This is a genomic window from Achromobacter marplatensis (assembly GCF_002209535.1).
Taxonomy (GTDB): Bacteria; Pseudomonadota; Gammaproteobacteria; order Burkholderiales; family Burkholderiaceae_B; genus Achromobacter; species Achromobacter marplatensis.
The window spans coordinates 230126-286079 of record NZ_NJIG01000002.1 but is presented as its reverse complement, the minus strand read 5'-3'; the positions used below and the strand labels follow the sequence as shown (position 1 = coordinate 286079).

Sequence of the window (55954 nt, the reverse complement as noted above, 5' to 3'; positions counted from 1 at the left end):
GCGTACGCCCTGTCGGCCAACGGCCCCATCCTGCACCCCGGCATGAACGCCATGGTGCTGGTACCCGTCGCGCCGCAAACGCTGTCGAACCGCCCTATCGTCATCCCCGACACCGGCGTGCTGAACATGACCCTTACCGCCATGGGCCGGGTCGAAGTGGGCGCCAGCGTGCATTTCGACATGCAGACCTGGTCGGACCTGCAACCGGGCGACCGCATCGTCGTGCAGCGCGCGCCCTATACCATCCGCTTCGTGCACCCCGAGGGCTACAGCTTCTTTTCCACCCTGCGCCGCAAGCTGCATTGGAACCTGATGCCCCAAGCCACCGACAACGTAGAGTAGTTAGCGCCCCGCCATGCTGCGCACCCTGCATATCCGCGACTTCGTCATCGTCGAACAGACCGAGATCCATTTCGGCGCCGGCTTCACCGTTTTCTCCGGCGAGACCGGCGCGGGCAAATCCATTCTGGTGGATGCGCTGGCGCTGACGCTCGGCGAACGCGGGGACGCCAGCATGCTGCGCGAAGGCGCGACCCGCGCCGACATCACCGCTGTCTTCGACACGCCCAAGTCGCTGCACGCCTGGCTGGCCGAACGCGAGATCGACGCCGACGACGAACTGTCGCTGCGCCGCGTCATCGATGCGCAGGGCCGCAGCCGCGCCTATATCAACGGCACGCCCGCTACCGTGGCCCAGTTGCGCGAACTGGGCGACAGCCTGGTCGACATCCACGGCCAGCATGCCCATCAAAGCCTGATGCGCCCCGATGCCCAACGCGACCTGCTCGACGCCCACGGCGGCCATGGCGATCTGCGCCAGGCCGTCGGCCAGGCCTGGAAGCAATGGCGCGCGCTAGCGCGGCAGCTGGAAGCCGCGGAGAAAGACGCCGCCAGCCTGGCGACCGAGCGCGATCGTATCCAATGGCAGGTTCAAGAACTGGACCAGTTGGCGCTGGGCGTGGACGAATGGGATTCGCTGCAATCCGAGCACACCCGGCTGTCGCATTCCCAATCCCTCCTGGACGGCGCCTCGCAGATCCTGGAAGCGCTGGACGGCGAGGGCGATTCCGCGCATCACCGCATCACGGCGGCCAACCACCGCATCCAGCAGATGCTGCGGCACGACCCCGGCCTGCAAGGCGTGCATGACGAACTGGAATCCGCCCGCATCGCGATCAGCGAAGCCGTATCCGACCTGAACAACTACGTCAGCCGCGTCGACCTGGACCCCAAACGCCTGGCCGAGGTGGAGTCGCGCCTGGGCCTCGTGTTCGAGACCGCCCGCAAGTTCCGCGTCGAACCCGACGCCCTGTGCGAATTGCGCGACTCGCTGCATGCCGAGCTGGCCGCGTTGCAGGCCGCGGGCGATATCGATACCCTGCGCGCCCAATTCTCCGCCGCCCAGGTGCAATACGATGCAGTGGCCGCCAAACTCACCACTGCCCGCCGCAAGGTCGCGAAAGACCTGGGCAAACAGGTCACGCAGGCCATGCAGACGTTGGCCATGCAAGGCGGCAAGTTCGAGCCCACGCTGGCGGCGTGCGCACCGTCCGCGCACGGCAACGAGCAGGTTGAATTCCTGGTGGCCGGCCACGCCGGCACCACGCCCCGCCCTCTGGCCAAGGTCGCCTCAGGCGGCGAACTGTCGCGCATCTCGCTGGCGTTGTCCGTCATCGCCAGCCGCGCGGCCCGCGTGCCCACGCTGATTTTCGACGAAGTCGACAGCGGCGTCGGCGGCGCGGTGGCGGAATCGGTCGGCAAACTGCTGCGCGAACTGGGCGAACGCCATCAGGTGCTGTGCGTCACCCACCTGCCGCAGGTCGCCGCCTGCGGTAACAACCAGTTCCTCGTCAGCAAGACCGAATCGCGCGGCACTACGCGCTCCAGTATCGAAGAGCTGGACGCCCCTGCCCGTGTCGAAGAGATCGCCCGCATGCTGGGCGGGATCAAGCTCACCGCCACGACGCGCGAACACGCCCGGGAAATGCTGGAAGGCTTCGGCCAACCCGCCGCCTGATCGCTGTCCGCCTCCGGATAACCCCCGTGGCCGTGCCCGGGGGTTCTTATTTGCCGCCCAACAAAAAGCCCCTTCTCCTTGAAGGGGCTTTGAGACTCACGAACCCGCGGCGAGCGCGGCCGTAGGCCGTGGGACGAACGCAGGCGGCTTAGCGGCCTTTTAGGCAGCTGCCGCAGATGCCGTACAGCACCATCGCGTGGCTTTCCAACGCGAAGCCGTTGTCCTTGGCGATCTTTTGCTGGCGCTTTTCGATGTCCGGATCCGAAAACTCGACCACCTTGCCGCAGTTCGTGCAGATCAGGTGATCGTGGTGATCGCCGTCATTGAGCTCGAACACGGCCTTGCCGCTGTCGAACTGGCTACGAGCAAGAATGCCGGCCTGTTCGAACTGGGTCAGCACGCGGTAGACGGTCGCCAGGCCGATTTCGACGTTTTCGCCGATCAAGGCGCGGTAGACGTCTTCGGCGCTGAGGTGCCGCTGGTCGGATTTACGGAAAATATCAAGAATTTTCAGGCGGGGAAAAGTCGCCTTCAAACCCATGTTCTTCAGTTCGCTTTGGTCGCTCATGGTGTAATCGCTCTCCGTCCGCGTTGGCATGGGCAAGGATGTGGGGCGCGCCGCGAGCCGGCTCCCCTGAATTCATGCCGCCCCGCGGAACTATCCTTATGAAACCTTTATGATAACGGTTTTGTCTGCTTCCAAATAATAGGGGCGCGTAGTGTCCATGATTGCACGAATTCCCTCCCGCTCGCTGAAGACCGGATTGGCCGTTGCCGCCCTGGCCGTCGCTCTTGCCGGTTGCACGGGAGACAAGTGGGGCTTCCCCTACAAGGCTGGCGTCCAGCAAGGTAACTGGATCACCCAGGAACAGGTCGCCCTGCTGCAACCCGGCATGACGCGCGAACAAGTGCGCTTCGCGCTGGGCAGCCCCACGCTGACCAGTGTGCTGCACGCCAATCGCTGGGACTACCCCTACTACTACAAGCCCGGCTACGGCGAAGCCCGCGAACGCAAGTTCACCGTCTGGTTCGAAAACGACCGGCTGACCCGTTGGGAAGGCGACAAGCAGCCTGACCTGCAACCCTACCAGCTGAACACACCCAGCCCCACGGCCGACGAAAAGGCCGACAAGCGCCTGGACCAGGACGAAGCCCGGCTGAAGGAAGAAGTGGAACAGAAGAAGCGCGACTCGGCCGCCCCGGTCAGCCCGCTGAACCAGTACCCCGGCCAGCCCGGCAACTCGCCCGAGCCGCTCCGCTAACCCCCAAGGATTCTTTTACATGCGTATTGCAATTGCCGGCGCCAGCGGCCGAATGGGCCAGATGCTGATCGATGCCGTCCTCAAGTCCACCGGCCTGCAACTGACGGTTGCGCTGGACCGCAAGGGCTCCACCGCCCTGGGCCAGGATGCCGGCGCACCGCTCGGCCCACAGACGGGCGTGCTCATCACCGACGACCTCGACGCGCTGGCCAAGGCCGACTGCCTGATCGACTTCACCCGCCCCGAAGGCACGCTCGAGCACTTGCAGGCCTGCGTCAAGCACGGCACGCGCGCCGTGATCGGCACCACCGGTTTCGACGACAACGGCCGCGCCGCGATCGACGTGGCCGCGCAGAAGATCGCCATCGTGTTCGCGCCCAACATGAGCGTCGGCGTCAACGCCACGCTCAAGCTGCTGGACATGGCTGCGCGCATCCTGAACTCCGGCTACGACGTCGAAGTGTTCGAAGCGCACCACCGCAACAAGGTCGACGCCCCCTCGGGCACGGCCTTGAAGATGGGCGAGACCATTGCATCAGCCTGGGACGTTGCCCTGCCGGACGTGGCCACCTGGAGCCGCCACGGCGACACCGGCGTGCGCAAGCCCGGCACCATCGGCTTCTCGGTCCTGCGCGGCGGCGACATCGTGGGCGATCACACGGTGTCGTTCTGCGGCATCGGCGAGCGCATCGAAATCACGCACCGCTCGGCCAGCCGCGCCACCTACGCGGAAGGCGCGCTGCGCGCTGCGCGCTTCCTGGAAGACAAGCACAACGGCTTGTACGACATGCAATCGGTGCTGGGCCTTTAAGGTCCTGCAAATACAAAAAAGGATCCCTCGGGATCCTTTTTTTTCGCTCGCGGTAGGCGGTCGGAGACGAAGCGTTGGCCGTTCAGACCACCACGGGCTCCGGCTCCAGCGTGACGCCATAGCGTTCGGCGACAGCCTGCTGGATCGCGTGCGCCAAGCCCATGATGTCCGCGGCAGTCGCCCCGCCGCGGTTCACCAGCACCAGCGCCTGCCGGTCGTGCACGCCGGCCGCGCCCAATGCCCGCCCCTTCCAGCCGCATTGATCGATCAGCCAACCTGCGGCCAGCTTGTAGCGGCCGTCCGGCTGGGCATAGGACACGAGCCCCGGAAACTCCGTCACCAGGCTGTCGCGCACGCTGGCCGCCACGATGGGATTCTTGAAGAAGCTGCCCGCATTGCCAGTGACGGCGGGGTCGGGCAGCTTGGCGCGGCGGATTTCGCACACCGCATCGAAAATGTCGCGCGCCGTGGGCGTGCCTTGCGCCAGCCGCGCATGGCGCTGCAGGTCGGGGTAGCCCAGCACCGGCTGCCAGGGCCGGGGCAACGCGAAACGCACGCTGACGATGATCCAGCGGCCCGGCGCGTCGTGCTTGAACGCGCTATCGCGGTAGGCAAAGCGGCAATCGGCTGCGCACATTTCAACCAACCGCCCCGCCGGCACATCCCAGGCGGTCAGGCTATGGAAGCGCTCTTCGAATTCCACGCCATAGGCGCCAATATTCTGAACGGGCGCGGCCCCCACCATCCCCGGAATCAACGCCAGGTTCTCCAAGCCGTCCCAGCCGTTGTGTACGCAGGTTTCCACGAAGCGGTGCCAGTTCTCGCCGCCCGCGGCCTCGACCAACCACGCGTCAGACCGCGCCTGCAGCAAGCGCACGCCCCTGAAAGCCACCTGCGCAACCAGGCCCGGCACCCGCTGGGGCAGTACCACATTGCTGCCGCCGCCCAGTACCAGGAGGGAGTCGGCTTGTCGCGCCAGCTTGGACAAGGCGGGCAATTGCGCAGGGTCGTCCAATGTGACAAGCGCGTCGGCACGGGACGCCAACCCCAGCGTATTCAGACGGGTCAGGTCTTGGGCAGTGGGGATTAACGCAACAGGGGCGGCGCTGGAGGGGGCAGGATTTGACATGGATGCTACTGGCTATGCTATAGTTTCTGTCTTCGCTCATATTACTTGATTGAGTGTTTGGGCCTGATGTTCAAGCAACATCATGCTCATGACAAACTCAAAAAAATCATGTAAGATGCGCGCCTTCTGATCGATAACCAAGTTGATCAGAGTGCATAAGAAAAAGGTTCTGGATCGTTTTTTCAGAATCCACGCGGGAGTAGCTCAGTTGGTAGAGCGCAACCTTGCCAAGGTTGAGGTCGCGAGTTCGAGACTCGTTTCCCGCTCCAAATTCAGATTTGCAGCGTTTTTCAGAAAATTCTGCTGATCATTAAAAAGGGCCTACGGGCCCTTTTTTCATTTCCGCCCTCACTGCAAGCATGCAGTACATTCCTGGGCATGCTGCAACCCCCCACCCGCACTTCCACGCCATTGCTGACCGCCCTGTCGGCCCTTTCCCTATGCGCGGGCGCGATCGCGGCCATCGCGGGCATGGTCACGAACACGACGGGCGGCATGTTCCCGAACCTGGCGTTGACGCTGGGGTTGATGGGATTGGGCCTGGGCAACGCCATCTCGTTCCTGTGCAACCTGTTCGCATGGCGCAGGGGCGCACGCCCGCGTTGGTTACGCATCCTGTTGCTCATCCAGGCCCTGCCCGCCCTCGCCTTTGCCGCTATCGCGTGCAAAGCCGTCTGGGACAACTGGCAGGACCACCGCAGCGCGCAGCAACATCGGGCCATCTGGAATGCGGTGCAAGGCGATGACGTCGCGGCCTTGACCACGGCACTGCAAGCCTGCACAGGGGCTTGCCGCGAAGGCACGACGAACGAAGGCCTGCTGATGGATGCGACGCTGGCACGCGCCCCCAAGATCGCGGACCACCTCGTGGCACATGGCGCATCGGTCAGCGCCAACCTGACGGCGCCGTCCCGGGACTTATACACCTGCGAAGGCCGGTACCTGCCCTCGCTTTCCACGCTGAGCATCGCCGTGGCGCAACGCGACGACGCGCTCGTGACCCTGCTGCTGCCCGTGAGCGATGCCGCCGCGCGGCGCGAGGCCATGTGGACGGCAGCCACGCTGGACCGCCTGGACACCGTGCAGCGCCTGGCTGCTAACGGCGTGCCGCTAGCCATTCGCGGCAAGACCCTGGACCAGAACGACACGCTGCTCGTGGCTGCCGCAAGCGGCGCCGCAACGACGGTAGGCCGATGGCTCATCGACACCCAGGGCCTGCCGGTAAATGCCGTCACCAACGGCCCCGACCCGTACCCGGGCACGGCGCCCATCGCCGCCCTGTTCGCATTCATGCGCGATACGCAGTCCCTCCGCGCCGTCGAGTTCCTGCGCTTGCTGCGCGCGCATGGTGCGGACCTGGACGCTCGTCAACGTAACGGCGCCACCGTGCTGGAAGAGGCCGTACGCATCGGCAGGAAGCCCGTCGCCGCCATGCTGATCGACGCCGGCGCCGACCCTGCCCTGTTGCCGCCTGAGGCACGCACACGCCTGGCCGAACTGCTGGCAGGCGCCGACGAGCCACCATTCGCTGAACGCGCGACGGGATGCATTCCGCCTTGAACTTTCGGGTCTCGCGCCCCGCCGCGTGCAAACTTTTTAAATTTCTGTATACTTCCGCCTCTCTTGCAAAGAACAACTTTTGGATTGCATCAATCCACCTGTTTTTCAGCGCAGGGAAATGCGGGAGTAGCTCAGTTGGTAGAGCGCAACCTTGCCAAGGTTGAGGTCGCGAGTTCGAGACTCGTCTCCCGCTCCAGATTTCGATTCGCAGCGTTTCTTTGAAAATTCTGTGTATAATCGCTGTCTTTGGTGGAAACGGCCAAGCGAAAAGTCATCGCGAATTTCACCACTGCATGCAGCAATGCACGCAGTAAGTAGTACAAAGCAGTACCCAAGCGGGAGTAGCTCAGTTGGTAGAGCGCAACCTTGCCAAGGTTGAGGTCGCGAGTTCGAGACTCGTCTCCCGCTCCAAATACAAAAAGGAAGCAACGGCCAACACCGCGCTTCCTTTTTTCTTGCAAGTGCTGGCGCAATGGCAGAGTGGTTATGCAGCGGATTGCAAATCCGTGTACGTCGGTTCGATTCCGGCTTGCGCCTCCAGCATCTTTCCCCCCTCCCCAGCATCTCGTTACGCATCCCTACGCGCTGTCAATCGAATGATTGCTATGGTGACGCCGTTTTCATCTGACGTCGAACCCATGCACCGCATTCTGAATTCCCGCGCTTGTTCCCCCTTGCTGGCCTTGTCGGCCGCCGCCGTGCTGTCGCTTGCGCCGTTGGCGGCCGAAGCCGATTCCGATCGCCACCACCATCGCCACGGTCGCGAGTACAAAGAGAAGTATTGGGAAGGCAATTGCAGGGTCGAGCGCAAATGGAAGCGCAACGGCGAATACCAGGAAAAGCGCAAATGCCGTGACGACTACCGTCAGGGCTACATGGCGCCGCCGCAAGTCGTCATGCCCATGGCGGCGCCGGCCATCATCATCAACCCGCCCCCCATCATCATCCGGCCCTGAACATGGATCAATCGGTGAAGGACGCAATCGCCCGCTGGCCCGATGTGCCAGCGGTATTCGGCTGGCTGTCGCTGGACGGCCGTGGCCGCTGGCGCCTGCACCCGCAAGGCCAGGCTGCGCAAGGCGGCGAGGGCGAATCCATCACCAACAGCCAGATCCTGGATTTCATCAGCCGCAACTATGAACACGACGACGCGGGCCGCTGGTTCTTCCAGAACGGGCCGCAGCGCGTCTTCCTGCGCCTGGACGCCGCCCCGTTCGTCCTGCGCCTGAGCGACGACAGCCGCCGCCTGCTCACCCACACGAACGTGCCGGTCGAATCCATCAGCGGATGGTGGCTGGATGATGCCGGCCAACTGTATGCGATGACGCCGGCAGGCGGCGCGATCGTGCTGGACCGGGACCTGCCCGCGTTGCTGGAAACGCTGGTGTCGGATACGGGCGCGCCCTTGCTTGACGCGCTGGCCGACCTGCCCACGGGCCACGTGATTCAGGCGTCATGGCCCGACGTCTACCCGGCCGCGCCGCTGCAAGCGATAGCCAGGAATGCCGTTGCGCAGGCACTGGGATTCGATCCCAATCCCCGCGCGACGCAAGACTGATCCGGCCAAGCCGGATCGACACCCAAGATCAGAACATGCCGTTGGTGTTGGCGGACTGCTCCGGGATGGGCTGCACCGCATCCCAATGCTCGACGATCTTGCCTTGCTCAAGCCGGAAGATATCGATGATGGCATTGCCGCGCGTGCCCGGCTCGCGCACCGCGTGCACATGCAGGATCACGTAATCACCATCCGTGAAGACACGCTTGATTTCGCTATGTGATTTGGGGAATTTGTCGCGCAGGAAGGCGACGAACTTGCGGAAGCCTTCAGGGCCGTCGGCCGCGTTCGGGTTGTGCTGCACGTAGCGGTCGCCCACATACTTCAGCGCCGCGTCCGCATCCTTCTGGTTCAGCCCCTTGTCGTAGAAGGCCAGCACCGCGGCCTTGTTGGCGGCTTCTTGCTCGGGACTTGCCTGGGCGACGGGCGACAAGACGGCGGCCAGCAGCAAGGCGCCCGCGGCGCGTCGGATCAATCGCATCGAAACAATCATCAAGACTCCTGAAGGGAAAAAAGGCGGCCGGCTCATTCTATGAGCCGGCCGCCCCATCAACCATGACCGCCTCGGTAGACAGTCTGGTGCGCGCAGCGATCAGCCGCGGCCGCTTTTGACCAGCGCAAATTTGCCGTCGCCCAGCAACGCCAGCACGGCGGCGCCCACGGTCAGGAAGATCGGGTATTCCCAGCCGCCGCCCGCATTGCTGAAGCCCCAGCCATTGCCGAAGTGGACGGTAGACGCCACGAACAACTGCACCACGGCAATGGCAGCCACCCAGCGCGGCACGATGCCCAGGATCAGCAGCGCGCCCGCGGCAACTTCGAAGAACGTAACCGGGTAGGCCAGCCAACCGGCAAAGCCGATCTTGGCGAAGAACTGCGCGGTGCCAGGCAGCGTGAACACCAACAGCTTGGTCAGGCCGTGGGCCAGGAACATGACGCCGAGGGCGACACGCAGCAACAGCGCGGCGTAGGGCGCGGTACGGGTATCAATCATTGGACTCTCCTTGAGCGGTTCAGGAATCGCCCGATACGGGAAGATTCATCTTGGGCGCTATTCTTGCGATTCCAAAAACAAAGATAAACATGCAGAATTGCAAATTATTGTTCCCCGTTAGGAAACAATCTTGGACACCCATACCGCCATGCAGACCTTCGCCAAGGTCGTGGAACTGGGCTCATTCGCGGCTGCCGCCGACAAGATGGACCAAGCCCGGTCCGTCGTGACCCGGCAGATCGCCTATCTGGAACAGAAGTACGGCGTGCGCCTCTTGAACCGCACCACGCGCAAGCTCAGCATGACCGACGCCGGGCGCGCCTTCTATGACCGCGTGCGCCCCATCCTGGCCGAAGTGGCCGACCTGGAGCTGTCGCTGCAGGCCGAAGGCCAGCGCCCCAGCGGCCGCCTGCGGGTCAGTGCACCGGTGTCGTTCGGCATCCTGCACCTGGGCCCCGCCATTGCCGAATATCTGCAGCGCTATCCCGACGTCGTCATTGACCTGGACTTGAATGACCGGGTCGTTGATCTGGTCGAGGACGGCTATGACGTGGCGGTGCGCATCGGCCCGCTATTGGATTCTTCGCTGGTGGCCCGCCCCCTGGCGCCGCAGCAATTGCGGGTCTGCGCCGCGCCCGCCTACCTGAAGCGCCACGGCACGCCCAAGACGCCCGAAGACCTGAAGCAGCACCGCTGCCTGCACTACGCCTACGCCAGCACCGGCAATGAATGGCATTTCGAGAAAGATGGGGTGACACATCTGGTGCGCGTGAATGCGGCGCTGCGCGCCAATAACGGCGACGTGCTGCGCACCGCCTCGCTGGCGGGGCACGGGGTCATCCTGCAGCCTGAATTCCTGGTGGGCGACGATATCCGTGCCGGGCGGCTCGTGACGCTGCTGGCCGACTACGCACACACCCCGATCTCCATGTACGCCATTTATCCCCACCGGCGCTTCCTGTCGCCCAAGGTGCGGTCTTTCGTCGAACACCTGGAAGCGCGCTTCGGCGTCCCGGCCCCTGCCGCCCCGGGGCGGCGCGCCACTGCCCGCCGCAGCCGTTAGAATCCTACCCATGACCGCGAAACCGTCCATCGAATACTTCCCCGCCCCCCGCCGTTCGCTTTTTTGCAGCCAGTGCGGCACGCCCGTCAATCGCCGGGTGCCGGAAGGCGACAACCGTGAACGCGACATCTGCGATCACTGCGGCGCGATCCACTACCAGAATCCGCGCCTGGTGGTCGGCACGGTCCCGGTCTGGGAAAACCGCATCCTGCTTTGCCGGCGCGCGATCGAGCCGCGCTACAACACCTGGACACTGCCCGCCGGCTTCATGGAGCTGGGCGAGAGCACCGCGCAGGGCGCGGCCCGCGAAACGCTGGAGGAATCCGGCGCGCGCATCCAGCTGGGCGAGCTCTACACCTTGATCGACCTGCCCCAGATAGACCAGGTGCACGTGTTCTACCTGGCCCAGGCCTTGGGCCCTGAACTGGATCCCGGCCCCGAAAGCCTGGAAGCCCGCTGGTACGACGAAGCCGAGATCCCCTGGGACGATCTGGCGTTCCGGACGGTCGCCACGACGCTGCGGCACTACTTCGAAGACCGCAAGCAAGGCGGCTTCGTCCCCCACCACTACACCCTCGAATCGCACCGTTGAAGCTGCCCTGGCTTGCCGCCGACACCCCGTTTCCACCAGCCGAATTCGCGCTGACGGATCCTGATGGCCTGCTGGCGGCAGGGGCGGACTTGTCCCAGGAGCGCCTGATCCAGGCCTACTCCAACGGCATCTTCCCTTGGTATTCGGAAGGCGAGCCCGTGCTGTGGTGGAGTCCCGATCCCCGCATGGTGCTGGCAGTGAAGGATTTTTCCCCTTCGCATTCGCTGCGCAAGCTGCTGCGCCAGATCGCCAGCCAGGAACATGACGCATCGCCCCGGGTGCAGGTGCGCGTGGACACCGTCTTCCCGCAGGTGATGGCGCACTGCGCCGCCCCGCGCGATGGCCAGCCCGGCACCTGGATCACCAGCGCCATGCAGCAGGCCTACGCGGGCTGGCACCAGGCCGGGTACGTGCACAGCATCGAAACCTGGATCGATGGCGAGCTTGCCGGCGGCCTGTACGGCATCAGCCTGGGGCGCATGTTCTTCGGTGAATCCATGTTCACCCGCGTGCCCAACGCGTCGAAGATCGCGCTGGCCTACCTGGTGCGCTACCTGAGCAGCCACGGCGTGCAATGCATCGATTGCCAGCAGCAGACGCGGCATCTGGCCAGCCTGGGCGCCCGGCCCATCGCACGGACCCGCTTTCTGCAGCACGTGCGCCAGGCGACGGCAGACGCGCCCATCCCGTGGACGCGGGGCATCCTGGACAGCGGTGGACACCTGTTGCCCGATGCCGCATCCGACGCCAACTTAGGCGTTAATATGTAGGCATCCCGTCGCGGACTTGCCGTCGCGATGCGTAATTCCCCATGAGCCAGCTCAAAGAACTTCCCTTCTCCACGCTGCAGTTCTACGCAACCGCTCCCTACCCTTGCAGCTACCTGCCGGGTCGACAGGCTCGGTCGCAGGTCGCCGCGCCCGGCCATCTGATCAACGCGGGCACGTACTCGCAGCTGGTCGAGCAGGGCTTTCGCCGTAGCGGGCTGTTCACCTACCGCCCCCATTGCGACAACTGCCAGGCCTGTGTGCCGGTGCGCGTGGATACCGCCGGGTTTGCGCCCAACCGCAGCCAGCGCCGCGCCTGGCGCGACCACCAGAACCTGCAGTCCTTCGTGGCCGAACTGGCGTGGTCGCCCGAACATTACCGGCTGTATACGCGTTATCAACAGGGCCGGCACCCGGGCGGCGGCATGGACGAAGACAGCCGCACCCAATATGCGCAGTTCCTGCTCACCAGCCGCGTGAATACGCGCCTGGTGGAATTCCGCGACCCCGACGGGGTGCTGATGATGGTGTCCATCATCGACGTGCTGGATGATGGCTTGTCGTCGGTCTATACCTTCTACGATCCCGATATCGAAGGCAGCCTGGGCACCTACAGCATCCTGTGGCAGATCGAGCAGTGCCGCAACCTGAACCTGCCCTGGCTGTACCTGGGCTACTGGATCGAGGACAGTCGCAAGATGTCCTATAAATCCAGTTTCCACCCCGCGCAATTCCTGTCCGACGGCGAATGGCGCGACCGGGTCGTTCCGTCCCCCTGATTTCTTCCGCCCGCGTGCCTGCGAGCCCTCGGCCCTGGCCGCAAGGCTGGCGAAATTCGCTCTACAATTCCGCCCCATGTCTATCCTCTTCCACGCCTATCCCCTGGCCCGCCCGGCGCTGTTCGCCATGGACGCGGAAACCGCCCACGAAGTCACGCTGTCGGGGCTGCAACGCGCCTATGAGTGCGGCGCCACGCGCAAGCTGATGCACGCGCAGCCCAAGGCGCCCAGCACGCTGATGGGCATGCAGCTGGCCAACCCGATCGGGCTGGCGGCAGGCCTGGACAAGAACGGCGCCTATATCGACGCGCTGGGCAATCTGGGGTTTGGTTTCATCGAGGTCGGCACGGTTACCCCCCGCGCGCAACCCGGCAACCCGAAGCCGCGCATGTTCCGCCTGCCGCGCGCCAACGCGCTCATCAACCGGCTGGGCTTCAACAACCAGGGCCTGGACGCGTTCCTGGCCAATGTGCAGCGCAGCCAGTGGCGCAAGCAAGGCGGCATCCTGGGCCTGAACATCGGCAAGAACGCCGATACGCCCATCGAGCGCGCGGCCGACGACTATCTGATCGGCCTGGAAGGCGTGTACCCCCATGCCGACTACGTGACGGTGAATATCTCATCGCCCAACACCAAGAACCTGCGCGCGCTGCAAAGCGGCGACGAACTGTCGGCGCTGCTGGCGCAATTGGCGGACAAGCGCCGGGCGCTGGAAGACCAGCACCAGCGCCGCGTGCCGATGGCGGTGAAGATCGCCCCCGACCTGACGCAGGAGCAGATCGACGCGATCGCCGACACGCTGCCGCGCCATGGCATCGACGGCGTCATCGCCACCAACACCACCCTGTCGCGCGATTCGGTCGCGGGCCAGGCGCACGCAGACGAAGCCGGCGGCCTGTCGGGCGCGCCGGTGCATGAACTGTCATTGAAGGTGATCCGCCGCCTGAAGGAACAGCTGGGCAACAGCCTGGCCATCATCGGCGTGGGCGGCGTGCTGTCGGGCCAGCAGGCCCGCGAAAAAATGGCCGCCGGCGCCGATGCCGTGCAGCTGTACACCGGCCTGATCTATCGCGGCCCCGCGCTGGTGGCGGAATGCGTGCGCGCGGTGGCCAAAAAATAAAGCTTGGCCTCCCCCTGAAAACCCCCTAAGGCCCCTAAGGGCCCCTAAGGGCCTCCTACCGGGCGCTCTTTCGTCAAAGCGGCCACACAAAAAAAAGGGGCCACCCGGTGGGTGGCCCTAATTCCAGCTCTGCTCTGTCACTCAACAGTACTACATTACTGCGATTTACGCAGCATCGCGCGTCAGAGACTTAGGCGCTGCGACGGCTGCGGTTGGCAACCTTGGTGGCGGCATCGGCGGCATCCGTTGCAGCCTTGAAGGTCGCGTTGGCGGCGGCATTCAGGTTCGATTCGGCGACTTCAGCAGCCTGCTTGGCGGCCTTGGTGACGGAATCGTAGGCGCTGGTCGCGGTGGCCAGCGAGGACTTGAACAGGGCAACGGCGCTTTCCGAGCCGGCCGGGGCGTTCTTCGAGAACTGATCGACGGCTTCGCTCAGCTGTTGCTGGCCTTCGGCGATCTGTTCTTCGGTCAGCTTGACCAGGCTGCCTTGGACGCCGGCAACGATGTCATACACGTGCTTGGTGTAAGCCATGGCCTTTTCGGCGCCCGGCTGCAGCAGACCGGAGGCGAACGCCGCGGCTTCTTGCGGGTCCTTCACTTCGGCGGCTTGTTGCGAACGCTGGGCGACTTCGTCCAGGGTGGCGCGAACGACCTTCAGGTTCAGCTCGACCAGCTTTTCAAAGCCAGCGAAAACGGCGGACTGGGCGGCCACGAAAGTGTTGATGCTGGCCTTTTGACGGTCCAGAACTTGTTGCGGAATTGCGCTCATAGGATGCTCCTTTGTGGGTAGCCGGAAGCTTCCGGCAAGTCAGGATGGTTGTCTGCGACGAAAAATAAAAACGTGCGCGGAAACTGGTACTACAAGCTACCGCCGGCCCGTTTGATGCACTGCACAATTCACATTCTAGACTGGCAGAATTTCTTGTCAAGCAGTTTTTGTGCAACGCAACAAGTATTTGCACTTTAACGGTGCACGCCCCTGCACGACTTTGATCCTGCTCAAGAATTTCCCATGATTCGGGAAATACCGGACATGACGGCGTATCAATTCTTTTCTAAACTGCTTTCACGCTGATGACAGACAAATACAAATCAAAAGTCAGCGGTCAAAACTAAATCGCAGCAAGCAAAACCCTGCAATTGGAGACTTCATGACCCTAATTCCCCGCACGCTTTCGGCCCTGCTCGCGGCCAGCGCCATGCTCGCGGCCGGCGCCGCCCACGCGGAATATCCGGAGCGCCCCATCAATATGGTGGTGCCATTCGCTGCAGGCGGCCCGACCGACAACGTCGCCCGCTCGCTGGCGGAAGCCATGCGGCCGAGTCTGGGCCAGACGGTTGTGGTCGAAAACAAGGGGGGTGCCGGCGGCACCATCGGCACGACGCAAGTCGCCCGCGCCCAGCCGGACGGCTATTCCATCCTGCTGATGCACGCCGGCTTCTCCACCGCGCCGTCGCTGTACAAGAACCCCGGCTACGACCCGTACAAGAGCTTTGAGCCCATCGGCCTGGTCGTTGACGTGCCCATGACCATCATCGCGCGCTCGGACTTCCCGCCCAACAACATCAAGGAACTGGCCGAGTACGTCAAACAGAACAAGGACAAGGTCTCGCTGGCCAACGCCGGCATCGGCGCCGCCAGCCATCTGTGCGGCACCATGCTGGTCGAAGCGCTGGGCGTGCAACTGCTGACGATCCCCTACAAGGGCACTGCGCCTGCCATGAACGACCTGCTGGGCAAGCAGGTGGACCTGCTCTGCGACCAGACCACCAACACCACGCAGCAGATCGAAAGCGGCAAGGTCAAGGCCTACGCCGTGACCAGCCTGAAGCGCGTCCCCACGCTGCCCAATCTGCCCACCATGGACGAGTCCGGCTACAAGGGCTTTGACGTGGGCATCTGGCACGGAATGTGGGTGCCGAAGGGCACGCCCAAGCCCGTCGTGGACAAGCTGATCAAGAGCCTGCAAACGGGTCTGGCCGACCCCAAGTTCCAGGACCGCATGAAGCAACTGGGCGCCACCGTGCTGACTACCGAGGCGAACCCGCAAGCGCTGGACGCCAAGGTCAAGCAGCAGGTGCCCCAGTGGGCCGAGCTGTTCAAGAAGGCTGGCGTCGAACAGCAATAACGCCGCTGGCATAAGAAAAAGCCCCTTGAATCTTCAAGGGGCTTTTTTGCGGGATGGCGCGGGCGTTGCTTGATGGGTTGCGCGCGCTCCAGGCCTATTTTCCATGGAACTGGCCTTTCGCCCTTCACCCATCCTACGGGCGCAGTGCTTCCGCCGCCATCCCCAAGCCGTTGAAACCGGTGGACACGGACGGTTCGTAACCCAAGGCTTCGGAAATGCTGGCCGCGGTGTCAACCAAGGCCTTGATCCAGTCGTCCTGCAGGCGTTCGGCGGGCGCCGAAATCGACAGGCCCGCCACCAGCTTGCCGGTGTCGTCGAAAATGCCGGCGGCGATGCACCGCACGCCAAGCTCCAGCTCTTCGTTATCGCGCGCATAGCCATGGCGGCGCACCAGGGCCAGCTCGCGCTCCAGGCGGTCCAGGTCGGTCAGGCTGTTGCGCGTGTGGCCGGCCAGCCCGGTGCGCAGCGCATAGGCGCGTACCTGGCGCGTATCGCCGGTGGACAGGAACAGCTTGCCGGTAGAGGTCAGGTGCAAGGGCGCGCGGCCGCCGATGGCGCGCACCACCTGCATGCCCGAGCGTTCGCTCCAGGCGCGGTCGATGTAGACGATCTCGTCGCCCTGCTGAACTGACAGGTTGATGGTCTGCCCCGTCAGCTTATGCAGCGAGCGCATGGCCGAAATCGCCGCTTCACGCACGTTCAGGCGCCCTTTCACCAGCGAACCCAGTTCCAGCAGACGCATGCCCAGCTGGTACAGGCCGTTATCGACGCGTTCGACGTAGCGGCCCACGACCAGGTCGTTCAGGATGCGGTGCGCCGTGGAAGCATGCAGGCCGGTGGTCGCCGACAATTCCTTGAGCGTGACCGGGTCCTGCTGGGCGGCCAGGGCATCCAGGAGGCGCATGGCGCGCTCGATCACCTGGATCGCGATGGGATGGGCGGGAGCGCCTTCGGTTTCGGCGTCCAGGGGATTGCGGGGGGGCGAAAGACGGGGCATAGGGGAAGGTTGGGGCTCGCGCCGCGCCGCCGAAAAAAACCGGCCTTGCGGCAACGCAGCAAACAGTTCTTTCCCGTATTGTGAAATTTACCGCGCCGTTTGGCAATGGGTTTTTCACCAATAAACGGGGTCCGCACCCGTTTTTTGCCGATCGGCGTCAGTGGGCGGCCGGTGGCGCCAGCTTTCCGCCCAGGCGCAGCACTTCGGCCCGCAAGAACTCCAGCGCCTCTGCGGCGGCGGCGGGTTCGCCCTTGACGCCCAGCTCGATATGCGGGGTGCCACCGGCTTCACCAACGCTGGGCAGGCTGAACGCGCGTACGTCGGGCCACCGGGTTTCCACGCTGATCATGGCCGGCGTGATGCGCGACTCGGGCATGCTGAACACCAGGAAGGAATGCTCGACGTGGGCGCGTACATGCTGCAGTGCACGATAACGGGTGTCCAGCGTCCATTCCAGCATCGGCCACGCCATGACCGGGAAGCCCGGCACGAACGTGTGGCCCTGGATGAAGAAGCCCGGAATGCGGTTGTACGGATTCGGAACGATCTCGCAACCTTCGGGGAACATGCCCATCTGCAGGCGCTGCTGGTTTTCGGGCGCGCTCATGTCGGCGGTGCCCTGCCCTTTGGCTGCCATTTCGGCGGTGCGCAGCGCGATCGCCGCTTCGGCTTCGGGGTGCAAGGCGAGCGGCAGGCCCAGCGCCGCGGCGGCAGCTTGGCGGGTGTGGTCGTCCGGTGTCCCGCCGATGCCGCCGCAGGACAGCACCACGTCGCCGCTAGCGAAGCTGCGCCGATAGGCCGCCACCAGCGTATCGCGGTCGTCGGGCAACACTTCGGCCCAGCCCAGTTGCATGCCGCGCGCGCTCAGGAGCTCGACGACTTTCGAGAAATGCTTGTCTTGACGGCGGCCCGAGAGGATTTCATCCCCGACGATGATGAGGCCAATGCGGCGGGCGGCGGATTCTGCGGCCATGTCCGATTCCAAAGGGTAAGAGGGGAAGACGCCGGTCAGGCGTCGATGACGCGGTCCTCGCGCAAGCGCTTCAACGCGTCCAGTCCGTAATGCGCATAGACCAGCGCCGAGAACACCGGCAGGATAATCCACGCGGGCGGCAACAAATTCAAGAGCGAACAGATCAGGCCGATGGTCCAGAAGCCGCCGTTATTGCGTTCCAGGATCAGCTTGCGTTCCTCAGGGCTGGCGTGTTCAACAATGGCGTCCACGCGCATCATGCGCGAGAACGCGAACGCCCACCAGAAGATCGACAGCACGATGGCCATGGGCGGCACCAACCACAGCGGCAGCGTCAGCAGCCAGCCGGCGGCAAATGCCGCGGACACCCAGACCGCATTCCACACGCTGACCGCGGTGGCGTTCTTGCCTTGCCGCGCCACGCCGGCGTACTCGCGCTGCCCCACGTGGCGCAGCACCAGCGGCATGACGAAGACGGCCGCGATCGCCAGGCCCAGGATGCCTGACACGGGCAGCAGGATGGCCACCGCGATGATCGGGACCAGATAGATCTTGAGCGAGAACAGCCCCATCGCAAGCATCCAGTCCTCGGCGCGGTTCACGAAGTCCCAGCGCGCCGCCTCGGCGGCCAGCCATTCGTTCAGCGGCGTCCAGAATAGGTAGAGCAGCAAGAAGGCGCCGATAAGTGCGATCAGGAACGGCAGCAGCACCGCGAACAGCATGCTCGGGTGGCACTGGGAGACGAGCGCGCGCTTGAACGCCTGGCCCACGCTGACGGCGCCGGCCCCTGCGGCGGACAAGCGGCCGTTGCCGGGGCGGGGGGAATCAGTGTGCAAAGCGGTCATGGGAGCGGAAAAAGGGGGTGGACATCCCAGGTATGATAGTCAAACACGCCTTCATCTGCTCACATGTCTCTACTCGTACCCGGCACTGACCTTGCCGCCCTGCGCGCGCGGCTTGGCGCAACCCCCGACACCTGGCTGGTGGCCTGTTTCTGCGCGGCCTGGTGCGACACCTGCGAGCAATACAAGCCCAAGCTGCAGGCGCTGGCCGCCACGCTGCCGCAGCATGTCTTCGCCTGGATCGACATCGAAGACCATGCGGAACTGCTGGGCGACGAAGACGTCGAGAACTTCCCCACCCTCTTGGTGCAGATCGGCAACCGCGTCGTGTTCTACGGCCCCATGCTGCCGCATATCGGGCACCTGGAGCGGCTGCTGGAAAGCGTCGATGCGAATAGCCCGGCTGTTGCCACGGAACTGCCCGATCTGCCGAAGTTGCTGGCGGCCTGAGCCCGCGGGCCCGCAAGAGAAATCCCGCGATAAAAAACCCGCAAGCCTTCCGGCGTTGCGGGTTTTTTTATCGTCGAGCATTTTCATGCCCGAAGGCAATCAGTTCTTGCGCGAGCCGCCCAGCAGCACCGCCACCTGGCGCTTGGGCGCCGAGGACGAGTTGCCATTGGTGTTGTTGCTGGGCGCCGGCTCTTCGGCCGTCGAGGAAGACGCCGACGGCTCGTAGGGCTTCAGGAAGAAATCGTCGACCGGCTGGCGCGAACCGCCGGACGTGTAGCCCGAGCGGCGATCCGACGAACGGCCACGGTCGCCCCGGTCGCCACGGCTGTCGCGGCTGGATTCGCGGCCTTCGCGCGAGGACGAACCGCTGCGCTCGTCGCTGCGGCGGTGGCTGCGCGCCACGGCGTCGGCCGGCAGGTCGAGGGTGCCGCGCGGCACTTCGCGCTTGATCAGCTTTTCGATGTCGAGCAGGAAGCGCTCTTCGTCCGGCGTGAACAGGGCGATGGCTTCGCCCGATGCGCCCGCGCGGCCGGTACGGCCAATGCGGTGCACATAGTCTTCGGCGTTGTAGGGCAGGTCGTAATTGATGACGCAAGGCACGCCCGCCACGTCCAGGCCGCGGGCGGCCACATCGGTGGCCACCAGCACTTCCAGTTCACCAGCCTTGAAGGCTTCCAGCGCCTTCATGCGGTCGGCCTGCGTCTTGTCGCCGTGGATCGATTCGGCCTTGACGCCGTCGCGTTCCAGTTCGCGCGCCAGGCGCGCCGTGCCGATCTTGGTGTTCGAGAACACGATGACCTGCTTCAGGCCGCGCGACTTCACCAGATGCACGACGGCGGCGCGCTTGGCGTCGCCGGACATCTTGTAGGCGATCTGCGTGATCGTCGTAGCGGTGGCGTTGCGCGCCGCGACTTCGATTTCAACCGGGTGGTTCAGGTACGAACGGCCAAGCTTGCGGATTTCGTTGCTGAACGTGGCCGAGAACAGCAGGCCTTGGCGCTGCGTGGGCAGCAGGCGGATGATGCGTTCCAGGTCGGGCAGGAAGCCCATGTCCAGCATGCGGTCCGCTTCGTCCAGCACCAGGATGCCGACCTGGCTCAGGTTCACGTTCTTTTGTTCCACGTGGTCCAGCAAGCGGCCGGGCGTGGCCACCAGCACTTCGCAACCGCGGCGCAGCGCTTCCTTTTGCGGACCGATATCCACGCCGCCGAACACCACGGCCGAACGCAGCGGCGTCTGCTTGCTGTAGCGCTTGACGCTTTCGTACACCTGGTCGGCCAGTTCACGCGTGGGCGTGAGGATCAGCGCACGCACCGGATGCCGCGCGGGCGACGCGCTGGCGTTGGCCAGGGGCATCAGCCGGTGCAGGATGGGCAGCGTGAACGCGGCCGTCTTGCCGGTGCCGGTTTGCGCGGCGCCCATGACATCGCGCCCTTCCACCACGACAGGGATGGCTTGGGCCTGGATGGGCGTGGGGATCGTGTAGCCGGTTTCGGCGATGGACTGCAGCAACAGGGGGTGCAGCCCGAAATCGGCGAACGTCGGCGCGGGCGCGTCAGCGGTGGGTGCTACGGATTGAGTGGATTCAGTCATCAGGGTTTGGCAGATACCGGGACCAGTGAAAAAGAACAAAACGAGAGTGCTACATGCACTGCACTACATATGCATCGGGGCAATCCGAATACGTGTGGCCGCAACGCGACGGCACGCAAATCGCCGCAAAGCGCTTTCGGCTTCGCGGACAATCGGCACCCTGCCTTGCAGGCCAGTAGGCGCATTCTGGATTCGATACTTATGAGGGCAGTACCAGGCCCGGATTGCTGTGGATAACTTAATTTTAGCGCAGGCGCCTTACCACACGCTCAAACTGCGTGTATGTCCACCTGGTGGACTATTTATGGCCGAATTGCGGACGTCAACCTGCCAACCAGCGCAGGCCCCACAACACCACCATGCCTACGACGATCACCAGGACCGCGCTACGGGTGCGCAGGAACACCAGGATGGCGACGACGCCGGCCACCAATTTGTAGTCGAAGACCGGCCCCAGGCCTGCCTTCCAGGGTAGCAGGTCCGGGACGACGATGGCCGTCAGCGCGGCGGCGGGGGCGTAGCGCAAGGCGCGGCGCACGCCGTCCGGCAGGGGAATGTAGTCGCCGAACAGCATGAAGCCGGCGCGCGTCAGCACGCTGCACAAGGCCAGCAGCAGGATGGCGGAATAGACGTAGAGCTCGGAGGGCCAGAGGGTCATGGACGCGCCTTGAAGAAACGTTCAGCCCACATGCCGGCAGCAACGCCGGCGATGACGGCCGCCGCCAGCCCCAGGCGCAGCGGCAGCGCCTGCCCCACCCAGGCGACGACGCCCGCCGCCAACATGGACACCAGCATCGGCTTGGAACTGGCCAGCGGCACGGTGATCGCCAGCAGCGCCAGCACTGCGGCGAAGTCCAGCGACCAGTTCGTGGGCACCATCGCGCCCAGGTAGATGCCCACGATTGAGGACGACTGCCAGACCAGCCAGCCGGGCACGATCGTGCCCAGGAAGAACCACAGTTGCTCGCGGGTGCCCCGTTCGGCCGAATCGCCGTAGCGCGGCATGAACAGCACGAAACCCATGTCGGTCGTGAAGTAGCCCAGTCCCAGCCGCTTGGGCCAGGACATGTGGCGGAAATAGGGATGGAGCGCCGCGCCGAAGATGATGAAGCGCAGGTTCACGACGCAGCCGGCGGCGAAAATCAGCCACAGCGGCGCGCCCGTGGCGATCAGCGGCAACGACGTCAGTTGGGCGGACCCCGCGTAGAGCAGCAGGGTCATGGCCAGCGCCATGGTCTCGGTCAAACCGGACTTGACCATGGCCACCCCGGTCACCAGGCCCCAGGTCGCCGTGGCGATCAGGGCCGGCACGATGGCATGGATACCGGCGCGGAATGCGGCCAGGCGTTCCTGGCGGATTTCGGGAAGCGCGGATTCAGAGGACAACGGCTGACCCCTGGCGATTCGGACAGGACGACATGGGAACTCTAACGGGTTGCGCGGGCCGAATGGCACCACGCCGGTGCGCGGACAGGCCGGTATTGTAACCTCGCCGCTTGATACAATAGGCGCCTCAAGATTCTTGACCCCTTGGGGCCTGGCGCGCTGCGCCAGTCCTGGCGCTCTGTGTGGAGAAGACCATGTCGATGGCTGACCGCGACGGTTTCATCTGGTATGACGGCAAGCTCGTCCCATGGCGAGACGCGACGACGCACGTCCTGACGCATTCCCTGCACTACGGCCTGTCCGTCTTCGAAGGCGTGCGCGCCTATAAGTCCGAGATCGGCACTGCCATCTTTCGCCTGGAAGACCACACCAACCGCCTGTTCAATTCAGCGCACATCTACCAGATCCCCATGCCGTTCGATCGCGACACGATCAACGAAGCACAGCGGATGGTCGTGCGCGAGAACCAGCTGGAATCGGGCTACCTGCGGCCGCTGGTGTTCTACGGCCCGGAGAAAATGGGCGTGTCGCCCAAGGGCGCCCGCGTCCATGTGGCGATCGCCGCCTGGCCGTGGGGCGCGTACCTGGGTGAAGACGCCCTGTCGCAAGGCATCCGCGTGAAGGTGTCGTCGTTCGCCCGCCAGCACGTGAACGTCACGATGCCGCGCGCCAAGGTGGCCACCACCTACGCCAATTCCATCCTGGCCAATACCGAAGCCCTGCAAGACGGCTATGACGAGGCCCTGCTGCTGGATACCGACGGCTTCGTGGCCGAGGGTTCCGGCGAAAACCTGTTCATCGTGAAAGACGGCGTGCTCTGCGAACCCGAGATCGCCTCCGCCCTGACCGGCATCACGCGCTCGACCATCCATGCGCTGGCCGCCGATTTCGGGTTGCGCGTGGTCACCAAGCGCCTGACGCGCGACGACGTCTACATCGCCGATGAGGCCTTCTTCACCGGCACCGCCGCGGAAGTCACGCCGATCCGCGAGGTCGACAACCGCCAGATCGGCGCAGGCCGGCGCGGCCCGGTGACCGAGAAGTTGCAGATTGCATTTTTTGACATGGTGCATGGCCGCATCCCGAAGTACCATCACTGGCTAAGTAAAGTCTGAAGTTTGACGCTGACCCGTGCGGTCTTGTCCCCGACAGGGCCGCATCATTGCCCCAACCTGCCGTTTATCGGTTCTTTTTTCAGGAATATCCATGACCGCTGCTGCCCCGGCCGCCGTCCCCCACGCTCACGAAGTCATCGAGGTCGGCGCTGAAGACCTGCCCGTGTTCTGTCCCGGCCCGAAGGCGCCGCTCTGGAGCATGCACCCCCGCGTCTTCCTGGACGTGGCCCGTACCGGCTCCGCCAGCTGCGCCTACTGCGGCGCCGAGTACCGCCTGAAAGCCGGTACCGTGCTGCACGGCCACCACTAAGCCCGCCGCACAACGCCTACCCGTCACTCGCAGCCATGTTTGCCACCCCCGAAGAAGCCGAACACGCGTTCTACGAAGCCCTGGAACTGGGGGACACCGTCCGCCTGATGCAGGTGTGGGCCGACGACGAGGAAGTCGTCTGCATCCACCCGGGCGGACTGCGCATCGTCGGCCACTCGGCGGTGAACGAATCCTGGCAGCAGGTGCTGGCCAATGGCCCGCTGCACGTCCGCCCGCTGCGCCCGCTGGTCATGCTCAGCATGATGTGCGCGGTGCACGTGCTGGTGGAGCAGGTGGCGGTGCGCACGCGGGAAGGCACGCAGTTCGCAAACTGCTACGCCACGAACATCTACCACAAGGGCCCCACCGGCTGGCGCATGGTCATGCACCATTCGTCGCCGGCGCCCACGGAAGCCGGGGTGCTCGATTTGCACGACGTACCCGACATGCTGCATTGAATCGGGTGGATTTTTAGTTGGCCGCTGCTCGTCTAGATACGTCCCCCTGCCCCGTTCCCTCCTGGTTGCCCGGAGGCGATGCCCAGACGGTCTACGCCTCGGTATTCGCGCAATACCACCGGATCGCGTTTGTGCGCGACCGGGTGGAAACGCCGGACACCGATTTCGTGGACTTCGACTGGACCGGCCCGGGCCTGTTCCCGCACAAGGCTGCCGACGGCGCGCCCGTCAGCGGGCAAGGCCCGGTCGCCAATGGCAAGACCGCCGCGGCGCGGTGGATGACGGATGCGGACTGGAAATCGCTGCCGCAAACGCCCGACACGCCCGCGCTGATCCTGTTCCACGGGCTGGAAGGCGGCAGCAACAGCCGTTACGCCCAGTCCGTCGCACATTATTTCCGCGCGCGCGGATGGATCGTCGTGATTGCGCACTTCCGGGGTTGCTCGGGCGTACCCAACCGCCTGGCGCGCGCCTATTACTCCGGTGATTCCGCCGAAGTGGGTTTCCTGCTGGAAACGGTGCGCAGCCGCATTCCGCATGCGCGTTGGCATGCCGTCGGCGTTTCGCTCGGCGGCAACGCGCTGCTCAAGTATCTGGGGGAACACCAGGAAGACACCGGCTGGCTGACCGCCGCCGCGGGGGTTTCCGTGCCGCTGGATCTGGTCGCCTGCGGCAAGACGCTATCGACCGGCATGTTCAACCGGCGCGTCTACTCGGCCCATTTCCTGAAGACGCTCAAGCACAAGGTGCTGGAGAAGGCCCACCGCTTTCCCGGGTCCATCGACGTGATGCGCATTGCGCACGCGCACGACCTGCGCGAATTCGATGACACCTACACCGCGCCGATGCATGGTTTTCGCAATGCGCTGGATTACTGGACGCGCGCATCCAGCAAGCCCTGGCTGCCGAAGATCTCGGTGCCGACACTGGTGCTCAACGCCCGCAACGACCCGTTCATCCCGGCGGCGTCGCTGCCCAAGCCGGAAGAATGCGCGTCCGTCATCCTGCTGCATCAGCCCACCGACGGCGGGCATGCCGGCTTTCCCACGGGCCCTTTCCCGGCGCACCTGAACTGGCTGCCCCAGCGCCTGGGCCGATTCTTCGAAACCAGCCTGTAGGAAATCCCCGGGGGGCGCCCCCGGGCATTCCCCGCTGCCGCTTTACCCCGACTTGAAGCGCTCGAGCAGTTGCCGTTCTTCGGCAAGCTTGTCCTTCACTTCCTTGATCTGCACGTCGATCTGCGATTGCTCGTAGAAGTCGGTAGACAGCCCGCGCGCCTGCTGCAACTGCGATTCCGCCGCGGCGAATGCGCCGGTCATGAGGTAGTAGCGCGCCAGATCGCGCCGGGCCTGTACCGGCTTGCCGTTGCGCTCCTCGCTTTGCGCCAGCATCTGATAGAGGCTCGGCTCGTCGCTGCCCCACTGCTTGATCTTGGCGCGCAGATAGTCCTGCGCCTCGGCGTGGCGGCCGTTGCTTTGCAGCGCCTGGGCGTAGGCGATGCCCAGCGCGCGCTGATCGGGCCAGCGCTTGGTGGCCGACTGCGCCAGTTCAAGCGCGCGCGGATACTCCTTGCGGGCCAGCGCGATATCGACGCTGAGCTTGGCCAACTGGGCGGAATTACGCCCCCCTGCCGTGGCCAGATTCCACAGGCGGTCGGCTTCGGTCAGGTTGTTGCGCTGGAAGGCCTGCAGGGCCAGGCCGTAATACGCGGCCGACTGGCGCACGCCAGACAAGGCCTGGGCTTCGTCCTGCAACTGCTGGCCGGCCGAGCGCAGGCTGACGGCATCGCGCCCCTGCACCACGCGCATCTTGGCGCGCACGTACCAGAAATCGTCCGAATCCACGTGGCGCGACGGCGGCACCGAGCGCACGCGGTTCTGCACATCGGACATACGCTCAATCGACAGCGGGTGGGTACTGGCCCATGAGCCGCCGCCTGCCCCTTCGTTCAGGCGGGAGGCGTTCATCAGCCGCGAGAACATCTGCGACATGCCTTCGGCGTCGTACCCGGCCTTGGTCAGCATCTGGAAGCCGGCACGGTCGGCCTCGCGTTCCGCATCGCGGGAAAAACCCAGCTGACGATTGATGGCCGCGGCCTGGCCGAAGGCGGCCACGCCCATCGCCAGGTTGCCGCCTCCGCCAGCCAGGGCCGCCAGCAGCGCGCCGGCCAGGCTGGCCAGCATCAGCATGCCGTTCTGGCTTTGCTGCGTCATGCCGCGCGCGATGTGGCGCTGCACGACGTGGCCGATTTCGTGGGCCACCACCGCAGCCAACTCGGATTCGCTGCCCGAGGAGACGATCAGGCCGGTATTGATGCCGATAAAGCCGCCGGGCATGGCGAAGGCGTTGATTTCGGGGTCGCGCACGCCGAACATCTCTACTTCCGGCACCGCGCCAGGCGCAAAGGCCGCCAGCTTGCGGCCCATGGTGGTCAGATACTGGCTGAGTTCAGGGTCGTCGACGTAAGTCGGGTCGCGCCGGCCTTGCGACATGATGGCTTCGCCCAGGCTGCGTTCCAGCATGGGTGAAAGATCGGCCGCGGACGCGGCGCCCATCGTGGGCAGGCCCACCGGCTGCGCCCAGGCAGCAACGGGGATGGAGGGGGCGAGCAAGGCGGCGCACAGTCCGGCAATCGCGCCCCGTTTCGCAATAGAGCAAATGGATGGCATTTTCCTGCGGTTCATAAGCCTATGATAGCGATGAGCTTAAAATGTTTCACCGATACCCCAAACGAGGTCTCAATGCGTCCCGTCCGTAAAGCCGTTTTCCCTGTCGCCGGCATGGGCACCCGCTTCCTGCCCGCCACCAAGGCGATGCCCAAGGAAATGCTGCCCGTGGTCGACAAGCCGCTGATTCAATATGCCGTGGAAGAGGCCGTTGCCGCGGGCATCACCGACCTTATCTTTGTGACCGGCCGCAACAAGCGCGCCATCGAAGACCACTTCGACTCCGCGCCTGAGCTCGAATCCGACCTGGAAAGCAAGGGCAAGCACGAGCTGCTGGCGATGGTGCGGGGCATTCTACCTGCGCACGTCAATTGCCTCTACATCCGGCAATCGGCCCCGCTGGGCCTGGGCCACGCCGTGCTGTCGGCCGCCCCCGCCGTGGGCGACGAGCCTTTTGCCGTGCTGCTGGCCGACGACCTGATCGACGCCGACACGCCCGCCATGAAGCAGCTGGTGGACATCGCCGTGGCGCAGAACGCCAGCGTGCTGGGCGTGCAGGACGTGCCGCGCGCCGACACCCGCAAGTACGGGATCGTGGCCACGCGCGGCGGCGATACCCGGCTGGATGCCCGGACCGAACGCGTCACGCATATCGTTGAAAAGCCCGAGCCCGACGCTGCGCCGTCCACCTTGGCGGTCGTGGGCCGCTACGTGCTGGAAGCGGCCATTTTCGATCACCTGCGCTCGACCAAGATGGGCGCCGGCAATGAAATCCAGCTGACCGACGGCATCGCCTCGATGATGCGCGAACGCGCGGTGTTTGCGCACCGCTTCGACGGCGTGCGCTACGACTGCGGCAACAAGGCGGGCATGTTCCAGGCCACCGTGGCCCTGGGCAAGAAGTACCACGGCCTGCTGCCGGAATAAGCAGGCCGCAAGGCCGCGCTAGGCGGATGCCGCCGCGCGCGCCTTGGCCCGTGCGCGGGCATCGCGGTCGGCCTTGCGCAAGCGGCCCTTGCCTGACAGGCGCATCAAGGTGCCCAGCGCCACCATCAAGCCGATCACCTCCACCAGCGCCGCCGGTATCCACATGGTCAGGCCGCCGATGGTCTGGTCGGTCTGGGCGGACATCGCGATGGCGCGGCCGCACAGCTCGAACAAGGGGTAGATGTCGCTTTCGGTGAAGGCGATGACCGCGCCCGCCACCATTTGCGGCAGCATCGTCAGCACGGGCGAGATGACCCGGCCGCCCGGCGTCATGGCCGCAGGAGGCGCGGGACGGCGGTCCAGGATCAGGTTCCAGTACATGAAGCCGCTGATCACGACCGACCAGTTCATCAGCCGGTACAGGCGCCAGTCCAGCATGGAATAGAACTGCACCGACGGAATCAGCCAGACCAGTACCAGGAAGACGAACAGCGTCGGCACGAAGATCTTGTTGGTCAGCACCGCGACCGTGGCGCGGCCCGTGCCCGTGCGCAGAAAATCACGCAGCCGGATGCGCCAGGCCATGGGCAGCCCTGCCCGCATGACCTGCCCCGGAAACGCCGCCATCACCAGCAGCGGCCCCAGATGGTGCAGCACCAGATGCTGGATGCGGTGGATGAAGAACATGCGCTCGGCGTAGTAGTCCACCCGCGTATGCATCGACAGGTACAGCAGCACCAGGCCGGCCCAGAAGAAGACGCGGCGCGCACCCGTCACATGGTGAACCCGCTGGCCGCGCACGAACAGCACGATCGCCACCACGAAGGAAGCGACCAGCGTGGGAGAGAACTCCCAGGGTATGAGCCATTCAAGACTATCCATACGGGCCATCCGGAAGACATCGGGGAAGACGGGAAGGGCGCGATGCGCCATCCCCGCCGATTGTAGTAGACCCCGCCAGCCCGTGCTCCGGTGGCCCGGAGGGATCAGAAATGGTGCGAAATGCCCGCGCCGACACGCGTGGTGTGGGAATTGTCGGGGTCGAACTGGTTGTCCAGCGTGTAGTTCGACGCGTAGCCGGCAAATCCGTATAGCGTCGTGCGCGGGGACAACGCGTAGGTATAACCCAAGGTCGCAAGCTGCGCATTGCGCGCCGTCATACCGTTGTCCCAATGCCAGTTCGGCCGCGCCAGCGACCATTGCACAAGGATGGCGCCCGGGCCGACGGGTATGCTGACGCCCGCCAGCCACGCGTCGACCGTGCCGCCGCGCACGAAAGGCGCCGGACCCAAGCCCATCCCCAAGCCGTCGGGATCGCCCCCGTCCAGTCCCGCATAGCCGTTCTTCTGGCGCGACCAGGCCACGGACAGCTTGAGCACTTCGAAATCGTACGAGGCCCCCAACTGCAACGCCTGGGGCCGCCCGCCGCTGCCTTCGGGCGCCTGGGCCAACCGCAGCTGGTCCCACGTGGCCACGGCCAGCAAGGGCCCGCTTTCGAACTTCAGGCCCATGCTCAGCGCGCGATTGTTCTGATTCGTGCGGAATTGGCCCTGGTCCCCAGCATCGAACGAATAGCCGACGCCCGCCTGCAACCCGTTCCAGGTAGGCGAGGTGACATTGACCATATTGCTCAATTGGAAATTGTCGGACGCCTTGAAGGTGGCGCCCATGCCCATGTCCTTCCACGAGGCGATCTCCAGCGCGTTCCCGTAAAGCTGGCCGATCGTGTGCTGGCGCCCGAACCGGACTTCGCCCAGGCTGTCGTGGCCAAGCCCGACCCACGCCGCGTAGTTGAACAAGCGGCCGTCTTCCTCCGAGTTGCCGTTGGACGGGTTAAAGCCGCTTTCCAGCTGGAAACGGCTATGCCAGCCTCCGCCGAGGTCCTCGGCGCCCTGCAAGCCCCAAAGGGAATCCGTCAGGCCGCCGTTGAGCAGGCCGCTGTGGCTGCCCTGCCCCGACACGCTCGTCACGGCCACGCCGGCGTCCACGATGCCGTACAGGTGCACGCCGTATCCCTCATCGGCGGCCAGCGCCGCCAGCGGCAGCCCCAAGCCGCCTGCCACCGCGGCGGCACAGAATGCGATTCTCATATTCTTCTCCCGATGGCGGCGGGCGTTGCGGCCCGCCGCAGCATGCACAGACTTATTGCCAGCCGTAGCGGCGTACCCAGATGCCCTTGAGCAGTTGCGTCAGGACGCAGTAGCTCAACAAGATGCCCACCAGCCACGGGAAGTAGCTCCACGGCAACGCTTGCAGCTGGAAGTATTCAGCCAGCGGCGAGAACGGCAGGATCAGCCCCATGACCACCACCATGAGCGTCATCGCCATCAACGGCCATGCGGCACGGCTTTGCAGAAAGGGAATCTTGCGGGTGCGGATCATATGCACGATCAAGGTCTGCGACAACAAGCCTTCGACGAACCAGCCCGACTGGAACAGCGTCTGATGCTCAGGCGCGTTGGCCTGGAACACGTACCACATGAGCGCATAGGTGGCGATGTCGAAGAGGGAGCTGATCGGACCGAAGAACACCATGAAGCGACCCAATCCGTCCGGGTCCCATTGCTGCGGCTTTTTCAGGAGTTCTTCGTCGACATTGTCGAACGGAATCGCCGTCTGGGAAATGTCGTACATCAAATTCTGCAGCAGCAGGTGAATGGGCAGCATCGGCAGGAAAGGCAGGAAGGCGCTGGCCACCAATACCGAAAACACGTTGCCGAAATTCGAGCTGGCGGTCATTTTCAGGTACTTGAGCATGTTGCAGAAGGTCTTGCGGCCTTCGATCACGCCGTCTTCCAGCACCATCAGGCTCTTTTCCAACAGGATGATGTCGGCCGCCTCCTTCGAGATATCCACCGCGGAATCCACCGAAATACCCACGTCGGCGGCGCGCAGGGCGGGCGCATCATTGATGCCGTCTCCCATGAAACCCACCGTATTGCCCTGCGCGCGCAAGCTGCGCACGATGCGCTCCTTGTGTGCGGGCGTCAGCCGGGCGAACACGTTCGCTTCGAGTACGGCGGCGGCAAGCTGCGTGTCGTTCATGGCCTCGATCTCGGCGCCCAGATAGACTTTGCGCACCTCGAAATCCACTTCACGGCACACTTTCTGCGTGACCAGTTCGACGTCGCCCGTCAAAACCTTCACCTCGATGCCAGAGGCCTTCAACGCCGCCAGCGCGGGGCCGGTCGATTCCTTGGGAGGATCCAGGAAGGCGATATAGCCCACCAGCACCAGGTCGGATTCATCCGCCACGCCATAGACCTCCTGCGTGGGCGGCATTTCCTTGACGCCCACTGCAATCACTCGCAGGCCGTCGCGGTTCAGCTCGGCCGTCACCCGGCGGATGTCCGCCCGGCGCGAATCGGTCAGCAGGTGCACCTCACTACCCACGCGCAACCGCGTGCAGGCAGACAGCATTTCTTCCAGCGCCCCCTTGCAGATCAGTTCGTGGTGGTCGCGGCCATTTTCGGTCTCGTTGACCACCACCGACATCCGGCGCCGCGAAAAGTCGAAAGGAATCTCATCGACCTTGCGGTAGCGGGATGCCAGGTTCAGGCGACGCTGCACTTCGGCATGCTGCAGCACCGCCACGTCCAGCAGGTTCTTCAGGCCGGTCTGGTAGTAGCTGTTCAGGTAGGCGTAGGCCAGCACATCGTCGCTGGTGGTGCCGTAGACGTCCGTGTGGCGTTCCAGCACGATGCGGTCCTGCGTGAGCGTGCCGGTCTTGTCGGTGCACAGCACGTTCATCGCGCCCAGGTTCTGGATCGCATCCAGCCGCTTGACGACGACTTTACGGCCCGACATGCGCAATGCGCCCTTGGCGAGCGTGGCCGTGACGATCATCGGCAGCATCTCGGGGGTCAGCCCCACCGCGATGGCCAGCGCGAAGAGCAGCGCTTCCAGCCAGTCGCCCTTGGTGAAGCCGTTGATCAGCATGACGATCGGCGCCATGACCAGCATGAAGCGGATCAGCACCCAGCTGACGCGGTTGATGCCCTGCTGGAACTGCGTGGGCGCGCGGGTGGCCTGGGTGACGCGTCCTGCCAGATGGCCGAAATACGTGTTGGCCCCCGTCGCCACGACCAGCGCGCAGCCCGAGCCACTGACCACATTGGTGCCCATGAAGGCCATGTTCTCCAGCTCGAGCGAATTGCCGGTCTCCTCGCGCTGGACGGCATGCTTTTCGACCGGCAGCGATTCGCCCGTCAGAGCAGCCTGCGCGATGAAGAGGTCCTTGGCGTTCAGGATGCGGCAATCGGCGGGAATCATGTCGCCCGCGGAGAGCAGCACCACGTCGCCCGGCACCAGCTCCGCCAGCGGCACTTCCAACTGATGCGAGCCGGACTCGTGCAGGGGCGCGCCGTAGGGGCGGTGGCTGGTGCCGTCCCCCGCTGACGCCATGGGGCCGCTGCGCAGCACGGTGGCGGTGTTCTGCACCATGGCCTTCAATGCCTCGGCCGCCCGGTTCGAACGGAGTTCCTGCGCAAAGCGCAGCACCGTCGAAATCACGACCATCGATCCGATGATCACGACTGCCGTCCAGGACTGATCGTCCGGTTCGGCCATCCACACATCGGTCAGCCACGACAGGGCGGCCAGCGCGGTCAAGAGAAGATTGAACGGGTTGCGGTAGGACAGCCACAGGTGGGCGGGCCAGGACAAGGGCTTCTCGTGGTCAACCTCGTTGGCGCCGTGGCGCTCGCGCGCGGTCTGCGCCTGATCTTCAGACAGGCCTCCCCGGCCGCTGCCCAGCAGCGAAAACAAGGCATCCAGGCCCATGCGGGACATGTCGAGCATGCGGCGGTTGGCGCGGCGCGACGTGTCGGAAGCGGCGGACGCCGCAACGGTATGGCCGCCTTGCTCAAGCATGGGGGACCGCCGGAAGTGGCGGCCTGCGCGCCGTCGGCCTGCGGCGGAAGAAAAAAACGATTTCAGGAACGTCAACATCGGAGTGCTCCGGTTTTTGGTGTTGTTGTCGGAGACACGGGCGCGCCTGCCCCTCGGCCTGCGCGCGGGCAGCAGCGGGCCGCGGCTTTCGCGGGAAAGCCGTCAATCCGCCGCGTACAGGCGTGCGCAGGCACCGGGGCAAAGTTGCCGGTGTCCGGATCGCGTCGAAGTCGCGCCGGGTGCGGAAAACGGAAAGGGGGCTAGCTAGGGAATCGAAACCGGCGCCGTTGGCCTCTGGGGGCGTGGCCGGGGATTCTTTGCTGCGGAGTCCGTCGGAACCGGGATGACTGTCCGGCCGGTCGGCTCGCAGGGAGATGACAGGTCAGACAGGCATGCCGGCGCCATGCACTTGGCGCGATCGAGGTTCGGGGTCTAAGGCACTAGGCATGATCTCTCCTGTGGGGATAGGCGCTGGCGTCAGGCCATTGCGGCGGCTTGCGCGCCGAAATGCACGTGGCGCACGGCGGGATTGGCGCTCAGGCGGCGCGCTTGCGACATCAGTTCCGCCCGCAGTTCCGGGGGGCAATTGACGGTGATGCAAGCCGACGCCATGCTCGGGTCCTGGCCTTGGTCGATCTGCACTTGCGAGACATCCAGGCCGGCGGCGCTGAAGTCCAGGCAGATCTGCTTGCGCAAGGCGCCCAGTTCGTCGCGCGGACAGATGACCGTCAAGCGCGACGTGCCGCGGCGGCGGCCCAGGGCGGTGGCGCGGTCCACGCCAGCGCGGCGTAGGAACAAGTCGAAGAAACGCATAACGACCTCCATTGCAAGAATGGGGAGCGTGATCGCGAGTACGCGAGCGCAACTGCGCGGCGCATGACGGACGAACACAAGACGTGCACGAACGCTGGCGCTGCGGCAAGCGGCGGTTCTGGCGGTTTACGTTGGGGAGATTCCCGGCAAGCCGAAGGCCTGCGCTATTGCCTGGACTCGCGCCCGAGGCTTGGGATACGCCGCAACCTGCATGACAGGATGCGGCAGATGGAGTTCTGCGTGTTTCCTGTCAGACAGCGAGGTCGATGCAAGATCGACTACTTTCGCCGGAATCGGTATTCACGAAGACTGCTCCTGGGATGGATAACAACGGAATTTTACGCGGGTTTCCACTGATGGACAAGGTTTATGGGCCTTAACTGCCCGGAAAACCGCCAAAAAATGCAAAAGCGGCGCAGGCCCCGCTGAGCCTGCGCCGCAATTCGCACCAAGGTCCGGGATCAGACGTAGAAGTGCCACCCCAGATATGCCGCAAACAAGGCATAGAAGCCGCCCACCGCCGACAAGGCCGGCACGCTCATCACCGAGCGGCGGAAACGCAGCCACAGCAGGCCGATCGACAGCATCGTGAACAGGCCCGCGGCCAGCAAGGGGGCATCCAGCAGCCACGGCGTCATGAAGATACCCAAGGCGCTGGGGATGGTGGCCTGGATCATCATCGCGCCCGAAATGTTGGCCAGCGCCAGGCGTTCCTTGCCTTGGCGCACCCAGATCAGCGCGTTCATGATTTCGGGCAATTCGGTGGCGACGGGCGCCAGCAGCAAGGCGGCCACGTGCGGCGACGCGCCCATGAAAATTCCCAGCACTTCGATTTGGTTGACGAACACGTGCGAGGCGCCCGCGATGACCACCAGCGCCAGGATCGTCTGCGTCGCGGCCCAGAACATGGTCGGGTCCTCATCGCGGGGGCGCAGCTTGAGCGGCTCGAGGTCCTCGCTGTCGGTCCGTTCCTCGTCATGGCTCAGTTCGCGCTTGATGTACAGGCCGTACGTCGCCAGGAACAGGATGCCCAGCCAGGGCTTCCACGCGAAGGCCAGCAGGCCCAGGCCCACCTTGAAGATGAAGATGCCCATGAACCAGGCCTGGTCGCGGGCCAGCCGGCGCTGGTCCGCGTTGATACAGTTGGCTTGCGTCGTCTGGCCCCGGCGCGCGCGCCACAGGGCGAAACCCACTACGGCGTACGCCAGGGTCGCCAGCACCAGGGGGCCGCCCATGGCCGCGCCGACGCCGATGTCTTTCTGCTCCGGGGTGTCGCCGAACATGACGGCCATGAAGGTGACCGCGCTTTCCGGCAATGCGGTGCCGAACGCGGCCAGCACGGTGCCGGTGGCGGTGGCGCCCAGATGGAAGCGGTGTCCGACCCATTCAACGCCATTGACGAAGAATTCGCAGGCGAAGTAAATCACTGCCGCGGACAGGAAAAACAGAAACAGGGTGAGCAACATATGAACGCAGCCGGACGAGCAGAAACCAATTGGCGCGACGCTACGGCTCGCCCGGCCAGGGTGAACGCAACGCGGCCAAAGGTCTCGCCTGGCTGATCCATGCGGCGGGCAGGCCGCTTGCATGGAAACCGTTAGCGCCATGGAGTTCTAGCAACCGCTACGCGGCCCTGAACCACCAAGTCTGTTGACGCTAACTCCTTTGGGGACAAAGGATGGCTACTCCCCAATGACAGAGCCGCGATTGTAGCAGCGCGAATCTGACGGTCCAGTGAATCCCGCGCGGACGCCGCGGGAACCCCGCCCGCTGTTGTTTCCGCGCGATAGCGGGGTAAAGTAAGCCGCATCCACACCTTCGCGGGGTTCGCGCCCCTGCCCGCCATGAGCCTGCCTCCCGCCGACATCGCCCCCTTCGCCGCCCGGCGCCAACGCCTGATGGACCGGATGCGCGCCGACGGCGGCGGCATCGCCATCTTGAGCACGGCCCCCGAAGCAATCCGCAACCGCGACGCCGAATTCCCGTACCGTCACGACAGCGACTTCTTCTACCTCACCGGGTTCACCGAACCCGGCGCCTGGCTGGTGCTGATCGCAGGAGCGACCGACCGCGCCGTGCTGTTCTGTCGCCCGCGCCACGTGGAACACGAGATCTGGGAAGGCAAGCGCTTCGGCCCCGAAGCGGCCGCCGCCTATTTCGGTTTCGACGATGCGCACGCGCTGGACGCCCTGGACGAAGTGGTGCCCACGCTGATGTTGGACCACCCCACCCTGTACGCGCCGCTGGCCGGCGACAAGCGCACGGACGGCCGCCTGCACCGCTGGCTGGCTACGGCGCGCGACGCCAGCCGCGCCGGCCACGCGCCGCCTTCGCGCCAACAGGACATCCGCCCGCTGCTGGCGGAAATGCGGTTGATCAAGGACCCGGCCGAAATCGCCGCGATGCGGCGCGCCGCCAAGATCTCGGCCGGGGCGCACGCGCGCGCCATGCGCGTCGCCCGCGCCGGTATGCACGAATACGAGCTGGAAGCCGAGCTGCTGTATGAATTCCGTCGCCACGGCGCCCAGGCTGTGGCCTATAACAGCATCGTCGCAGCGGGCGCCAACGCCTGCGTGCTGCACTACCCGGCGGGCGAAGCCGTGCTGCGCGACGGCGACCTGGTGCTGATCGACGCCGGCTGCGAGGTGGACAGCTACGCCAGCGACATCACTCGGACCTTTCCCGTGAACGGCCGCTACAGCGGCCCGCAGCGCGCGCTGTATGACCTGACGGTGGCGGCACAGGAAGCGGCGGCCCAGGCCACCGCCCCCGGCCGCACCTTCAACGACGGCCACGAAGCCGCGCTGCGCGTGCTGGCGCAAGGCATGCTGGACTTAAAGCTGTTGAAGGGATCGCTGGACGGGGTGCTGGAATCCGGCGACTACAGCCGCTTCTACATGCACCGCACCGGCCACTGGCTGGGCCTGGACGTACATGACGTGGGCGACTACCGCCAGCCGGGCCCCGCCCAGGGCGCCGACCGCCCCTGGCGCAAGCTGGAGCGCGGGATGATGCTGACGATCGAGCCGGGCATCTATGTGCGCCCGGCGGACGACGTGCCGGAAAGCTACTGGAATATCGGTATCCGCACCGAGGACGATGCGCTGGTGACGGATGAAGGCTGTGAACTGATCACCCGTGGCGTGCCGGTAGAGGCCAGCGAGATCGAAGCGCTGATGCGCGAATAGCCGGCCCCACAGCCCCGACCCTACAGCACCAGCCCGTCCAGCCAGCCCATCGCCACCCAGACGTAGACCACCACCATGGCGATGGCGAACATCGAGACGACCGAGCCCACCAGGCAGGCCAGGATGGCGACCAGCACCGGCCCCCATCCCGTGGCGGTGGGGCGGCCCAGCTCGGGGTTGTACAGGCGGTCGAATTTCTCGTCCGGCATCAGCGAGAACACCGCGCTTTCGATGAACCCGTCGATCATCGGAATGAAGACCAGGAAGAACGCGGGGTTGTCGTACCAGACGGGGTAGAAGCGAAACGCGCAGAACAGGCAGACGAGTGACAGTGTGGTGACCAGCCAGGCGTGGCGCCGGCCCAGATACCACCAATGGGCGCCCAGCCAGCCGAACAGGCAGGCCAACAGCCCCACGGCGACTTTGCCGCGCGGGCGGCGGGCGGATACGGCGGACAGCGAAGGGGAAGCCTGAACCTGCGTCATATCGATCAACCGGGAGAGTGGGCCGCGCGACCCACCGCGCTGGCTGTCCCGGATTGTAGTGGACGGTTAAAATCGGGACATGACTGCATCCGCCTTCGACATTGCGATTCTTGGCGCCGGCCCCGTGGGCCGCGTTCTGGCCCTGATGCTGGCGCGCGTGGCACCGGATCCGGCGCGCATCGCCCTGCTCGCGGGCGCCGCGCCCGCCCCGGCGACGCCTGCTGCGGCCGTGCCCGCGGCCGACCCCCGCGTGCTGGCCATGAACCATGGCAGCCGCGTGCTGCTGGAATCGCTGCATGCCTGGCCCGAACGTTCGGCCGACATCCGCAACATTCATGTATCGCAGCGCGGACGGCTGGGCCGCACCGTGATCCAGAACACCGACTTCGGCGTGCCGCAGCTGGGTAGCGTCGTCGCCTATTCGGGGCTGCACGCCAAGCTGGACGAATGCGTGGCCGCCTGTGGCGTCACCGTCCTGCCGGGCCCTGCCGCGCGCGTGGACAGCCAGGACGCGGACGGCGTGCGCATCGTGCAGGGCGACACCACGCTGCTTTGCCAGGTCGCCGTGCAGTCCGACGGCGCGGGCGCGGCCGACGTACGCCGCGACTACGGCCAGCACGCGGTGCTGACCACCGCCCATGCCACCCTGCCGCGCCGCGGCTGGGCCTGGGAACGCTTCACCGCCGAAGGACCACTGGCCTTGCTGCCCCACCCGCAGACGCCGGACGCCTATTCCGTCGTATGGTGCAGCGCCCCGGATCGCGCCACCGAACTGGCCGCGCTGGACAACACGGCTTTCTCGAAAGCGCTGTCGGCCGCTTTCGGCGACCGCCTGGGCCGACTGTCCAGCCAGGCGCCGCGCCATGTCTTTCCGCTGTCGCTGGCCGCCCGCCGGGCGCAAGTGCAAGGCCGCGTGGCCGCCATCGGCAATGCCGCCCAGACCCTGCACCCGGTCGCGGGCCAGGGCCTGAACCTGGGGCTGCGCGACGCCGCCCGCCTGGCTCAGACGCTGGCGGGCTGGCTGGCCCGCCCCGAGGCCAGTCCCACCGCCCTGTTGGCGGAGTTCGCGCAAGCGCGTCAGGTCGACCGCTTCATCACCGCCGGCCTGACCGACCTGATGCCCCGCGTGTTCGCCACCGGCCTGGCCCCGGTGGAGCATGCGTGCGGGCTGGCCTTGCTGGGGATGGATCTGGCCTCCCCGTTGCGCGCGCCGCTGGCCCAACATCTGCTGCAAGGTTTCCGCGCCTGATTCCGCTCTCGTTCCGCCCCCGCCCGGGGTGCGGAATCGACTGCTTTCGCCCCCGTTTGTTACCAAGCTGTTGCCAGCTGAAAACGGGGGTTCGATCGAGCCGGTTAAAATGTGACCATGCGCATAGGCCAATGGACCCTTCCCAACAATGTTCTTGTCGCGCCCATGGCGGGCGTGACGGACCGCCCTTTCCGGCAACTTTGCAAGAAGTTGGGGGCCGGCTATGCCGTGTCGGAAATGGCCGCCAGCAACCCCAAGCTGTGGGATAGCGTCAAGACGTCCCGCCGTCTCAATCACGACGGCGAGATCGCCCCCATTTCCGTGCAGATCGCGGGCGCCGACCCGGCCATGATGGCCGAAGCGGCCGTCTTCAACGCCGGCAAGGGCGCCCGGATCATCGACATCAACATGGGATGCCCGGTGAAAAAGGTCTGCAATGTGGCCTCCGGCTCGGCGCTGCTGCGCCACGAAGACCTGATCGTCCGCATCCTGGACGCCGTCGTGTCGGCGTGTGCGCCGCTGGGCGTGCCGGTCACGCTGAAGACCCGCACCGGCTGGGACCGCGAGAGCCGCAACGCCTTGCGCGTGGCGAAACTGGCCGAAAACGCCGGCATCGCGGCCCTGACCTTGCATGGCCGCACGCGCGCCGACCTCTATACGGGCGAGGCGGAATATGACACTATCCGCGCCGTCAAGGCCGAGCTGACGATTCCCGTGATCGCAAACGGGGATATCGACTCGCCTGAAAAAGCCAGGCACGTCCTGGATTACACTGGCGCCGACGCGGTCATGATTGGCCGGGCGGCCCAGGGCCGTCCCTGGATTTTCCGCGAAATCGACCACTACCTGCGCACGGGCGAAACACTGGCCCCTCCCTCGTATGGGGAAATGCGCGAGCTGTTGCTCGAACATCTCGACGACCATTACCGGTTCTATGGCGAGCACACCGGCGTACGCACGGCGCGCAAGCATATCGGCTGGTATCTGGACGGCCTGCCGGGCGCGGATTCGTTCTGCGCCCGCATGAACCTGATCGACAACACCCGCGACCAGTGGCGGGCGGTGTCTGATTGGTTCGACATCATCTCGCGCGACGGCGAGCCCCATCCGGCGCCGGTCGCAGAAGCCCTGCTGGCGGCATGACCGCCTCAACACCAACATAAAAATATCTGTACTCAAATGAGCAAGAAAGATGTCCTGGAAGAATGCGTGCGCGCCAGCCTGGAGCGCTATTTCGAAGACTTGGGTGAATCCGAGCCCCACGATATGTGGGACATGGTGATGCGCTGTGTGGAGCGCCCGGTGCTTGAAGTAGCGCTTGAGCGGTCGGGCGGCAACCAGTCGCGGGCATCCGAAATGCTGGGCATCACCCGCAACACCCTGCGCAAGAAGTTGCTGGCGCACAATATCCAGGTATAGCTTTTCCGCGTGGACGGCCCCTTGCCGGGCGCCGTCCGCCCCGCCCTCCGATTTCCCATCCCGACCTGAACGAGAAAGGCGCTGCGCCCGACTCCCGTCCCCCACCATGAAAATCGAAACCGCCCTGCTTTCGGTGTCCGACAAGACCGGCATCGTTGAATTTGCCCGCGCCCTGGCTGCGCGCGGCGTACGCCTGCTGTCGACTGGCGGCACCGCCAAGTTGCTGGCCGACGCCGGCCTGACCGTCACCGAAGTGGCTGCCCACACGGGTTCGCCGGAAATCCTGGATGGCCGCGTCAAGACGCTGCACCCCAAGATCCACGGCGGCCTGCTGGCGCGCCGGGACAGCGCCGAGCACATGGACACCATCAAGGCGGCGGGTATCGATCGCATCGACATGCTGGTGGTCAACCTGTACCCCTTCCGTGAAACCGTCGCCAAGCCGGACTGCACGTTCGCCGATGCGGTCGAGAACATCGACATCGGCGGCCCGGCCATGCTGCGCGCCGCCGCCAAGAACCACGGCACGGAAGCCGGCGGCGTGACGGTCGTGATCGACCCGATCGATTATTCGCGCGTGCTGTCGGAAATGGACAAGAACGGCAGCACCTCCTACGGCCTGCGCCTGGCGCTGGCCTCGAAGGTCTACGCCCACACCGCCGCCTACGACGGCGCCATCGCCGCCTACCTGACCAGCCTGACCGAAGCCGAACCGGCCCAGGAAGCGGTCCCGGCGCGCACCGAATGGCCCGGCACGCTGACCCTGCAGGTCAAGCAGGAGCAGGCGCTGCGCTACGGCGAGAATCCGCACCAGACCGCCGCCTTCTACGTGGACGCGCAGCGTCCGGCCGGCCTGCTGGGCAATTACCGCCAGTTGCAGGGCAAGGAACTGTCCTACAACAACATCGCCGATGCGGATGCCGCATGGGAATGCGCGCGCAGCTTCGACGTGCCTGCCTGCGTCATCGTCAAGCATGCCAACCCCTGCGGCGTCGCCGTGGCGGCCGACACGCTGGGCGCGTACCAGCAAGCATTCAAGACCGACCCGACCTCCGCGTTCGGCGGCATCATCGCCTTCAACCGCCCGGTGGACGCCGCCACGGCCGAAGCCGTCAGCGCCCAGTTCCTGGAAGTGCTGCTGGCCCCGGCCTATGACGGCGCCGCGCTGGCCATCCTGGCCGCCAAGAAGAACGTGCGCGTGCTGGAAGTGCCGATGGGCGTGGGCCAGAACGCCATGGACATCAAGCGCGTGGGCGGCGGCTGGCTGGTGCAAAGCCCGGACGCCTACAACGTGCCGCGCGATGCGCTCAAGGTGGTCAGCAAGCGCCAACCCACCGAGCAGGAAATGAACGATCTGGCCTTTGCCTGGAAGGTCGCCAAGTACGTCAAGTCCAACGCCATCGTCTTCGTGGGCGGCGGCATGACGCTCGGCGTGGGCGCCGGCCAGATGAGCCGCATCGACTCGGCCCGCATCGCGTCGATCAAGGCGGAAAACGCCGGCCTGACCCTGAAGGGCTCGGCCGTGGCGTCTGACGCGTTCTTCCCGTTCCGCGACGGCCTGGACGTGGTGGTGGCGGCAGGCGCGACCTGCGTGATCCAACCCGGCGGCAGCATGCGCGACGACGAAGTCATCGCCGCGGCCGACGAGCATGGCATCGCCATGGTGCTGACCGGCACCCGCCACTTCCGCCACTGATGCGCGTCCTCGGCATCGATCCCGGCTTGCGCCGCACCGGTTTCGGTGTGATCGATGCCGACGGCTCGCGGCTGCGGTACGTGGCCAGCGGGACCATCGTGGTCCCACCGGCGCTGACGCTGGCCGAACGCCTGAAAGTCATCCTGGACAATCTGCGCCAGGTGGCGCGCGACACGCAACCCGACGTCGCCGCGCTGGAAATCGTCTTCATGAACACCAACCCCGCGTCCACCCTGCTGCTGGGGCAGGCGCGGGGCGCCGCGCTGTGCGCGCTGGCCGACAGTTCGCTGACTGTCCACGAGTACACCGCGCTGCAGATCAAGAAAGCCGTGGTCGGCACCGGACGCGCCGCCAAGGAGCAGGTGCAGATGATGGTGCAGCACCTGCTTGCGCTGGACGGCACGCCCGCCCCCGACTCCGCCGACGCGCTGGCCTGCGCCATCTGCCACGCCCACGTCGGACCGCTGCAGGACAAGCTGGAACGCCTGGGCACGTCGCTACGCATGAGCGGCAAGACGCGCATCCGCAACGGACGCCTGATCGGCTGAACGCGCCCTTGCGCGTATAGAATGCCCGCATTCGCCGCGCATTCCGCGCGCCTCTCCTGCCCTACTCCTTTACCAGGCCTTCATCACCATGATCGGACGCATCACCGGAACCCTGATCGAAAAGCTGCCCCCCACCATCTGCGTGGACGTGGGTGGACTGGGCTATGACATCGACGTGTCCATGAGCACGCTGTACGCGCTGCCGGAAACCGGCGCGCGCGTCACGCTGTACACGCACCTGACGGTGCGCGAAGACGCGCACATCCTGTATGGCTTCGGCACGGCCAGCGAACGCAGCGCCTTTCGCGAACTGATCAAGGTCAGCGGCATCGGCGCCCGCACGGCGCTGTCGGTGCTCTCGGGCATGTCGGTGGCGGATCTGGCGCAGGCCATCACCTTGCAGGAATCGGGCCGCCTGACCCGCGTGCCCGGCATCGGCAAGAAGACCGCCGAACGCCTGCTGCTGGAAATGCGCGGCAAGCTGGGCGCGGACATCGGCGCGTCCTCGCATGCGACGCCGGATCACCAGTCGGACATCCTGAATGCGCTGCTGGCGCTGGGCTATTCGGAAAAGGAATCGCTGTCGGCGCTGAAGACGCTGCCCGAAGGGGTCGGTGTGTCGGACGGGATCAAGCAGGCGTTGAAGGCGCTGGCCCGCTGATTACAGGTAGCGGGGCGCGACGGCCTCCAGCCCGGTCGGCACGACGTGCAGTTCCGGCGCAATGGGCCCCGCGCAGATATTGTCGCGGCGCAGGGAATCCAGGTTGTCGCGCGACATCAGGGGCTTGCCCGGCAGGCATTCGAACAGGCGGGCCTGGATGCGGCCCACGCCCATCGGCATGCTGATCACCGGCCGCGGATGACCGCTCCAGGCCGCACACAGCCGCGCGATCTCGCCCAGCGTGTAGACCTGCGGCCCGCCCAGCTCATACGTTTTGCCACAGGTGTGCGTGTCGCCCAGGGCGGACATCATCGCCTCCACCACATCGCCCACATAGACCGGCTGCATGCGCACGTGCGCGCCCGCCAGCGGCAGCACGGGCAGCCAGCGCGCCAGCGTGGCGAACATATTGGTGAATTTGTCGTCCGGCCCAAATAGGACGGACGGACGGAAAATTGTCCAGCCGCCTTCGGACGCGGCCTGGAATTCATGCTTGATCGCGGCCTCGCCGTCGCCCTTGGAGCGCTGGTACATGCTGTCGCCCTGGGAATCGGCGCCCAGCGCGCTGACATGCAGAAGGCGATGCACGCCCTGGCGCCGGCAGGCTTGCGCAATGCGCTGGGGCAACAGCACGTGGGCCCGCGCGAAGTCCGACCCGTACGGCTTGCCGATGTTGCCATGCAGGATGCCCACCAGGTTCACGACCACGTCGCAACCGCGGACCAGGCCATCCAGCGCCGCGTCATCGTGAATGTCGGTCTGGACCAGCGTGACGGTGGGAAAGACTTGCAGTTCGCTGCCCCGCGCCAGAAGGCGCGTGGGCACAATCATCTGGTGCAAGCCGCCGGACAGCCGGGCAATCAGGTGACGGCCGATGAAACCGGTGCCACCAATGATAAGGATACGCATGCCGCAGCCTCCTGTTTGTCAGGATCGAGTCCCGATTCTGCCTTGCGCGGGCGGCAACCGCAAGCACGCATCGGCGGTCCGGCAGGCGAACCGCCAATCGGGATCAGGAAGCCAGCAATCGGGCGTAGGCCGGAAGGTCGACGTTGCCACCGCTGATGATGACGCCGACCCGCGCCCCGCGCACCGGCACCACGTTCTGCATGACGGCCGCCGCGCCCAGGCAACCCGTGGGCTCGACCACCATCTTCATGCGTTCGGCGAAGAATTTCATGGTGGTGACCAGTTGGGCATCCGTCACCGTGACGATGTCGCGCACGTGCTTCTGGATGAGGGGGAAGGTCAGGTTGCCCAGGTGCGTCGTGGCGGCGCCGTCGGCCAAGGTCTTGGGGGCCGGAATCCGGACGATTTCACCCTTGCGCAAAGACTGCTGGCCATCGTTGCCCGCTTCCGGCTCGACGCCGTAGACCAGGCAGCGCGGGCTGAGCGCGAACGCGGACAAGGCGGAACCCGACAGCAGGCCGCCTCCGCCCAGGCAGACGAACAGGTAGTCCAGCTCGCCGACTTCCTCGAACAGTTCCTTGGCCGCGGTGCCCTGCCCCGTGATCACGTCTTCATGGTCGTAGGGCGGAATGAGCGTGGCGCCGGTCTCGGTCTGGATGCGCCGGGCGATCTGCTCGCGGTCTTCGGTGTAGCGGTCGTACGTGACGATCTTGCCGCCGTAGCCTTCGGTGGCGGCGCGCTTGGCCGCAGGTGCGTCCAGCGGCATGATGATCGTAGCGGACACGCCTTGCAGCTTGGAAGCCAGCGCGATGGCCTGCGCGTGGTTGCCCGACGAGAAGGTGACGACACCCGCAGCGCGCTGCTCAGGCGTCAGGCGCGCGATGGCGTTGTAGCCGCCGCGGAACTTGAAGGCGCCCATGCGCTGGAAATTTTCGCACTTGAAGAAGATCGATGCGCCGCTGATGGCGTCGGCCGTGGCCGAGGTCAAGACGGGCGTACGGTGTGCGTTGCCGGCCAGGCGCTCGCTGGCGCGCACGACATCATCATAGGTAGGCAATTCGGGCAGCATGGGAATCCGGTCCTTTGATCGCAGGAATGTCGAAACCCCCGGATCATAAACCCGTCGCGCGGTTTGCGCGCCGCCCGCGCCTACTTGCCGAACAGATCGCCGCCGCCGGTAGTGACACCCGTGGGCGGGGTCAGGCCCAGATGGCGCCAGGTCGTCAGCGTGGCGGTGCGGCCCCGCGGCGTGCGTTGCAGGTAACCGTGCTGGATCAGGTAGGGCTCGATCACGTCTTCGATGGTGTCGCGCTCTTCGCCGATGGCGGCGGCCAGGCTGTCCACGCCCACCGGCCCGCCATCGAACTTGTGGATGATGGCTTCCAGCAGCTTGCGGTCCATCAGGTCCAGGCCCTGGGGGTCCACTTCCAGCATGGCCAGCGCGCGGCCGGCGACGTCGGCGTCGATCGTGCCGCTGGCCTTGACCTCGGCGTAGTCCCGCACGCGGCGCAAGAGGCGGTTGGCGATCCGGGGCGTGCCGCGAGCGCGGCGCGCCACTTCCGCCGCGCCGTCCGGCGTGATGCCGGCGTTGAGCAGGCCGGCGCTGCGCGTGACGATGTGGCCAAGGTCAGCCGCGTTATAGAACTCCAGCCGCGAGACGATGCCGAAGCGGTCGCGCAGCGGGTTGGTCAGCATGCCCGCCCGCGTGGTCGCGCCCACCAACGTGAACGGCTGCAGGTCCAGCTTCACGCTGCGCGCGGCGGGGCCTTCGCCGATCAGGATGTCGATCTGGAAATCTTCCAGCGCCGGATAGAGGATTTCCTCGACTACCGGCGACAGGCGGTGGATTTCGTCGATGAACAGGACGTCGTTCTTTTCCAGGTTGGTCAGCAGCGCGGCCAGGTCGCCCGGGCGCTCCAGCACGGGGCCGGACGTCTGGCGCAGCTGCACGCCCATTTCGTGCGCGATGATGTGGGCCAGCGTGGTCTTGCCCAGCCCGGGGGGGCCGAACAGCAGCACGTGGTCCAGCGCCTCGCCGCGCTTTCGGGCGGCGGCGATGAAGATCTCGAGCTGTTCGCGGGCGCGCTGCTGGCCGACGTATTCCTGCAGCGCCTTGGGCCGCAAGGCGCGTTCGATCGATTCCTCGTTGGGCGACACCGGCTGCGGCGCCACGATACGGGGGGCGTCGGGACGGGAGGAAAGGGAATCGGACTGAATGGCCATGGTGCGGATACGACAAGGGACGAAGCAGGATGCATCGTACCGTATGGCGGGGCCGCCTAGGTGGGGCCGCCTAGGTGGGGCCGCCTAGGTGGGGCCGCAAAGGGCCCCGCCGCCCTATGCGGTTTCGGACAGGGGCAGCTTCACCCGCACGCACAGGCCGCCGGATTCGGCCTGCCGCAATTCCAGCGAGCCCCCGTGGGCACGGGCAATGGCCTCGGCCAGCGCCAGTCCCAGGCCCACGCTGCCGGTGCGCGTGCGCGCATCGTCCAGCCGGCTGAACGGGCGCAGCGCCTCCTGGCGGCGTTCGGCGACAATACCGGGGCCATGGTCGGCCACATCCAGCACGGCGTGGCGCTCTTCCCGACGCAGGCTGACGTCCACCGGCGGCGCGCCGTGGTTCAAGGCATTGCCGATCAGGTTGTCCAGCAGGCGGCCCAGCGCCACGGCGTCGGCCTGCACCACCAGCGGCGCGTCGTCGTCGGCGGCCGTCAGGTGGATGTCCGTGCCCGCGCCCTGCCAGGCGCCGACGCGTTCGGTCAGCCAGTCGGACAGCACGATGGGCGCATAGCGGTAGGCCGCGGGGTCGGTGCCGCGCACAAAGCCGATGAACTGATCAACCATGTGCTGCATGTCCTGCAGATCGGTGCGCAAGCCTTCCTTCAGCTTGGAATCGTCGGCCAGCTCGATGCGCAGCCACATCCGCGACAACGGCCCTTTCAGGTCGTGCGGCAGGCCCGACAACAAGGTGCGGCGCACCGAGTCGGATTCGGCCAGCGCATCCAGCATGGCGTTGAAACGCACGCCCAGCGCCCGCGTTTCATGTGGCCCGGAAGGCTCCACGCGCTGGGGTTGGCCCGCGGCCAGCCGGTCGGCGGCATCAGCCAGCCGGGTGATGGGCCGCGTGATGTGCCACGAGAAGCCCACCGCCAGCAGCAGCAACAGGCCCAGGCCGCCCAGCCAGGCCGCGATGAACGGCGTGGCCACGGGCGGATCCAGGCGGTCCAGCGGGATGACCAGCCATTCGCGCAAGCGCGGCACATCTTCGCTGGCGGAATTGGGCGCCAGTGAAATGAAGATCTCCGGGGCCGGGCCGCGCGAGAGCGCCACGCGGGTGCCGTCGTTCAGGCGTTCGTTCAGCAGTTGCACCAGCACGCGCAGGTCGCGGCGGATGTCATCCGGCTCGGGCTTGTAGCGGCGCATGTGCTCTTCGCGCGCCCGTTCCCGGTCGGCGGCGTCGCGCGCGTCGGCCCGGTGGTCGTCGCCGCGGTCGCCATCCGCGTCATGGTCGTCGCCCCGCACTTCGGGCGGCGGGGGCGGGGGCGGACGCGGCGTATCGCCGGGCTGAGCAGCCGAAGACTGCGGGGGAGGCGGACGCGGTGCGGCACGCGGGGGTGGCGGGGGACGGCGGCCATTGAAGCGTTGCAGCTTGGCTTCGGCCGGCAGCACGCGCGACCACAGCCGCCACTGGTTCTGCGACGCGGTGCGCACGAACTCGGCGCGGTCTTCGGCGGGCACCTCGGACACGGCGGCGCGCAGGGTGCGGATCGTGGTGACGATGTAGCCGATGGCCACGTCTTCCAGGAACTTGTGCCGGAAGTAAGACACCGTGACGAGCGTGGCCGCCTGCGTCAGCAGCACCGACCCCAGGATCAGCAGGATCAGGCGCGCCCTCAGCGAACGCGGCACCAGGAAACCGGGGGAAAAGCGCATCAGGGGGAAAACCGGTAGCCGATGCCCCAGACGGTCTGGATCCAGCGCGGCTGCTTGGGATCGTCTTCGATCACGCGGCGCAGGCGCAGGATGGCGATGTCGATGGCGCGGTCATTGCGTTCGCCGGCGTCGTCGTCGCGCGCCAGCGCCAGCAGGCGCTCGCGCGACAGCGGCTTGCCGGCATTGCGCACCAGGGCTTCAAGCAGGTTGATTTCGCCGCCGGTCAGCTTCACCACGGTGCCTTCGCGCGACAGTTGGCGCGAGGACGGGTCGAACAGGAAGGGGCCGAACGTGACCGGTGCATCCTTGGTCAGCGCGGAGGGGCCGCGTTTGCGGCGCAGCACGGCCTCGATGCGGGCCAGCAGTTCGCGCGGGTCGAAGGGCTTGCCCACGTAGTCGTCCGCCCCCGCTTCCAGGCCGATGATGCGGTCCACCGCTTCGTCGCGGGCGGTCAGGAGGATGACGGGAATGTCTTCGCCTTGCTCGCGCAGGCGACGGCAGGCGTCCGCGCCGTCGCCGCCGGGCAGCATGCGGTCCAGCACGAGCAGGTCGGGCGCGTAACGGGTGATGCGCGAGGACAGGTCGGTGGCGTCCGGCGCCAGCAAGGTGTCGTAGCCGTGCCGATTCAGGTAGTCGGCCAGCAGTTGTCGTAACGCTGGGTCGTCGTCGACGACCAGCAGCTTGGTGTGGGGATTGTCCATGGATGCCATAGTGAGGCGCGCCGCGTCCGGCCGCAAGAGGCAAGAAATCAACTGAAATACACCTGTTGCACGATGTACGCCGTGTTTTCCGGCGCTTTGCCTGAAACGCCCGTCGGGGCATGGAGTGGACCTAAAATAACCGGACTGGTCTTGCCGCTCGTCCGGTTTACTAAAAATCGTTTACAGCTACGGCGGCGTCCCCTCTCTACACTGGTCCGTATGGTCGCCCCTACACACTGGCGCAGACGGCTGTTGCACGCGGCGCTGGCGGTGGGCTTGTCCTGCCCCCTGGCTTCCGCGTTCGGCGACACCTCGATTGCGTCCCCCGATTTCGCTGCCCCCCTTCCCGAGGGGGCGCGGGTCCGCATGGCGCGCGGCATCGGGGTTCTGTCCCCGGTGCAGCCGATCCCTGTGCGCCCGGCGCCGTCGATCGATTCGCGGGCCGTTCCCCTGGATCCGTCCCCTTGCGACCTGCAAGTGGCGGAACCGGCGATGGACACCAGCGTGCAGGGCGTGGAAGACAGCGGCGCGGAACTGATCCCGGGGATCGGAACCTCGTTGTCCGGTGCGGCCGACGCGCCCCCCTTGGGCTGCGAACAGGCGGCCGCCGCACCGGCCGAGGAAAGCACGCCGGATTACTCCTTCGCACTGGAAGACGGCGACCTGCCCCGCGTGCCGGTCGTCGTAATCTCGGGCGTGTCGCGCCCCACCCGGCCCTGGTTCGCCTCGGTCAGCGGCCAGGACGGGCTGCGCTATGGCGGCGACCGCAACTGGGTCTACCGCAATACTGCGGGGCCCTCGGTCACCGTGGGCAACATCAATGCCAACGCCCCCGCCTGGGGCAGCAGCGCGCCCGTCGGCGGGCTGCAGATCGCCAACTGGGCGGGTTCCTCCGCCACTGTGCCCGAAGGCAGCTTTGGCTATTCCTCATCGCTGGGCAAGCTGAACCGGATGGATCCGGCCGCCAGTTCCGGCGCCGTGGACTACGGCGCCTCGGTCGGCACCGGCAGCGTGCGCTACGGCCTGACCCCCGCCCTGACGCTGGAAGGCCAGATGCAGAGCGCCCCATCGCTGACCACCCGCGGCATGGGCACCACCTACGCCGCCGGCGAATACGGCACGTTCCAGGCCGGCGCCACCCAAAGCTCGTTCGACGCGTCCAACGCCTGGCGCTATCGCTTCGGCTACAGCGTGGACGTGGCCGATGCCGTGAACCTGGGCTACACCAACGAACAGATTGGCGCCGGCTTTGGCGACCTGTCCACCTACTCCGGCGGCGTGGCCTCGGCCCCGCAGTCGCGCAACACCCTGTCGGCCGGCGTGCCGATCACGGGCTGGGGCACCATCAGCGGCACCTATTCCGGCCTGCATGAGGGGTCGACACTGGCTGAACAGCGCGTGGGCCTGACGCACAGCATGTTCGTCGCCCCCAAGGTAAAGCTGGCCGTAGGCGCCGACCGCGACATCATTTCGGGCAACTATGAATGGCGGGCCAACCTGAGCATGCCAGTCGATACCTTCATGCGCGGCACCTGGTTGAGCTGGTAGCCGGACCGCGAGACGGACGGAAATATCCCCGTAAAAGGGGCCGTCCGGATTTGCGGCTTAAAATCCCTGCCATGATGCTTCCGGCCTACCCCCATGTCTGACGCGCGCGCCCTCGGCGTGTTGCAGCGCGTTTTCGGTTACGAATCCTTCCGCGGCGACCAGCAAGCCATTGTCGAACAGGTGATCGACGGCGGCGACGCGCTGGTCCTCATGCCGACCGGCGGCGGGAAATCGCTCTGTTACCAGATTCCCTCGCTGGTCCGCGAAGGCACCGGCATCGTCGTCTCGCCGCTGATCGCGCTGATGCAGGACCAGGTCGACGCCCTGACCGAACTGGGCGTGCGCGCGGCGTTCCTGAATTCCACGCAGGAATGGCGGGTGGCGCGCGACGTCGAACAGGCGTTCCTGGCCGGCGAGCTGGACCTGCTGTACGTTGCCCCCGAACGCCTGCTGACCGACCGTTGCCTGCAATTGCTGGAACGCGGCCGCATCGCGCTGTTCGCCATCGACGAGGCGCACTGCGTGTCGCAATGGGGCCACGACTTCCGGCCGGAATACCTGGGCCTGTCGATGCTGCACGAGCGCTGGCCCGACGTGCCGCGCATTGCGCTCACCGCCACCGCCACCGCCGACACGCGCACGGAAATCGCCCAGCGCCTGTCGCTGGACGACGCCCGCCATTTCGTCTCGAGCTTCGACCGCCCCAACATCCGCTACCGCATCATCGAAAAGAACGAAGTGCGCAAGCAGTTGCTGGACATGATCCGCACGGAACACGAAGGCGAGTCCGGCGTGGTGTACGGCCTGTCGCGGGCGCGCGTGGAGGAAACCGCCGAATTCTTGTGCAATCAGGGCATCGACGCCATGCCGTACCACGCCGGGCTCAGCCCGCAGGTGCGCGCCGCCAACCAGGCCCGGTTCCTGCGCGAGGACGGCGTGGTGATGGTGGCCACCATCGCGTTCGGCATGGGCATCGACAAGCCCGACGTGCGCTTCGTCGCTCACATCGACCTGCCCAAATCCGTCGAAGGCTATTACCAGGAAACCGGCCGGGCCGGCCGCGACGGCTTGCCCGCCACCGCCTGGCTCGCCTACGGCTTGCAGGACGTGGTGCAGCAGCGCCGCATGATCGACGAATCCCCGGGCGACGAGTCCTACCGCCGCCGGCTGGGCCAGCAACTGGACGCCATGCTGGGGCTGTGCGAGACCGTGGAATGCCGCCGCGTGCGGCTGCTGGCGTATTTCGGCCAGCAGATCACGGCCTGCGGCAACTGCGACGTCTGCCTGGAACCGCCCCAGGCGTGGGACGGCACGGTCGCCGCGCAGAAAGTGCTGTCGGCCGTCTACCGCCTGTGGAAAGAACGCGGCCAGCGCTACGGCGCGGGCCACATCATCGACATCCTGCGCGGCAAGGTCACCGACCGCACCAAGCAGCATGGCCATGAAACGCTAAGTGTGTTCGGCGTGGGTGAAGACCTGAGCGACACCGCCTGGCGCGGCGTGTTACGCCAGTTGCTGGCGCAAGGCCTCTTGACGGTGGACAACGAAGGGTTCGGCACGCTGGCGCTGACCGAAGGCAGCCGCGCGGTGCTTAAAGGGGAGCGCCAGTTGATGCTGCGGCGCGAATCCGAAAAGAAGACCCGTTCGGGCAAGACCAGCAATGGCCGCCCCAAGGCCGCCGCCATCGACCTGCCGGCCGAACTGCAACCCGTGTTCGAGGCGCTGCGCGCCTGGCGCGGCGAAGTGGCCAAGAGCCACGGCGTGCCCGCCTACGTCATCTTCCATGACGCGACCTTGCGCGAAATCGCCCTGGCCCAGCCCGAGTCGATGGATGCGCTCAGCCACATCAGCGGCGTGGGCGCGCGCAAACTCGAAGCCTACGGCGAAGAGATCCTGCAACGCGTCGCCAAGCCGGTGCTGTAGGCGCCAGCCCCGCTGCCGCCGCACCGCTGTCGCCGTCAGGCCGACGGCGGCGGCAACAGCGGCACCGGCGCGCGCTCCTTGCCGAAGACCGACCGGTACGCCAGGATGTTGAACACCAGCACCACCGGTATCCCCACGACCGCGCCGGCCATGACCAGGCGCATCGAGCTCAGCGCGCCCGCGCCGTCCCACAAGGTCATGTCGTCCAGGATCAGGTAGGGGAACAGGCTGTACGCCAGGCCGCTGAGCATCAGCAGGAACAGCGCCACGCACAGCACGAACGGCAGCCAGCTGAAGCGGTCCGCGCGGCCGGGCAGGCGTGCCAGCAGCATCTCGGCCGCCACGTAGCCCGCCAGCATCATCACCCAGACCGTTGCGGCCAGGCTCAGGTGGGCGATGTTGCTCCACTTGTAGAAGATGCCGGCGTTGGCCAGCCCTAGGGTCACGGCGATCGCGACCATGCCTACCGCCGTCCAGCGGATGGCGTGGCGGGCCCAGCCGGCGGCCCGGCGTTGCAAGTCGCCATCCACCCGCATGACCAGCCAGGACGCGCCTAGCAGCACATAGGCCGCCACGGCGCACAGGCCCACGAACATCGCGAACCAGCCGTAGCCGGCGTCGGACTGGTAGCCGGTGGCGATCCGGCCCAGCAGCATGCCCTGGCCAAACGCCGTGATGATCGAGCCGGCCCAGAAACCGAAGATCCAGCGCGGCTTCATTTCATTGCGCGCGCGGATGCGGAATTCGAACGACACGCTGCGCAGCACCACGCCCAGCACCATGAAGGTCAGCGGCCCGTATAGCTTGCCCAGCACTGCGCCCCACGCGAACGGGAACGCCGACGCGAACAGGCCCATGCCCAGCAGCAACCAGAATTCATTGGCGTCACGCCAGGGGCTCAAGAGCGACATCATGCGGCCGCGCTCGTGCTCGGGCGCCAATTGCAGCAGGATGCCCACGCCCAGATCGAAGCCGTCCAGGACCATGCCCGCGGCGATCACCACGAACAGCAGCCCCATGAAGGCCAGCGGCATCCAGAAGGAAGGGTCTTCGGGGCTCAGGCCCTGCGAAGCGGCCAGCATGGCGATCATGGCGAACCTCCGCCCAGTTTGCGCACCGGCACCACGCCATAGCGCGCCGCGTGGAACAGCATGGCGGCGAACGCGGACAGCAGCAAGGCATACAGCAGGCCATAGCCCGCCAGCCCGTAGAGAATGGTGCTGGACGCCGTCTGCCCCAGCACTTCGGATTGCGTGATGGTGCCGTTGACGACGAAAGGCTGCAGCCCGATGATGGACACCCACCAGCCGGCCACCACTGCGATGCCGCCGGAAAACATCATGCCGCACAGCACGCGCTGCCACCAGACCGGCAGGGTCGAGGGGTCCAGCCCGCGGCGGAAGGTCCACACGAACGTGACACAGGCCACGGCCAACATCAGCAGGCCCAACCCCACCGCCACGCGCAACGACCAGAAGGTCAGCGCCACCGGCGGCAGCATGCCGGAATATTTGTCCAGGCCCTGATAGGTGCCGTCCGCATTGCGGTGCAGCCACATGCCGCCGGCATTGCGGATGGTCACGTCCGACACGTTGACGTGCGCGCGCGCGTCCGGCCAGCCAAACAGCACCAGCTGGGGTTCCGCGCCGCTTTCCCAGAAGCCGGCCGCGGCGGCCGCCTTGGCGGGCTGCAGCTTGGCGACCATCTGGCCGGCGCCCGTGGCCACCGGCACCTGCAGGAAGGCCGCGACCACCGCGACCACCAGCCCGGTCTTGAACGCATTGCGTTCGCCATCGCCCAGCGGGCGCCGCAGCGCTTGCAAGGCGGTCACGCCCATCATTAGGAACGAGGCGGCCAGCGCCGCGCCCACGACCACCACCGCCATGCGCCAGCCCACCGAGGGGTTCAGCACCACGGCGGCCCAGTCATAGACCTGGTAGCGCCCATCGACGAGGATGGCGCCATCCGGGGTCTGCATCCAGGATTGCAGCGCCAGCACCCAGAACACCGCCACCAACTGGCCCACGGCCACCATCAGCACCGCCAAGGTGTGTGCGCCATCCGACACACGGCGCTGGCCGAACAGCATGACGCCCAAGAAACACGACTTCAAGATGAAGACGGACAGGATGCCGTAGCCCAGCAAGGGGCCGGCCACATTGCCGATCTTGTCCATCAGGCCCGCCCACAGGCTGCCGATCTGGATCAGCACCGGCACGCTGGCCGCCAGGGTCAGCACGAAGGCCAGCGCAAAGATGCGCACCCAGAAGCGGTAGGCGGCCGTCCAGCCGCCACGGCCCGACCATCGCGCGCGCACCTTGAAAAACAGCAAGACCCAGGCAAGCGCCAGGGAAATCGCCAGGAACAGCGCCAGAAAACTCAGGCTGGCCACGAACTGCGCACGGGCCAGGGAAAGGGTGGATATATCCATAATGGCCCGTAGTGTAGAGCCAGTTACAAGACAATGGGGGCAGTTTGAAACCGGTTGCAGGGGGTCTGAAAAGGCCCTCGCGGCGGAACGTGGCAAAATTGACGCTTTGTCGCCGCTTTTTCCTATTCTTTCAAGAATGACCTCCGCCACGACGCCGACCCCAGCTGCATCCAATTTCCTGCTCAACATCGTCCAGGACGACCTCGAAGCCAACCGCTTCCAGGGCAAACGTTGGGCGGGCAAGCCTGGCCCGGCCGCCGTGCAGCAGCAGGGGGAACCGGATCCGGCCCGCATCCGCACGCGTTTCCCGCCGGAGCCCAACGGCTACCTGCACCTGGGCCACGCCAAGAGCATCTGCGTGAACTTCGGGCTGGCGCGCGATTTCGGCGGCGTCTGCCACCTGCGCTTTGACGACACCAATCCCGAAAAGGAAGACCAGGAGTACGTCGACGCCATCATCGAAGCCGTCCGCTGGCTGGGTTTCGACTGGAAAGCCGACAACGGCCAGGAAAACCTGTATTTCGCCAGTGATTACTTCGGCTACATGTATGAATTCGCCGAAGCGCTGGTCGAAGCCGGCCACGCCTACGTCGACGAGCAAAGCCCCGAAGCCATCCGCGCCAACCGCGGCACGCTGACCGAACCCGGCACCGACTCGCCCTGGCGCAACCGCCCGGCTGCGGAGTCGGTCGCGCTGCTGCGCGAAATGCGCGACGGCAAGCATCCGGACGGCAGCCTGGTGCTGCGCGCCAAGATCAACATGGCGTCGCCCAACATCAACCTGCGCGACCCGGTCATGTACCGCGTGCGCCACGCCACCCACCACCGCACGGGCAACCAATGGTGCATCTACCCGATGTACAGCTGGGCGCACCCGGTGGAAGACGCGCTGGAAGGCATCACGCACAGCGTCTGCACGCTGGAATTCGAAGACCAGCGGCCGTTCTACGACTGGATCCTGACCCGCCTGGCCGAACTCGGCAAGCTGGCCCAGCCGCTGCCGCACCAATATGAATTCGCCCGCCTGAACGTGAGTTACGTCGTCACCAGCAAGCGCAAGCTGCTGCAACTGGTGCAGGAAGGACACGTGGACGGCTGGGACGATCCCCGCATGCCGACCATCTTCGGCCTGCGCCGCCGCGGCTACACGCCAGCCTCGATCCGCCTGTTCTGCGAGCGCACCGCCGTCTCGAAGTCGGATTCGCGCATCGACTACAGCCTGCTGGAACAAGCCGTGCGCGACGACCTCGACCCCATCGCCGCCCGCTCGGTGGCCGTGCTGGACCCGATCAAGCTCGTCATCACCAACTACCCGGAAGGCCAGACCGAGATCTGCACCGCGCCGCGCAACCCGCACGATCCGGAAGCCGGCGTGCGCGAGTTCCCGCTGTCGCGCGAACTCTGGATCGAGCGCGACGACTTCCGTGAAGAAGCGCCGAAGAAGTACTTCCGCCTGTTCCCGGGCAACACCGTGCGCCTGAAATACGGCTACGTCGTGCGCTGCACCGGCTTCACCAAGAACGAAGCCGGCGACATCGTCGAAGTGCAGGCCGAATACCTGCCGGAAACCAAGAGCGGCACGCCGGGCGCCGACAGCGTCAAGGTCAAGGGCAACATCACCTGGGTCAGCGCGGCCCACGCGGTGCCTGCCCAGATCCACCTGTACGACCGCCTGTTCGCCGACGCCCGCCCCGATGGCGGCGACAAGGACTTCCTGGCCTGCCTGAACCCGAACTCCAAGCAGACCGTCACGGCCTGGCTGGAACCCGGCACCGTGGCCACGCCTGGTGCCACCTGGCAGTTCGAACGCCTGGGCTACTTCACGGCCGACCTGAAGGAATCCACCAAAGCTGCGCCGGTGCTCAACCGCATCGTGACGTTGCGCGATTCCTGGGTGCAAGGCTGACCCGCCCGCGTGCGTATCACGGAAAAAGGCGCCTTCGGGCGCCTTTTTCTTTCGTCTTGCCGGCTGCGCACCCCGCCCCCCGGCGGGTTATCATCCCCGACATCCCGCAGCCGGTTGTGCGCGCCGTTTCCTGGCGCCCGGACCGCCAGCCACAAT

Annotated in this window: 54 protein-coding genes, 4 tRNA genes and 1 riboswitch (1 of these 59 only partly in view); of the genes, 33 read left to right on the top strand and 25 right to left on the bottom strand. The window is 65.9% G+C overall.

Annotated elements, in window-relative coordinates; translation table 11 throughout:
- Both CEY09_RS04850 and recN read left to right on the top strand, forming a co-directional pair.
- A protein-coding gene (locus CEY09_RS04850) for an NAD kinase (RefSeq protein WP_006223541.1) crosses the window boundary here: on the top strand, positions 1–342 show its 3' portion. It extends 558 nt beyond the left edge of the window; only the last 342 of its 900 coding nucleotides appear in the window; its start codon lies beyond the left edge, outside the window; the stop codon is at positions 340–342.
- Between the two features lie 13 nt (positions 343–355).
- On the top strand, positions 356–2017 hold the full coding sequence (recN, locus tag CEY09_RS04845) for a DNA repair protein RecN (protein ID WP_088587767.1): 1662 nt from the start codon (positions 356–358) through the stop codon (positions 2015–2017).
- Between the two features lie 148 nt (positions 2018–2165).
- On the opposite strand, the gene fur is transcribed toward recN, so the two are convergent.
- Complete coding sequence (fur, locus tag CEY09_RS04840) at positions 2166–2585, bottom strand: ferric iron uptake transcriptional regulator (RefSeq protein ID WP_006223539.1); 420 nt, start codon at positions 2583–2585, stop codon at positions 2166–2168.
- Between the two features lie 157 nt (positions 2586–2742).
- Between fur and CEY09_RS04835 the strand changes: the two genes are divergently transcribed.
- Together CEY09_RS04835 and dapB are read left to right on the top strand one after the other, a co-directional pair.
- The gene (locus CEY09_RS04835) at positions 2743–3279 is read left to right on the top strand and encodes an outer membrane protein assembly factor BamE (protein ID WP_088587766.1); all 537 of its coding nucleotides are present in this window, start codon (positions 2743–2745) and stop codon (positions 3277–3279) included.
- Between the two features lie 19 nt (positions 3280–3298).
- Positions 3299–4090 (top strand): 4-hydroxy-tetrahydrodipicolinate reductase, encoded by a 792-nt coding sequence (gene dapB, locus CEY09_RS04830; RefSeq protein ID WP_088587765.1) that lies wholly within the window; start codon positions 3299–3301, stop codon positions 4088–4090.
- A gap of 82 nt (positions 4091–4172) precedes the next feature.
- Here dapB and murB read toward each other — a convergent pair whose 3' ends face one another.
- On the bottom strand, positions 4173–5219 hold the full coding sequence (gene murB, locus CEY09_RS04825; protein WP_088587764.1) for a UDP-N-acetylmuramate dehydrogenase: 1047 nt from the start codon (positions 5217–5219) through the stop codon (positions 4173–4175).
- A 193-nt stretch (positions 5220–5412) separates the two neighbouring features.
- Between murB and CEY09_RS04820 the strand changes: the two genes are divergently transcribed.
- From CEY09_RS04820 to CEY09_RS04790, 7 genes are all read left to right on the top strand, one after another.
- A tRNA-Gly gene (locus CEY09_RS04820) sits at positions 5413–5488 on the top strand.
- Positions 5489–5597: 109 nt separating this feature from the next.
- On the top strand, positions 5598–6779 hold the full coding sequence (locus tag CEY09_RS04815) for an ankyrin repeat domain-containing protein (protein WP_088587763.1): 1182 nt from the start codon (positions 5598–5600) through the stop codon (positions 6777–6779).
- 120 nt (positions 6780–6899) lie between these two features.
- A tRNA-Gly gene (locus CEY09_RS04810) sits at positions 6900–6975 on the top strand.
- A 139-nt stretch (positions 6976–7114) separates the two neighbouring features.
- Positions 7115–7190, top strand: a tRNA-Gly gene (locus tag CEY09_RS04805).
- Between the two features lie 55 nt (positions 7191–7245).
- Positions 7246–7319, top strand: a tRNA-Cys gene (locus tag CEY09_RS04800).
- A 65-nt stretch (positions 7320–7384) separates the two neighbouring features.
- Positions 7385–7735 carry a hypothetical protein gene (locus tag CEY09_RS04795; protein WP_006227709.1) on the top strand — a complete coding sequence of 117 codons (351 nt, stop codon included), beginning with the start codon at positions 7385–7387 and terminating at the stop codon, positions 7733–7735.
- Positions 7736–7737: 2 nt separating this feature from the next.
- Complete coding sequence (locus CEY09_RS04790; RefSeq protein ID WP_088587762.1) at positions 7738–8337, top strand: DUF2946 family protein; 600 nt, start codon at positions 7738–7740, stop codon at positions 8335–8337.
- A 28-nt stretch (positions 8338–8365) separates the two neighbouring features.
- Here the strand turns inward: CEY09_RS04790 and CEY09_RS04785 are convergent, their stop codons facing one another.
- Positions 8366–8830: a nuclear transport factor 2 family protein gene (locus CEY09_RS04785; protein ID WP_208625042.1), complete on the bottom strand. Its 465-nt coding sequence runs from the start codon at positions 8828–8830 to the stop codon at positions 8366–8368.
- A 99-nt stretch (positions 8831–8929) separates the two neighbouring features.
- Positions 8930–9331: a DoxX family protein gene (locus CEY09_RS04780; RefSeq protein WP_006227706.1), complete on the bottom strand. Its 402-nt coding sequence runs from the start codon at positions 9329–9331 to the stop codon at positions 8930–8932.
- Between the two features lie 130 nt (positions 9332–9461).
- On the opposite strand from CEY09_RS04780, the gene CEY09_RS04775 reads away from it, so the two are divergent.
- The 5 genes from CEY09_RS04775 to CEY09_RS04755 all read left to right on the top strand — a co-directional run bounded on the left by CEY09_RS04775 (position 9462) and on the right by CEY09_RS04755 (position 13652).
- Positions 9462–10394, top strand: coding sequence for a LysR family transcriptional regulator (locus CEY09_RS04775; RefSeq protein ID WP_167390018.1), 933 nt, complete (start codon positions 9462–9464; stop codon positions 10392–10394).
- A 10-nt stretch (positions 10395–10404) separates the two neighbouring features.
- A complete protein-coding gene (locus CEY09_RS04770; RefSeq protein WP_088587761.1) occupies positions 10405–10986 on the top strand; it encodes an NUDIX hydrolase in 582 nt (193 codons plus the stop codon).
- Positions 10983–11756 carry a leucyl/phenylalanyl-tRNA--protein transferase gene (gene aat, locus CEY09_RS04765; protein WP_088587760.1) on the top strand — a complete coding sequence of 258 codons (774 nt, stop codon included), beginning with the start codon at positions 10983–10985 and terminating at the stop codon, positions 11754–11756. The genes CEY09_RS04770 and aat overlap by 4 nt, the downstream gene beginning before the upstream one ends.
- Before the next feature lie 41 nt (positions 11757–11797).
- The gene (locus CEY09_RS04760; RefSeq protein ID WP_006227701.1) at positions 11798–12532 is read left to right on the top strand and encodes an arginyltransferase; all 735 of its coding nucleotides are present in this window, start codon (positions 11798–11800) and stop codon (positions 12530–12532) included.
- 76 nt (positions 12533–12608) lie between these two features.
- On the top strand, positions 12609–13652 hold the full coding sequence (locus CEY09_RS04755; protein WP_088587759.1) for a quinone-dependent dihydroorotate dehydrogenase: 1044 nt from the start codon (positions 12609–12611) through the stop codon (positions 13650–13652).
- A gap of 190 nt (positions 13653–13842) precedes the next feature.
- Here the strand turns inward: CEY09_RS04755 and phaP are convergent, their stop codons facing one another.
- The gene (phaP, locus tag CEY09_RS04750; protein ID WP_006227698.1) at positions 13843–14421 is read right to left on the bottom strand and encodes a TIGR01841 family phasin; all 579 of its coding nucleotides are present in this window, start codon (positions 14419–14421) and stop codon (positions 13843–13845) included.
- Between the two features lie 382 nt (positions 14422–14803).
- On the opposite strand from phaP, the gene CEY09_RS04745 reads away from it, so the two are divergent.
- Positions 14804–15781, top strand: coding sequence for a tripartite tricarboxylate transporter substrate binding protein BugD (locus CEY09_RS04745; protein WP_006227697.1), 978 nt, complete (start codon positions 14804–14806; stop codon positions 15779–15781).
- A gap of 133 nt (positions 15782–15914) precedes the next feature.
- Here the strand turns inward: CEY09_RS04745 and CEY09_RS04740 are convergent, their stop codons facing one another.
- The 3 genes from CEY09_RS04740 to CEY09_RS04730 form a co-directional block, all read right to left on the bottom strand.
- Positions 15915–16778, bottom strand: coding sequence for an IclR family transcriptional regulator (locus CEY09_RS04740; RefSeq protein ID WP_006227696.1), 864 nt, complete (start codon positions 16776–16778; stop codon positions 15915–15917).
- Between the two features lie 157 nt (positions 16779–16935).
- Positions 16936–17751 (bottom strand): competence/damage-inducible protein A, encoded by an 816-nt coding sequence (locus CEY09_RS04735; RefSeq protein ID WP_088587758.1) that lies wholly within the window; start codon positions 17749–17751, stop codon positions 16936–16938.
- A 35-nt stretch (positions 17752–17786) separates the two neighbouring features.
- On the bottom strand, positions 17787–18596 hold the full coding sequence (locus CEY09_RS04730; protein WP_088587757.1) for an EI24 domain-containing protein: 810 nt from the start codon (positions 18594–18596) through the stop codon (positions 17787–17789).
- 63 nt (positions 18597–18659) lie between these two features.
- Here CEY09_RS04730 and CEY09_RS04725 point away from each other — a divergent pair, with 63 nt between their 5' ends.
- On the top strand, positions 18660–19043 hold the full coding sequence (locus CEY09_RS04725; RefSeq protein ID WP_006227693.1) for a thioredoxin family protein: 384 nt from the start codon (positions 18660–18662) through the stop codon (positions 19041–19043).
- 99 nt (positions 19044–19142) lie between these two features.
- Here CEY09_RS04725 and CEY09_RS04720 read toward each other — a convergent pair whose 3' ends face one another.
- The 3 genes from CEY09_RS04720 to CEY09_RS04710 all read right to left on the bottom strand — a co-directional run bounded on the left by CEY09_RS04720 (position 19143) and on the right by CEY09_RS04710 (position 22022).
- Positions 19143–20636 (bottom strand): DEAD/DEAH box helicase, encoded by a 1494-nt coding sequence (locus CEY09_RS04720; protein WP_088587756.1) that lies wholly within the window; start codon positions 20634–20636, stop codon positions 19143–19145.
- Positions 20637–20958: 322 nt separating this feature from the next.
- Positions 20959–21294 carry an AzlD domain-containing protein gene (locus tag CEY09_RS04715; RefSeq protein WP_006227691.1) on the bottom strand — a complete coding sequence of 112 codons (336 nt, stop codon included), beginning with the start codon at positions 21292–21294 and terminating at the stop codon, positions 20959–20961.
- Positions 21291–22022, bottom strand: coding sequence for an AzlC family ABC transporter permease (locus CEY09_RS04710; RefSeq protein ID WP_167390017.1), 732 nt, complete (start codon positions 22020–22022; stop codon positions 21291–21293). The genes CEY09_RS04715 and CEY09_RS04710 overlap by 4 nt, the downstream gene beginning before the upstream one ends.
- 194 nt (positions 22023–22216) lie before the next feature.
- Here CEY09_RS04710 and CEY09_RS04705 point away from each other — a divergent pair, with 194 nt between their 5' ends.
- From CEY09_RS04705 to CEY09_RS04690, 4 genes are all read left to right on the top strand, one after another.
- Complete coding sequence (locus CEY09_RS04705; protein WP_006227689.1) at positions 22217–23137, top strand: branched-chain amino acid transaminase; 921 nt, start codon at positions 22217–22219, stop codon at positions 23135–23137.
- A gap of 91 nt (positions 23138–23228) precedes the next feature.
- Positions 23229–23447 (top strand): zinc-finger domain-containing protein, encoded by a 219-nt coding sequence (locus tag CEY09_RS04700; protein WP_006227688.1) that lies wholly within the window; start codon positions 23229–23231, stop codon positions 23445–23447.
- A 35-nt stretch (positions 23448–23482) separates the two neighbouring features.
- Positions 23483–23905, top strand: coding sequence for a YybH family protein (locus CEY09_RS04695; protein ID WP_006227687.1), 423 nt, complete (start codon positions 23483–23485; stop codon positions 23903–23905).
- 17 nt (positions 23906–23922) lie between these two features.
- A complete protein-coding gene (locus CEY09_RS04690; protein WP_088587755.1) occupies positions 23923–25023 on the top strand; it encodes a YheT family hydrolase in 1101 nt (366 codons plus the stop codon).
- 42 nt (positions 25024–25065) lie between these two features.
- Here the strand turns inward: CEY09_RS04690 and CEY09_RS04685 are convergent, their stop codons facing one another.
- A complete protein-coding gene (locus CEY09_RS04685) occupies positions 25066–26589 on the bottom strand; it encodes a M48 family metalloprotease (protein ID WP_052017957.1) in 1524 nt (507 codons plus the stop codon).
- 57 nt (positions 26590–26646) lie between these two features.
- On the opposite strand from CEY09_RS04685, the gene galU reads away from it, so the two are divergent.
- Entirely contained in the window at positions 26647–27498 is an 852-nt protein-coding gene (galU, locus tag CEY09_RS04680; RefSeq protein WP_006227684.1) for a UTP--glucose-1-phosphate uridylyltransferase GalU, read from the top strand.
- A gap of 18 nt (positions 27499–27516) precedes the next feature.
- Here the strand turns inward: galU and CEY09_RS04675 are convergent, their stop codons facing one another.
- The 5 genes from CEY09_RS04675 to CEY09_RS04655 all read right to left on the bottom strand — a co-directional run bounded on the left by CEY09_RS04675 (position 27517) and on the right by CEY09_RS04655 (position 34667).
- The gene (locus tag CEY09_RS04675; RefSeq protein WP_088588044.1) at positions 27517–28389 is read right to left on the bottom strand and encodes a cytochrome c oxidase assembly protein; all 873 of its coding nucleotides are present in this window, start codon (positions 28387–28389) and stop codon (positions 27517–27519) included.
- 95 nt (positions 28390–28484) lie between these two features.
- Complete coding sequence (locus tag CEY09_RS04670) at positions 28485–29588, bottom strand: porin (RefSeq protein ID WP_088587754.1); 1104 nt, start codon at positions 29586–29588, stop codon at positions 28485–28487.
- A gap of 52 nt (positions 29589–29640) precedes the next feature.
- Positions 29641–32448, bottom strand: coding sequence for a magnesium-translocating P-type ATPase (gene mgtA / locus CEY09_RS04665; RefSeq protein ID WP_088587753.1), 2808 nt, complete (start codon positions 32446–32448; stop codon positions 29641–29643).
- A gap of 417 nt (positions 32449–32865) precedes the next feature.
- Positions 32866–33201: a hypothetical protein gene (locus tag CEY09_RS04660; RefSeq protein WP_006226458.1), complete on the bottom strand. Its 336-nt coding sequence runs from the start codon at positions 33199–33201 to the stop codon at positions 32866–32868.
- 461 nt (positions 33202–33662) lie between these two features.
- The gene (locus CEY09_RS04655; RefSeq protein WP_088587752.1) at positions 33663–34667 is read right to left on the bottom strand and encodes a sodium:calcium antiporter; all 1005 of its coding nucleotides are present in this window, start codon (positions 34665–34667) and stop codon (positions 33663–33665) included.
- A 44-nt stretch (positions 34668–34711) separates the two neighbouring features.
- A riboswitch (yybP-ykoY riboswitch) is annotated at positions 34712–34911 on the bottom strand.
- Positions 34912–35045: 134 nt separating this feature from the next.
- Between CEY09_RS04655 and CEY09_RS04650 the strand changes: the two genes are divergently transcribed.
- Positions 35046–36389, top strand: coding sequence for an aminopeptidase P N-terminal domain-containing protein (locus CEY09_RS04650; RefSeq protein ID WP_088587751.1), 1344 nt, complete (start codon positions 35046–35048; stop codon positions 36387–36389).
- Between the two features lie 20 nt (positions 36390–36409).
- Here CEY09_RS04650 and CEY09_RS04645 read toward each other — a convergent pair whose 3' ends face one another.
- On the bottom strand, positions 36410–36874 hold the full coding sequence (locus CEY09_RS04645; RefSeq protein WP_035213782.1) for a TM2 domain-containing protein: 465 nt from the start codon (positions 36872–36874) through the stop codon (positions 36410–36412).
- Positions 36875–36953: 79 nt separating this feature from the next.
- Here CEY09_RS04645 and CEY09_RS04640 point away from each other — a divergent pair, with 79 nt between their 5' ends.
- The 6 genes from CEY09_RS04640 (at position 36954) to ruvA (ending at position 42447) form a co-directional block, all read left to right on the top strand.
- Positions 36954–38123 carry a UbiH/UbiF/VisC/COQ6 family ubiquinone biosynthesis hydroxylase gene (locus tag CEY09_RS04640; protein ID WP_088587750.1) on the top strand — a complete coding sequence of 390 codons (1170 nt, stop codon included), beginning with the start codon at positions 36954–36956 and terminating at the stop codon, positions 38121–38123.
- Positions 38124–38240: 117 nt separating this feature from the next.
- Positions 38241–39266, top strand: a complete 1026-nt coding sequence (gene dusB / locus CEY09_RS04635) for a tRNA dihydrouridine synthase DusB (protein ID WP_167390031.1) — start codon at positions 38241–38243, stop codon at positions 39264–39266.
- Between the two features lie 36 nt (positions 39267–39302).
- Entirely contained in the window at positions 39303–39542 is a 240-nt protein-coding gene (locus CEY09_RS04630) for a helix-turn-helix domain-containing protein (protein ID WP_006217670.1), read from the top strand.
- Positions 39543–39648: 106 nt separating this feature from the next.
- Positions 39649–41238 (top strand): bifunctional phosphoribosylaminoimidazolecarboxamide formyltransferase/IMP cyclohydrolase, encoded by a 1590-nt coding sequence (gene purH, locus CEY09_RS04625; RefSeq protein ID WP_006226452.1) that lies wholly within the window; start codon positions 39649–39651, stop codon positions 41236–41238.
- Positions 41238–41786 carry a crossover junction endodeoxyribonuclease RuvC gene (gene ruvC / locus CEY09_RS04620; RefSeq protein WP_088587748.1) on the top strand — a complete coding sequence of 183 codons (549 nt, stop codon included), beginning with the start codon at positions 41238–41240 and terminating at the stop codon, positions 41784–41786. The genes purH and ruvC overlap by 1 nt, the downstream gene beginning before the upstream one ends.
- An 88-nt stretch (positions 41787–41874) precedes the next feature.
- Positions 41875–42447 (top strand): Holliday junction branch migration protein RuvA, encoded by a 573-nt coding sequence (gene ruvA / locus CEY09_RS04615; RefSeq protein ID WP_006226450.1) that lies wholly within the window; start codon positions 41875–41877, stop codon positions 42445–42447.
- Here the strand turns inward: ruvA and CEY09_RS04610 are convergent, their stop codons facing one another.
- The 5 genes from CEY09_RS04610 to CEY09_RS04590 all read right to left on the bottom strand — a co-directional run bounded on the left by CEY09_RS04610 (position 42448) and on the right by CEY09_RS04590 (position 47990).
- A complete protein-coding gene (locus CEY09_RS04610) occupies positions 42448–43356 on the bottom strand; it encodes a complex I NDUFA9 subunit family protein (protein ID WP_006226449.1) in 909 nt (302 codons plus the stop codon). It abuts the gene before it with no gap.
- A 103-nt stretch (positions 43357–43459) separates the two neighbouring features.
- Positions 43460–44425: a threo-3-hydroxy-L-aspartate ammonia-lyase gene (locus CEY09_RS04605; protein WP_088587747.1), complete on the bottom strand. Its 966-nt coding sequence runs from the start codon at positions 44423–44425 to the stop codon at positions 43460–43462.
- A gap of 80 nt (positions 44426–44505) precedes the next feature.
- Entirely contained in the window at positions 44506–45579 is a 1074-nt protein-coding gene (ruvB, locus tag CEY09_RS04600; protein WP_006226447.1) for a Holliday junction branch migration DNA helicase RuvB, read from the bottom strand.
- A 114-nt stretch (positions 45580–45693) separates the two neighbouring features.
- Entirely contained in the window at positions 45694–47289 is a 1596-nt protein-coding gene (locus CEY09_RS04595; RefSeq protein ID WP_088587746.1) for a sensor histidine kinase, read from the bottom strand.
- Entirely contained in the window at positions 47289–47990 is a 702-nt protein-coding gene (locus CEY09_RS04590; protein ID WP_006226445.1) for a response regulator, read from the bottom strand. Before CEY09_RS04590 ends, CEY09_RS04595 begins: the two co-directional genes overlap by 1 nt.
- Positions 47991–48209: 219 nt before the next feature.
- On the opposite strand from CEY09_RS04590, the gene CEY09_RS04585 reads away from it, so the two are divergent.
- Positions 48210–49538 (top strand): fimbrial protein, encoded by a 1329-nt coding sequence (locus tag CEY09_RS04585; protein WP_234818222.1) that lies wholly within the window; start codon positions 48210–48212, stop codon positions 49536–49538.
- A gap of 93 nt (positions 49539–49631) precedes the next feature.
- Entirely contained in the window at positions 49632–51461 is a 1830-nt protein-coding gene (recQ, locus tag CEY09_RS04580) for a DNA helicase RecQ (protein WP_006226443.1), read from the top strand.
- A gap of 35 nt (positions 51462–51496) precedes the next feature.
- Here the strand turns inward: recQ and CEY09_RS04575 are convergent, their stop codons facing one another.
- Together CEY09_RS04575 and CEY09_RS04570 are read right to left on the bottom strand one after the other, a co-directional pair.
- Positions 51497–52552, bottom strand: a complete 1056-nt coding sequence (locus CEY09_RS04575) for a cytochrome d ubiquinol oxidase subunit II (protein WP_006226442.1) — start codon at positions 52550–52552, stop codon at positions 51497–51499.
- Positions 52549–53892 (bottom strand): cytochrome ubiquinol oxidase subunit I, encoded by a 1344-nt coding sequence (locus tag CEY09_RS04570; protein ID WP_006226441.1) that lies wholly within the window; start codon positions 53890–53892, stop codon positions 52549–52551. The genes CEY09_RS04575 and CEY09_RS04570 overlap by 4 nt, the downstream gene beginning before the upstream one ends.
- Before the next feature lie 136 nt (positions 53893–54028).
- Between CEY09_RS04570 and CEY09_RS04565 the strand changes: the two genes are divergently transcribed.
- Complete coding sequence (locus CEY09_RS04565) at positions 54029–55798, top strand: glutamine--tRNA ligase/YqeY domain fusion protein (RefSeq protein ID WP_088587744.1); 1770 nt, start codon at positions 54029–54031, stop codon at positions 55796–55798.
- The last annotated feature ends 156 nt before the right edge of the window (positions 55799–55954 follow it).

Coding starts and splice junctions, on each gene's coding strand:
- CEY09_RS04670 (WP_088587754.1), bottom strand. CDS start 29,588: ATGAGAATCGCATTCTGTGCCGCCGCGGTGGCAGGCGGCTTGGGGCTG.
- CEY09_RS04650 (WP_088587751.1), top strand. CDS start 35,046: ATGAGCCTGCCTCCCGCCGACATCGCCCCCTTCGCCGCCCGGCGCCAA.
- CEY09_RS04760 (WP_006227701.1), top strand. CDS start 11,798: ATGAGCCAGCTCAAAGAACTTCCCTTCTCCACGCTGCAGTTCTACGCA.
- CEY09_RS04720 (WP_088587756.1), bottom strand. CDS start 20,636: ATGACTGAATCCACTCAATCCGTAGCACCCACCGCTGACGCGCCCGCG.
- CEY09_RS04685 (WP_052017957.1), bottom strand. CDS start 26,589: ATGAACCGCAGGAAAATGCCATCCATTTGCTCTATTGCGAAACGGGGC.
- CEY09_RS04740 (WP_006227696.1), bottom strand. CDS start 16,778: ATGCCCCGTCTTTCGCCCCCCCGCAATCCCCTGGACGCCGAAACCGAA.
- CEY09_RS04770 (WP_088587761.1), top strand. CDS start 10,405: ATGACCGCGAAACCGTCCATCGAATACTTCCCCGCCCCCCGCCGTTCG.
- CEY09_RS04595 (WP_088587746.1), bottom strand. CDS start 47,289: ATGCGCTTTTCCCCCGGTTTCCTGGTGCCGCGTTCGCTGAGGGCGCGC.
- CEY09_RS04605 (WP_088587747.1), bottom strand. CDS start 44,425: ATGCTGCCCGAATTGCCTACCTATGATGATGTCGTGCGCGCCAGCGAG.
- recQ (WP_006226443.1), top strand. CDS start 49,632: ATGTCTGACGCGCGCGCCCTCGGCGTGTTGCAGCGCGTTTTCGGTTAC.
- mgtA (WP_088587753.1), bottom strand. CDS start 32,448: ATGTTGACGTTCCTGAAATCGTTTTTTTCTTCCGCCGCAGGCCGACGG.
- dusB (WP_167390031.1), top strand. CDS start 38,241: ATGCGCATAGGCCAATGGACCCTTCCCAACAATGTTCTTGTCGCGCCC.
- CEY09_RS04715 (WP_006227691.1), bottom strand. CDS start 21,294: ATGACCCTCTGGCCCTCCGAGCTCTACGTCTATTCCGCCATCCTGCTG.
- CEY09_RS04645 (WP_035213782.1), bottom strand. CDS start 36,874: ATGACGCAGGTTCAGGCTTCCCCTTCGCTGTCCGCCGTATCCGCCCGC.
- CEY09_RS04730 (WP_088587757.1), bottom strand. CDS start 18,596: ATGACCGCTTTGCACACTGATTCCCCCCGCCCCGGCAACGGCCGCTTG.
- CEY09_RS04660 (WP_006226458.1), bottom strand. CDS start 33,201: ATGCGTTTCTTCGACTTGTTCCTACGCCGCGCTGGCGTGGACCGCGCC.
- CEY09_RS04585 (WP_234818222.1), top strand. CDS start 48,210: ATGGTCGCCCCTACACACTGGCGCAGACGGCTGTTGCACGCGGCGCTG.
- CEY09_RS04655 (WP_088587752.1), bottom strand. CDS start 34,667: ATGTTGCTCACCCTGTTTCTGTTTTTCCTGTCCGCGGCAGTGATTTAC.
- CEY09_RS04835 (WP_088587766.1), top strand. CDS start 2,743: ATGATTGCACGAATTCCCTCCCGCTCGCTGAAGACCGGATTGGCCGTT.
- CEY09_RS04675 (WP_088588044.1), bottom strand. CDS start 28,389: ATGGCCCGTATGGATAGTCTTGAATGGCTCATACCCTGGGAGTTCTCT.
- recN (WP_088587767.1), top strand. CDS start 356: ATGCTGCGCACCCTGCATATCCGCGACTTCGTCATCGTCGAACAGACC.
- murB (WP_088587764.1), bottom strand. CDS start 5,219: ATGTCAAATCCTGCCCCCTCCAGCGCCGCCCCTGTTGCGTTAATCCCC.
- ruvC (WP_088587748.1), top strand. CDS start 41,238: ATGCGCGTCCTCGGCATCGATCCCGGCTTGCGCCGCACCGGTTTCGGT.
- CEY09_RS04700 (WP_006227688.1), top strand. CDS start 23,229: ATGACCGCTGCTGCCCCGGCCGCCGTCCCCCACGCTCACGAAGTCATC.
- galU (WP_006227684.1), top strand. CDS start 26,647: ATGCGTCCCGTCCGTAAAGCCGTTTTCCCTGTCGCCGGCATGGGCACC.
- CEY09_RS04785 (WP_208625042.1), bottom strand. CDS start 8,830: ATGATTGTTTCGATGCGATTGATCCGACGCGCCGCGGGCGCCTTGCTG.
- CEY09_RS04745 (WP_006227697.1), top strand. CDS start 14,804: ATGACCCTAATTCCCCGCACGCTTTCGGCCCTGCTCGCGGCCAGCGCC.
- CEY09_RS04565 (WP_088587744.1), top strand. CDS start 54,029: ATGACCTCCGCCACGACGCCGACCCCAGCTGCATCCAATTTCCTGCTC.
- CEY09_RS04705 (WP_006227689.1), top strand. CDS start 22,217: ATGTCGATGGCTGACCGCGACGGTTTCATCTGGTATGACGGCAAGCTC.
- CEY09_RS04590 (WP_006226445.1), bottom strand. CDS start 47,990: ATGGACAATCCCCACACCAAGCTGCTGGTCGTCGACGACGACCCAGCG.
- CEY09_RS04630 (WP_006217670.1), top strand. CDS start 39,303: ATGAGCAAGAAAGATGTCCTGGAAGAATGCGTGCGCGCCAGCCTGGAG.
- fur (WP_006223539.1), bottom strand. CDS start 2,585: ATGAGCGACCAAAGCGAACTGAAGAACATGGGTTTGAAGGCGACTTTT.
- CEY09_RS04780 (WP_006227706.1), bottom strand. CDS start 9,331: ATGATTGATACCCGTACCGCGCCCTACGCCGCGCTGTTGCTGCGTGTC.
- CEY09_RS04790 (WP_088587762.1), top strand. CDS start 7,738: ATGGATCAATCGGTGAAGGACGCAATCGCCCGCTGGCCCGATGTGCCA.
- ruvB (WP_006226447.1), bottom strand. CDS start 45,579: ATGGCCATTCAGTCCGATTCCCTTTCCTCCCGTCCCGACGCCCCCCGT.
- ruvA (WP_006226450.1), top strand. CDS start 41,875: ATGATCGGACGCATCACCGGAACCCTGATCGAAAAGCTGCCCCCCACC.
- purH (WP_006226452.1), top strand. CDS start 39,649: ATGAAAATCGAAACCGCCCTGCTTTCGGTGTCCGACAAGACCGGCATC.
- CEY09_RS04610 (WP_006226449.1), bottom strand. CDS start 43,356: ATGCGTATCCTTATCATTGGTGGCACCGGTTTCATCGGCCGTCACCTG.
- CEY09_RS04570 (WP_006226441.1), bottom strand. CDS start 53,892: ATGGATATATCCACCCTTTCCCTGGCCCGTGCGCAGTTCGTGGCCAGC.
- CEY09_RS04640 (WP_088587750.1), top strand. CDS start 36,954: ATGACTGCATCCGCCTTCGACATTGCGATTCTTGGCGCCGGCCCCGTG.
- CEY09_RS04735 (WP_088587758.1), bottom strand. CDS start 17,751: ATGGCCGCAGAATCCGCCGCCCGCCGCATTGGCCTCATCATCGTCGGG.
- CEY09_RS04725 (WP_006227693.1), top strand. CDS start 18,660: ATGTCTCTACTCGTACCCGGCACTGACCTTGCCGCCCTGCGCGCGCGG.
- CEY09_RS04695 (WP_006227687.1), top strand. CDS start 23,483: ATGTTTGCCACCCCCGAAGAAGCCGAACACGCGTTCTACGAAGCCCTG.
- CEY09_RS04575 (WP_006226442.1), bottom strand. CDS start 52,552: ATGATCGCCATGCTGGCCGCTTCGCAGGGCCTGAGCCCCGAAGACCCT.
- CEY09_RS04755 (WP_088587759.1), top strand. CDS start 12,609: ATGTCTATCCTCTTCCACGCCTATCCCCTGGCCCGCCCGGCGCTGTTC.
- CEY09_RS04795 (WP_006227709.1), top strand. CDS start 7,385: ATGGTGACGCCGTTTTCATCTGACGTCGAACCCATGCACCGCATTCTG.
- phaP (WP_006227698.1), bottom strand. CDS start 14,421: ATGAGCGCAATTCCGCAACAAGTTCTGGACCGTCAAAAGGCCAGCATC.
- CEY09_RS04815 (WP_088587763.1), top strand. CDS start 5,598: ATGCTGCAACCCCCCACCCGCACTTCCACGCCATTGCTGACCGCCCTG.
- dapB (WP_088587765.1), top strand. CDS start 3,299: ATGCGTATTGCAATTGCCGGCGCCAGCGGCCGAATGGGCCAGATGCTG.